The organism is Haemophilus sputorum CCUG 13788, assembly GCF_000238795.1.
Classification (GTDB): Bacteria; Pseudomonadota; Gammaproteobacteria; order Enterobacterales; family Pasteurellaceae; genus Haemophilus_A; species Haemophilus_A sputorum.
Window position 1 is genome coordinate 173,014 of the sequence record NZ_AFNK01000007.1, and the last position, 55,900, is coordinate 228,913.

The following is a 55,900-nucleotide window of genomic DNA, read 5'->3' on the forward strand; positions in this document are numbered from 1 at the left end:
AATATGTTGTAGATGAGAATTAAAGGCTTTGTAATTGCCAGCCAAGCGTTGAAAGCCACGTTGTTTGTGCCAGTCGTCAATGCGTTGAGCGGCGGTTTGGGTAGCGGTACGAAGTTGCTTGCCGTTTTGAGTGGCTGAGCAATGGATCACGATTTTGGTGATGGATGAGGTGTGCATAAAAAAACTCCAGTTATAAAGGATCACTTGATAACTGGAGTTTACTTAATGGTTGTGGGAACTGATTTTAAACTGGTTTATAACCTTTAAAATCGGTTTGTTGGAATAATGGCGACAAATAAAACTGATTGGAGAACGACTATGTGTTGCCTTAAACAAAAAATATGTCGCTGGATTATTAAATGTGGCTTAACCGTAAAATTTAGCAATTTTATTGTTAAAAAGATGGAGAAATGCAAGAAAGGTTCTTGGTTGTGGTGGCGTTTAGCCAAGTTACATTTTAAATTTTTTGACCTTTCTTGCGTTATTTTTAAATGTGCTAATTCCAGCTCTTAATAAGGCAATTCAGTAACCTTACCATCAGGGGTTTCTCTATATTTGGCGGTTGGATATTCTGATTTACATACTGTACAGAAAAACTCATCTTGATAACTTGATGATGCCATTGTCGCACCAACGTGTCTTCTACGTTGTTGCAATGTGATTGCCTTACCATCACTGTCATAGCAACGCGGGCAGATATAATGTGTTACCGAACTAGTATTCGTAGATTTATACAACAGCAAAGGTTCTTCAAAAGATGTTGTATATTTAATCAACTTATATTGTTCTTTCTTCTCTTTTTCTTGCTTTAATTGAGCATTTTCTTCAGCCAACGCCATATAATCTGCTTGCATAGACATTATTGCGGTCTGCAAGGAGATTATAGTATTGGTTAAATCAATGGCTTTTTGTTTGGCTTCTTGAATTTCTGTGGCGGTTTCAATATCTGATGTTAAATTTTTCAGCATAGTAACTTGGTTCGCCACATCTTTAACCAAGCCGATTGCGGTACTAATTGAGCCTACGTCCATATTCTTCTCCTGATATTATTTCTTTTTCTTCCCACCACAAATACTTTCACAAGGTACGCCGTCTTTGTCGCGGTTGAAATAGCTCATATCGCATTGTTGTAACTTTACTCATATTGTCTGAAATAATCCAAGTTAAACATTGGACACCAGTCAACATTGTTTTCAACAGCCAATGCCTGAATTTGTTCTTTCCAAGAACCAAAGTGTTCTCCTCGCTCTATTGGGCGATTTTCTAATTTTTTGCAAGGAATGACATATTGAGTTTCTTTCTGCTTTGTTTTTTCATCAGAGAAAATAGATAAGGATAATCCTTGAGAATAGTAAACATCTCTGAACAATCTGTTAGTTAAAGATAAACAATGTGACTTTGCATTTAAGCATTGGCAGGCATTTTGATAGCATTCTAATATAGAGCCTAAGCTATAATAGCCAGAACCAGTATATAGTTTTCCAGCAACAAAAATTTGTTTTGTTGTCCAACCATCAACGTAACGTAGTAATAAAAGAGCTCTAGCAGCTTGTTCAGGGGTTTTATCGAAAGTACAAGTGTAAATTATATCTTTGTCTAACTCATAAGATGAGAATTTAAAAGCTCCTGTGGCAATAGATAATGCCATTTTAAAATAAGGACTTTTAGTCTTGGCAAAAACGATTACAAGTAAATTATTTTTTGATAATTCAATAGGATCATCATATTGCTCACTTTGATTTTTTAATTCCGTAATTTCGGATTTCTTTTGTTGTTCAGTTGTCATTTTAATTCCTCAGTTTCAATCTCTTTAATCTCTTTTTCCACGTGTTGCCCAGCATTGTTAAAGACCAACGCCAAATAACCTGCCACTAAAAACACCAAATAACCCACAGGGTGCAGGCTGCCTAAATACAGCCCCAGCAAGCAAATTACAAAGCCTACGAGCGTGAATATCACTAATCTTTGGCTTTGTTTTTGTAATAAGGCTTTGCGACGTTGCTCTTTTTCTTGCCATTCTTGATAGTCAAAATACTGCTTAATCCCAAAGGTGCATTTACCGTTGTAGCAGTATTCATTGAAACGGTAGCTTTCGCCACCGCACTGTGGGCAAATGACGATGTGTGGGCTGTTTTTATCAATTACTTTTTCTGGATGATGAAAGTGAGCTTCATTGATGTTGTTAAGCTGCTCAACATTGTCAATTTTAAAATCCATTTATTTCCCTTTCTTAAAATGAATACCACCTTCAAGGTGTTCGATGTTGTTTTGTTGTTCTACGTTGCCAATGTGCATTTTTGTAGCGAAATTGCCTTGTGTTGTGTTAGCCTTTGCCGCCATTTTGGCAACATTCAAAATCATTTCTTTGCCTTCCTTACCAGCGGTGCGGAAATACTGCAAAAGCAGGTTCTCGGCTGGCATTAAATTTTCCATTTCTCGGTTTGGGTCAAAGCGTGGCTCATCAGGCTTAGGCATATCTTTTAACATTTCCTGTTCTATCGCTTCATAGGTTTCACGGCGATGTCCAAGCAAGATGTAATCCATATCAAGGTTTAATTCTGGACATTTGGCTTTTAGGGCGAAAAGCTCTTTTTCGGGGAATTTTTGTTCTTTTTTTCGAGAGCTAAACGTTGTAACTGGCATTTCAATAGCTTTTGCAAAAGCAGCATCTGATTTCACACCTAAGCATTCTTTAGCTCTTTTTAATTGATTTTCAAAATTTTCTACCATTTTCGTATATTTCCACTTGATAAACATACGAATATCGTATACGATAATCGTATAAGTTGTTTTAACTTACTGAATTATACCACAACAATAGGAGCTAAATAATGAGCAATGAAGCAAAAACCCCCGATCAAATTCGATTGGAGTTTTATCGAAATGGGCAAACTTTTCAGCAATGGGCGATTGAAAATGGCTATCACCCCGTGTTGGTGAGTAAGGTGCTAAACGGTGCCGTGAAAGCCAATCGCGGAAAAGGTTTGGAAGTTGCCGTGAAATTGGGCTTAAAAGCCGCTTAAAACTTCTTTTGCTCTTTAACAATTTGGAAAAAACAGCGAAAAATCGACCGCTCTTTATAAAAACAATAGGAGATTTTATGCAGAAAGAAAAGAAATCAGACAAGCCTGACAGCCTGTCTGTTGAAGAAAAGGAAGCTACTTATCCAAAAGAGATAGTAGTTGGTCAAGATAAACGGATCTGTTATTCCGTTTTTGGGGAGTTGGCAATGCGTTTTCCACATCGTCCAAGCCGAGTTCGTAAAGCGTCTCAAAATCTTTAATCCACGCTTGGCGTTCATTATTGGGCAGAATAGAAATTAGCGAAGCCAAAATAGATTGATAAAGCCGATTCTCGGTATCGAGATTTTGAACGTGAATTTCTAGTTCATTGACTCGTTGTTCGAGTTCTGTGAGCCGTTTTATCGGCAATTTAATTACCGTCATAGGGTTTCCTTTTGGAAGTTGAGAGAGCCAATAGGATACCACAGGGAGAAAAATCAAATGAAAATGTTAGAAAAATTATGCTTATGGTATTTGAAAAAATACTGGAACAGTCAAGGTTATAAAAAAGCGGTTGCGATTGAGCAACAAAAACAGGCGGAAAACTTACCGCAGTTTATGAAATCAGGGCAAGCCAAATGAAAGAAAAAATTAACGGCACGCAGCGTGCGTTGCGGATTTTAAAAGCCCTAAAAGGGCGAACGATGGACGGCTTAAGCAATAAAGATTTGTGCGAAGCGATTGATGAAACACCAGTGAATATCACCCGCGCTACGGCGATTTTAGAAAGCGAAGGCTTTTTGCGCAAATTGCCCACTGGCAACTGGACGCTCAGTTTTGCCCTGCTCAATTTGGCGGTGTGTTATGAGCAAGATATGCAGGCAGTGAATGAGCGATTTAATGAAATGCGCCACCGTGTTGCAACAGGTGGTTTTTAGGAGTGAATGATGACAGATTTAAGATTAAGTGAACAACAAGATGCGGTGGCATTAGCCAGTCAAGCCTTAACGCAAGATGTAGCCCAATCCTACGAAATGCTGGGAATGGTAAAAATGTCTGACTTTCATAGAAAACTGATAACGTGTCAGCAAATTAAAATGTTATCAGAATTTAAAAAATCTAAGAGATACAAAGACTTAACAATGCAAGACATAGATGGAAATTGGAAACACGTCAGCACTTGGGAAGAGTTTTGCGGTTGCTTAGGTTTTAGTGCTAAGAAAATTGATGAAGATATTTTAAACCTTAACCGGTTAGGCGAAGACTTCCTAGAAACCAGCCAACGCCTTGGCTTAGGCTACCGCGAAATGCGAAAACTTCGCCAACTGCCCGAAGAAGCCCGAGCGGAAATTGTGGACGCGGATTATTCAGACACCACCGATAAGGAAGAGTTGATTGAGAAAATCGAAGATTTAACCGCCCAACACGCGAAGGAGAAAGAAGCCTTGCAAGCCCAACTCAAACGCAAGTCGGACGATTATGAAGCACAGGCGAAAGTGCTTGCTACCAAAAACGAGCGGATTAACCACTTAGATTTGGAATTGGCGAAGAAAACCAAAGCGATTGAAACCCAAACGCCTGAACAACGTGGTGGCGTGTTACGTGAAGAAGCGGCTGCGATTTCTTACAAAGCAGAAGCCGTGCTACGAGGGCAAGTATTCCAAGCCTTTGAAGCCTTAACCGCTCATACGGAAGCCACAGGCATTGACCACAAGCAGTTTATGAGTGGGGTGCTTGCCGAGTATCAGTTGATTTTGTCAGAACTCAAAGAACGCTTTGGGTTGGATGATACGCCAAGCGGCGAAGCCTTACCTGAATGGGCGAGAGAAGATTATCAGCCTGACGGCAAGTTAGATGAAAGTGTAACGAGCATTTTGGACGAGATTGAGCTTGATGCTCGCATTCAAGATGCGGAAGTGGTGGGTTAAGGAAATGCAATGGCAATACTACCGAGCGTTCTCGCCCAATATGCCGAGCGTGTGGAGAAAGCAGGCTTTGGCGAGAAGGAAAAAATTATTGAAGAAGGCTGTGCATTCACCGGTTTAAGCCGAGCCACCTTTCTTCGGCAAATTAAGCCCTACCGCCCAGCGAGTGGTCGCAAAGTACGGTCAGACAAGGGGAAACATCAAATGGATGCGAACGAGCTGAAATTGATTAGTGCGGCGTGGTTACACCTACGGCGGAAAAATGGCAAAACCATGGCAACGTTGGAGCGGATTTTAGACATATTGCGCGCCAATGACAAAGTGAAAGCGGAGTTTGTGGACGAGAAAACAGGCGAAGTCCGCCCTTATTCGGCAAGTTCGGTGGAGCGTGCATTACGCAATGCTAATTTGCACCCTGACCAGCTGTTACGCCCTGCCCCAGTGGTACAGTTGCAAAGCCGACACCCGAACCACGTTTGGCAAATAGACCCGTCTTTGTGTGTGCTGTATTACCTGAAAGAAACTGGCAAAGGCAATGGGTTGTGCGTAATGGAAGCAGAGCAATTCTACAAAAACAAGCCAGCGAATGTGGCGAAAGTCGAACCGCAACGAGTGTGGCGGTATGTCATTACCGACCACGCGAGTGGCGTGATTTATGTGGAATATGTGTATGGCGGCGAAACGGCGGAGAACATTTCTGAAACCTTTATTAACGCCATTCAGAAGAAAGATAACCCTGCCGAGCCATTTTTCGGTGTGCCGAAAATTTTGATGTTCGACCGTGGTTCTGCCAATACGTCACAAATGTTCACCCATTTGCTGAACCAGTTGGACGTGAAAATTGAAGTGCCGAAAGCCCACAATGCCCGAGCTAAAGGGCAAGTGGAGAAAGGCAATGATATTGTGGAACGCCAATTTGAAAGCGGTTTGCGGTTTATGAATGTGAGTGGGCTTGATGAGTTAAATCAACTTGCTCACCAGTGGATGCGGTATTTCAACGGCAAAGCCATTCATAGCCGACACGGTATGACACGTTACGGTGCGTGGCGAAAAATCCACGCCAATGACTTGTTATATCCGCCCAGCCGTGAGATTTGCCAAGAGCTGATGATTACCGCACTCACCGAACGATTGGTGACCGATAAGTTGGAAATCAGCTTTGAAAATCGCCGATATGATGTGCGTGATGTACCTGATGTGAAAATTGGAGAGAAAATCACGGTGGGCAAAAATCCGTACCGCCCTGAATGTGTGCAAGTGCAGTGCTTTGAGCAGATTTTTGCCGATGACGGCACGGTTAGCCTGAAACCTTATTGGGTGGTGTTGGAACCGATTGAAGTGAATGAACTAGGCTTCCGTGTGGACGCGGCAATCATCGGCGAAGAATACAAGGCCCATCGCAAAACGGCGTTTGAAACCAATAAGGAACAGGCGGAGCAACTGGCTTATGGTGTAGAAACCGAAGACGAGTTGAAGCGAGCCAAGAAAGCCAACGCACCGTTATTCAACGGCGAAATCAACCCTTACAAACACATCGAAGAGAGCAAGCTAACGTGGTTCTTACCGAACAAAGGACAAGAACACGAACTGACCACCAACGCACGCCGTGTTGAGCAAAAACCGATGTCAGCGGTGGAGTTTGCCAAAAACGGCAAAGCACGCTGGGGCGAGTTGTGGACGGGCGAATGCTATCAATGGATTACCGGCAAATATCCGCAAGGTGTGCCGCAGGTGGAAGCTGAACGGTTGCTGGGCTTGAGCTTTGATGAATTCAAGGCGGAGTTTATGGCGCCAGAGCCGACAACATCACATTTGAAATTGTTGGCTGCCTAGCCCAAAAATCTCCCCTAACCCTTCTTTACAAAAGAGGGGGACTTATTGAAGGAGCATTTTATGCTGAAACTAAAACAGGTGCTGATTGATAAGGGCGTGAGCTTAAGGCAGTTGGCACAGATGATGAATGTGTCGCCTGCGACCATTTCTCAGTTGATAAATCATAATCAACGGGTGCGGGAGTGGGTGGCATTTGAGAAGAGTTTAATAGCGTCTTTGCAAAAGATTGGGATAAACCAACCGCTTGCAACGCTATTGAGACAGGAAGCGACAGCGGAAAGTTTGGCGACCGAACCTGCCGCTTCCGCCCTTAAAACCAAACGAGAAATTAAGGACGAGATTATGTTACTCGCAAAACAGGCTTTATTTCCAGCCACTAAGAAACATTTTTTATTACCGATTGACCCTTTTTCCGTCGATATTCGCTCGGCTGATGAAGTTTTCGCCACCAGCGACATTCGTTATGTGCGGGAGTCGCTTTATCAAACCGCTAAGCACGGTGGCTTTATGGCGGTGGTGGGAGAATCAGGTGCGGGCAAATCGACCCTGCGCCGTGATTTGATTGATCGCATTCGAGCAGAAAACGCCCCAATTGCGGTGATTGAGCCTTACATCATCGCAATGGAAGACAACGACATCAAGGGCAAAACGCTCAAAGCAGCCCATATTGCCGAAGCGATTATTTCCACCCTTGCACCGCTACAAAACGTGAAGCGTTCGCCTGAAGCACGGTTCCGCCAGTTGCATCAAGTGTTGAAAGAAAGCTGTAAATCGGGCTATTCGAACGTGCTTATCATCGAAGAAGCGCACTCCTTGCCAATTCCGACGCTTAAACACTTGAAACGCTTTTTTGAGTTGGAAGATGGCTTTAAAAAGCTGATTTCGATTGTGCTAATTGGTCAGCCTGAATTGAAGCTGAAACTGTCGGAACGCAACACCGAAGTCCGCGAAGTGGTGCAACGCTGTGAAGTGGTGGAACTCGCACCCCTTGATGCAGAGTTGGAAAACTATGTGGCGTTCCGCTTAGCAAAAGTGGGCAAAAAACTCAACGATATTTTTGATGAAGATGCTTTCCTTGCGGTGCGACAACGCTTAACGGCGGTGGGCAGAAACAAAACTACCACTAGTTTGCTTTATCCGCTCGCAGTAAACAACTTGCTCACGGCAGCGATGAACTTGGCAGAAAGTTTAGGTGTGCCGAAAGTGAACGGCGATGTAGTGATGCAGGTTTAGGGGGCGATATGAGAAAAACAACCTTAATTTTAACCGCATTTTTGTTGGCTGGCTGTGATGACGGAATGATACAAAAGCAAACGTGGGCGTATGCCGAACTTTGTATCAGCGGTGTAGTTTACCTCCGCTCGCCCAACGGCAGCCTAACCCCAAAAATTAACGCGGATTTTTATCCTTATACTTGCCAAAAAGGAGTAACAAACAATGGCTAAAAAACTGACCGACATTACCGTAACAATGAACTCTAATTACGATAATAAATTATTTCTAGAAGAATACGAAACAGCAATGGCGGATTGGACGGAAGAAGAACGAGCTGGCTTACCAGTATCTGAAATTGCATCTATCTTTAAACACGAATTTTCAGATGGTTCTGTTGAATATATTTTTAAAATTAAGGAATAAAGAATGGCTAAACGAGCAACAAGAGTAAAAAGCGAAGTACAAGAAATTGCATTGCAAACCCAAGATGAAGTGGCGCTGGCGATTAAACAGATCGGCGATTTAGAACGTGAGCAGGTGCGACTTTCCACCCAGCAAGCGGACGAGAAAGCAGCGGTTGATGAAAAATACACGGCACAACTGACTACATTGAAAGAGCAAGTGAAGCCGTTACAAAAGGCGGTACAGGCGTATTGTGAAAGTCGTCGTTTAGAACTCACTAACGGGGGCAAGCAGAAGACGGCTTACTTTACCACCGGCGAAGTACAATGGCGTGCCAAACCGCCTGCGGTGGTTGCCAAAGGCATTGACGGGATTTTGGAGAGCTTACGCAATTCGGGATTGTTCCGCTTTATTCGCACGAAAGAAGAGCTCAATAAGGAAGCGATGCTTGCCGAGCCTGATATTGCACGCTCTATTTCGGGCGTAACTATTCGAGAAGGTGTGGAAGAGTTTGTCATTAAGCCGAATGATGAAGAGGTGCGAAAATGAGCCGAAAACCAAAAGTAGATCGAGATGTACTCGAAGAAGCCTATCGCAAAGCAGCCGAAACTGCAGCAGCAATGGAACGTTCGGGCAATTATGCCCGAGCTGGTGAATTGTGGGGAGAAGCAGCAAAACAAGCGGTAACACTCAAACAACGTGAGTGGTGCAACACGCGCAAAACCTATTGCAAAACGTGGCAAGGTAAACGGGAGAAAAAACAATGATTTCCACACTAGACGCCTTAAAAATGCAACTTCGCCAAGCGATTATTCAACTGGAACAGGCTGAGAAATCGCTAGATAAAGAACAAATGGAATACGCCAAAGTGTATGTAAGTAATGCGAAGGGGATTTTGATGAAACTCGGCATTAGTTTTTAAGATAAACCAAACCGCCTTCGGGCGGTTTTCTTGTATTAGGAGAAATTAATAATGAAGAATAAAGAAAAATTATTGAGCAAGATTAAGAAATTACTGGCTTTAAGCAAATCCCCAAATCCACACGAAGCGGCAAGAGCTTTAGCAATGGCTCAAAAACTAATGGCGGAAAACGAATTAAATCAAAGTGATGTGCTTTTTTCAGAATATAACGGTAAACAAAAATTCTCTATCACTCCGCCGAGATATGTGCATATTCTAACAGGTGTAATTTATAAGGCTTTTGGTGTAGAAGGTTATTTCGCTAATCATTATCCCGAGCAAGAATTTGGGGAGAATAAATTGCACGTTGTTTTTTTTGGGAAAGAGGAAAGACCGATGGTTGCGTCTTATTGCTTTGATGTTTTGTATCGACAGTTACAAAAGGCACGCCAAGCGTTTAATGCCAGTCAAAGCAAACGGTTGAAACGCAGTACGCTCATAGCTAGAGCTGATAAATTCTGTGAAGGCTGGGCATTGGGTGTTTATGATGTAGTTGAAGAATTTGTATTTAGTAGCGAAGAGAAAGTTGAAATGCGAAAACAACGTGAAAAACTCACTCAAACGCTACAATTAACCAAAGGGAAAACTCGTGAAGCAGGAAATAGCCGAGAACGAGATGATAGTTCTAAATCGCTTGGTTACGAACAAGGCAAAAAAGCCCGACTTCATCACGGTGTCAATGGAAAAGAAATGGCTAAATTAGGAGTGAAAAATGAAAGTGAAATGTAGTGCGTGCGGAGCGTTGCATTCATTGGATGCGTTAATTGCCAATCAAGCGGCGAGCGAGGCGCTGAATGCGGCATTGATGGTAAGTGGTGAACTGGGCGAGGCGTTGATTCGCTATTTAGGACTATTTCGCCCAGCGAAAAGTTCGCTCACCTTTGACCGTGTTGCCACTTTGTTAAGTGAGCTTACACCGATGATTCAAGCGGGCAAGATTAAGCGTGATGGTGTGGAATGTGATGCCCCTGTGGATGCGTGGATTTATGCGATCAATCAGATGATGGCAAATCGGCAAGCATTGAAATTACCGATGAAGTCGCACGGTTATTTGTTTGAAATTATTGCGGGCCATAAGCCTGTTGGCACATCGATGGTGAAAAATTCCGAGCAAAATCGCCCGCTTGCAAGCAATAAAATGAACGCAATTAAAGGAGCGTTGGAATGGGGCAAAACAATCAATGGCTAAAACCCGTACTGGCGCAAGGTGTAGCAATGTTGTTGCTGTTACGTCTGAAAAATTCACCGACGGAAGAGGTAATTCAGCCTACACTGGAAGCGTGGTATCAGGTAATTACTTATAAAAAGTCGTGGGATATGGAGTTGGATAAGGTGCGGTTTGAGACGGCATTTATGACACTTGGGCAGACTTGCGATTGGTTTCCTACGCCAAAACAGCTTCTGGAAGCCTTACCACGGCGTGAATATCCTGAGCTTCCGCCACCACCGCCGAAAAATGTAGAAGAAATGGCACAGGAAAAGGCACAAATGGAAAGTAATTTACAACGATTGAAAGCAATTTTAAGGGGTAAACGATGAGAAAACGATTATTGCAACTGGTGCATATTGGGAAAACACAGTTGAAGATGGACGATGAGACTTATCGGAGTCTATTATCTCAACAATTCTACCAAAATTCGGCAAAAAATATAAGCTATTCAGATTTAGTAAAACTGGTCAAAATACTGCAACAAAAAGGCGCGAAAATTCGCTTACCGCGTGATACACCGCAACTTTCAGCCGTTCAGCGGAAATTGTGGGCAGTGTGGAAAGCAGTGGCTGATGAAAGTAGTTCGGCAGCGTTGAATGCGTTTGTGCAGCGCTATTATGCCGAAATTGCGGACTGGCGTGAGCTAGATAGAGAGCAAACAGCAGCTATTATTGAGCAGCTAAAACAGTGGAAAAAACGAGTAGGTAAATAATGATTGATGCCAAATTTGACAATAATGACTTTCAAACCAAAGCCCCCGATTTATTGGCAGATTTGGCGAAATATACGGTAATGGCTGTGCGTGAATGTTACCCTGAAATGGACGCGGAAACCGCAGAAAATATTGGAATGATTGTGGCATTGAAGACGGGGCATAACTGGGGCGGTTTGAATGTGTATGTGCCGAAATCAATGTCGCTTTTCGCCTGTGAGCGTGAAAAGCAAATTTTCAATGAGTTCACCGGCAATAATCACGCCTACCTTGCTAAGAAGTATGGTTTATCTTTGCAATGGATCTACAAAATCGTGAAGCGTGTGCAGAAGGAAGAAATTGCCAAACGGCAATTTGATATGTTCGCTCAATCCTAAAAAACAAACCCAGTGACCGTAAAAAGTCGCTGGGTTTTCTTTTTCTCTATGTGTAACTCTGTTTCATTCCACCTTTCTCATTTCTTCCCACTTCATCCAAATTTTTCCCATTTATGTTGGATTATGTGTGAGGGTTATGTTGGGTGGGTTTATCCTAAACGGACATTCGTAAAACTGCCACAGTATAAAATGAAAATCTTAGTGATCCTAATTCCCCTTACGACTGACCTCAAAATAAAGATCCAAAACGAAAACAGAAATAGAAAATGTGTTATTTCCATACTATAAAATAATCAGATGTATTTCCAAATGGTTGACGACGAGTCAAGGCATCTCAGTAAATGATTGATGCATCTGACGATCTGCAAATTAAAAAACAAAAGCGTTGTTCTATGTGACTAGAACAACGCTTTTCTATACATGCAAGCGGTGAGATTTTTATAAATTTTTGCAAAAGCTCACGAAATTTTAACCGCTTGTGATACGAACCTACTCGGTGCCTTTTGATTTAAATATCAAAAGAATTACTGCCATGACTACTGCAGTAGTCGCAAAACCAAACCATGAAGATTGCGTAAAACCAACAACGATATAACCTAATACAGAGGCTAATGCTACCAACATAGCATAAGGTAACTGAGAAGTGACATGATCCATATGGTTACAACGCGCACCAGTTGAAGATAAAATCGTTGTATCTGAAACTGGTGAGCAGTGATCCCCACAAACCGCGCCAGACATTACAGCTGCTAAGCATGGAATAATCAATGCGGGTTCCGAGTGCATTGCCATTGAAGCACCGATTGGTAACATAATCGCAAAGGTTCCCCAACTGGTTCCGGTTGAGAATGCCATAGCTGACGCTAACACAAACAGAATTGCTGGTAAGAATGCTGGCGAGATGCTGCCTACAACTAATCCAGACAGATACATCCCGGTTTTCATATCGCTAACCACACTATTGATCATCCAAGCAAAGAATAAAATAGTAATTGCGCCTGACATCATTTTGATACCGATGCCGTAAGAACGCCAATAATCTTTTAGACTTAGATTTTTACTGTTAAATAAGCAACAGGTAAGCACGATAATACTTAGTACTGCGCCAACCACTAATGAAATTCCAACCGTAGTATTTTCAAATGCGCCTAACAGACTAAATGGCGTATTAGCTTCCGCTAACGCTTGTGCACCTGTATGGATCATCATGGATACTGTACCAATAATCAATGCAATAATTGGTAAAACTAAATCACGAACATGCCCTTTACTCTCTGTATCATCTTCTTCATTTTCTTCTTGATGATTCAGTGCATAGCGTTCAAAACGTGCCATAGAACCAATATCAATTGTCCAATATGCCACAGCAAACACCATGACAATCGAGAAAATCGCATATAAGTTCATTGCACTCATTGTCATGAATGCACCTAATGGGCTATATCCTGTAATAGAGTGCGTAGCAAATAAATCAGCAACTAAGGTTATAATATAAGCACCCCAGCTCGAAATCGGCATCAACACACACATTGGTGCAGCCGTTGAATCAAGAATATATGCTAATTTTGCACGCGAAATTTTGAACTTATCAGTGACTGGACGCGCAATCGCACCTACAGCCAGACTATGGAAATAATCATCAATAAAAGTGACGAAAACTAAGCTTGCTGCCATCAATTTTGCACCACGACGACCTTTAATTCGCGCTTGAGCCCAATTCGCAAAAGCTTGATTTGCCCCTGAAGCACTTAATAATGCAGTTAGTACGCCTAATAAAACCAAGAATAAAATAATATTGATATTATTGCTATTTAGCCCCTCTTCAGCCCCTTTATAAAATAAAGAAACTGCGGTGTTTTTTAAATATGATAATGAATCAAGGATTTTGCCATCAGTTAGCAATAATGCCCCAACAACAATACCAACACTTAATGAAATAATTACTTTTCGGGTAGCAATAGCTAATACGAGCGCTAATAATGCTGGTACAACAGACCAGACACTGCTCGAATAATCGATTAAATTCATAAAACCTCTAAATGTTAAAATCAATTTAAATGAGGATTCTACTGATAATATTTACACAAAAAGTAAATAAAAAAGGAAGGGGAAAAGGAAAGCCCAGCCTAACAGTAGCACTCCGAAGCGGTTAATTTATGAGAAACTTTTGCAAGTTGCCGCCTCGACAGTGTCGTCCCTTTCGGTAACGACCCCAACCAATTAAGATGACGCTTAATTGATTTCGGCAAATACGCCTTTCCTTTTCCTTCATCGTTCTCCACTCAGAAAAAGTACTTATCGGATTTGCGCCTCTACAATTTGTAGGTGGGTGTAAGATACCTGAAATGAAACAACTTCTCAAGCAGAAAAACAATTTTGTTATTTTTACTTACCAATTTTTCTATTGAAGATGAGCTAACATTAAAAATAAACTTCATTTGGTATTTACCTTTAAAAAAGATTTAGATAATATATTCCAGCTTATTAGATATAACATCTAAATTATTATTTACAGGAGCATACAATGTCTGATTTAAATAAATTCTCTAATCTTCGCACATTACGTGCACTCGCTCGTGAAGCAACATTAGAACAGCTTGAAGCATTACTTGAAAAAGTACAAACCGTTGTTACCAAAAAGCGTGAAGAAATCAAAGCACAAGAAGCTGAAAATGCAAAATTCTTAGAAGGCTTAAATAAATATAAAGAAATGTTAGAAAAAGATGGCATTTCAGCGGAAGATTTAGTTGCATTATTAGGTGGCAAACAAGAAGTAAAAACGCGTAAACCACGTAAACCTTTAGCGCCAAAATACAAATTTATTGATGCCAATGGCAACGAAAAAACTTGGACTGGTCAAGGCCGTACCCCTCGCGAATTAGTCGGTAAAGATTTATCTAAATTTGCAATCTAATTTCTAAATGAATCATTAAAAATGAAAAAGAACAATGTATTTGAATATACATTGTTCTTTTTTTATTACTGACCTATTTGTCTTCAGAAATCTTTGTTGATGTCGTTGCTGGCAATATAGCTTCCCCAACCTTTTCTAAGGTTTCTGGCTTGACGCCCGAAACATAATCCCAGATCATGCCAATTCTCGCAAGAATCTCCCTCAAGCGAACTTTAATATGCCCTTCTGGATATTTTGCAGCAAAACACACAGCATCAATATTATGTGTTTTCGCAATAAATAATGCTCGTTCACAATGAAATTCTTGCGTAATAATCACAAACGGTTGGAGATGATAAACCTCCGCTGCCCGAACAACTGAATCTAATGTGCGATAACCTGCAAAGTCTTGTGAAAGATCTACATTTTGCACTCCCATTCGGCGCAAATCTAAGCTCATCGTTTTGGGTTCATTATAATAAGGGGTTTTATTATCGCCACTTAATAATAATTTTTTTACTTTTCCTTTTTTATATAATTCCAATGCTGTTTCTAGTCGGTATTTATAATATAAATTCGGTGTACCTTTCGCATAATATTTTGCAGTGCCTAATACTAGCGCATTTTCATAATTAGGAAGCGATTTTATATCAGTGTAGATTTTATCGCGCACGATATAACCGGTTAAAAAATCCGCTAATAACAGCAAGATAACCGCACTAATATTTAGCCCTATTACCCATTTTATTATCCGTTGTAGTAGCCTTGTACGCTTTAACCACTGGATAAATTCCGGCAAAATTTGAAATCGTTTTTTTCTCTCAGTCATGCGTTAAAATCAAGGGAGTCAATAGACTTCATTGTCGTTAGATCAATTAGCATAACGATCATTTTTAAAATTACAAGCTTAAAATTAGAATGCTAGACGTTTAGACGTCTAAAATTTCTTGACAATGGTTCGTTCTCTCGTTACCTTACCGCATAAGATTTTTCATGGCATAGCGCTCTTGCTGCATATAAAGGTATCGACAAACTCATGGCTCACACGCTCACTCTGTTTAAAGACAAACCACTCTCGCTAACCTTAGGCGGAACGCTTTCTCCCGTTGACGTTGCTTATCAAACTTATGGTCAACTGAATGCCGATAAAAGCAATGCTGTTTTGCTATGCCATGCACTCACTGGTGATGCTGAACCTTATTTTGATAATGCCAATAAAGGCTGGTGGCAAGATTTTATTGGGCCAGGTTTAGCCTTCGATACCAATCAATATTTTTTCATCTGCTCTAACGTATTAGGTGGATGCAAAGGTACCACAGGGCCGGCTTCTATTAACCCTCAAACTGGCAAACCTTATGGTAGCCAATTTCCGATCATTACCGTACAAGATATTGTTAATGTACAAAAAGCCTTAATTGATGCACTAGAGATTCCCCATTTACATTGTGTTGCAGGCGGTTCTTTCGGTGGCATGCAAGCAACGCAATGGGCTATTTCTTACCCCGATTTTGTGAGTAACATTATCAATCTTTGCTCTTCTTTAACGCTAAGTGCCGAAGCTATTGGTTTTAATCACGTGATGCGCCAAGCTATTATTAATGACCCTTATTTTAATCAGGGCGATTATTATGAAGGGCAATCACCAGACAATGGCTTAAAAATTGCACGTATGTTAGGAATGCTGACTTATCGTACAGACGTACAGCTTGCTCGTGCATTTGGACGAGAAATGAAACAGCAATCCGCTATTTGGGGCGACTATTTCCAAGTAGAATCTTATCTAAGCTATCAAGGGGTAAAATTCTTAGATCGCTTTGATGCCAATACTTACTTAAGATTGCTCCGCGCATTAGATCTTTATGAACCTAGCCTTGGTTATGCTAACGAAAAAGCTGCACTTTCTCGCATTAAAGCAAACTATACTTTAGTTGGCGTGACTAGCGATCAGCTCTTTAAACAAGTCGATTTGCATAAAAGTAAACAAGCCTTGGAAGAAGCCGGTGTCAATGTACATTATTCCGAATTTCACTCAACATTTGGACACGATGCCTTCTTGGTTGATTACGACTTTTTTGAACCAATGATTCGCCAAGCACTTGCCCAATCTGCTTAAATTTACAAATGAAAGGTTTGCTTTTTGCAAATTCACGGTAAAATTTGACCGCTTACAAATCATTATTTAGAGAAGAATATGCGTTTACTTATTGTTTTTTTTATCGGTTTATTAGCCTTTTTCCAATATAGCTTTTGGTTTGGCAAAAATGGTTGGCTAGAATATCAAGAAATGAAAACCACTGTCGCGACATTAAAAGCAGAAAATGAAAAATTAACTGCCCGTAATAACTTAATTGAAGCAGAAATTCATGACTTAAAAACGGGTGTAAATGCACTAGAAGAACGCGCTCGCCTTGAACGTGAGATGGTCAAACAAGATGAAGTCTTCTATCGTATTGTCCCTAAACAGAACTAATTTATGAACACTCGTAACATTGTCGCCATTATTCCAGCATCTGGCGTTGGTAGCCGAATGAAGGCAGATCGTCCAAAACAATATCTTCGATTATTAAACAAAACTATTCTCGAACATACGCTAGATATTTTTTTATCACATCCTGAAATTAGCAAAGTGATTGTCGCCATCTCCCCCGAAGATCCTTATTATCAAGAAATTGACTTACTTAAATCAGAAAAGATAAAAGTGGTTTTTGGTGGCGAAACTCGTGCAAAATCGGTTTATAACGCATTAAAATGCCTATCCTCCAATGATTGGGCTTTAGTGCATGATGCGGCAAGGCCTTGCCTCAAGCGGTCTGATTTAGATAAACTTTTGCAAATCAACGATGAGCAAGGCGCGATTTTAGCCACGCCTGCGATAGATACCATTAAACGTGCTAATGGTGTGCAAATCTCACATACCGAAGATAGAGAAACACTTTGGCACGCACTAACGCCACAGTTTTTTCCTGCAAAACCATTAACCGAAGCACTAGAAGCAGCATTTTTAGCCAATGCAACCATTACTGATGAAGCGTCTGCCATGGAATTTGCAGGCATTCATCCTACATTAGTTGCTGGACGTAGTGATAATCTCAAAATTACCCGCCCTGAAGATTTAGCTTTGGCGGAATTCTATTTAACTCATCAAACGGAGAATAATTCATGATCAGAATTGGACACGGTTTTGACGTACATGCTTTCGGCGAAGACCGCCCACTTATTATTGGTGGCGTTGAAGTGCCTTATCATACTGGCTTTATTGCCCATAGCGATGGAGACGTTGCCTTACATGCACTGACTGATGCCCTATTAGGTGCCGTCGCTTTAGGCGATATTGGCAAGTTATTCCCAGATACAGATATGCAATATAAAAATGCTGACAGCCGTAAATTATTGATTGAGGCCTACCGTCAAGTGCTAGCCACTGGGTATAAAGTGGGCAATGTAGATGTTACTATTATTGCGCAAGCACCTAAAATGCGCCCTTATATCGATCAAATGCGCCAAGCGATTGCAGAAGATTTGCAATGCGATATGAGCCAAGTCAATGTAAAAGCAACAACAACTGAGAAATTAGGTTTTACAGGTAGAAGTGAAGGCATTGCGTGTGAAGCGGTTGCATTATTAGTTAAACGCTAAGTCGCAACCAAAAAAAGGGCTAGTCATCTATGACTAGCCAATAAGGAAATATGAATAAAAATTCAATGTGATTTGGCGTTGGCACTTGCCAAATCACGAATCCATTATAAGCCTTATTGCTAGCTAACGATATAGTATTTCTTATAGTCAGACTTCCGACCTCTCTATTGCCCCCACTTGGATTTGCTCGATTTTCTGATTTAACGCTTGCCTTTTTAACTTAACCCCCTATAATAACAAGCCTTATATCGCGTTAACGATATAATTCTATGGGGCGTTATTGGTTCCTCGCAACAGGGTTTAGCTTACTTGATCAGGTTCGGAAGAAAGCAGTCTGGGTTAAATTTTCTGTGTGCCGAGGGTCGCTGGTAACGCCCCACCTTATTTCCTCTCCCTTACAAGCGGTTGCTTTTCATCAAAATTTTACTTTTTTAGCAAAAAATCTAGAAATTAAGAATTCTTTAAGATTTCTTTGGTTTAATACACCCAACGCAAACTTGCGGAGAAACTTAATTTAATTTAACTTAACTTAATCTATTTGAGGAAATCAACATGAAAAAAATCGTATTTACTACTTTACTAGCTTTCGCATCAACTTCAGCTTTTGCAGGTTTTAATGGTAACGCTAATAACAATCAAGGTGGTTTTCAAGCTAAAACTGCTGCACAAACAATGAGTGTTAAACAAGCATTATCGGCTGCTGATAACAGCATGGTCACTTTAGTTGGTAACATCACCCAACAAATCGATAACGACGAATACATTTTTACAGACGGTACAGCACGTATTAAAGTGGAAATTAAAAACCGCGTTTGGAATGGTTTAAATGTAAGCGAAAACGACAAAATTCGCATTACCGGTAAATTAGATAATGAAGCTTTTGAAAAAGCTGAAGTGGAAGTCTTCTCTGTTGAGAAAGCTAACTAAATTTGAAAAGTAGAATGACGGGTGCAAGCCCGTCATTTTTTTATTCATTTTATCTACTCGCTGATTGGAGATATAATGCTGGCATCTTACAGGAGTTTGTATGTATTTTATTTATCTACTTATTGCCTTTTTTGCCGGACTAGGCCTTGCCACGCAAGCAGCGATTAACAGTCAATTAGCCAAATCTATGGGTGATGAAGCCATTATTGCAGCTCTCATCTCTTTTGCTGTTGGCACCCTTTTCTTATTTGTCATTGCTTGGTGGAAAACGGATCTTTGGCAACATTTAAGCGCATTACCACAACAACCTGCTTGGAAATTTTTAGGTGGTATTCTGGGTGCTTTTGCCGTCTTTACTACCGTATTATTAGCGCCCAAATTAGGCATTAGTGTCATGCTATTTTTCATTATCATTGGGCAACTGATTTCATCTACCACGATTGACTATTTTGGCCTTATCGGTATGCCAACTCAGGCTATTTCGCCCGCAAAATGGATTGGTTTAACCATTATTGCTTTTGGGCTACTCTTCTACTTCTTCGGTGAAAAATGGCTATATTGGTTAAAATCCTTTTGGGTCTGAAAAAGAATAAGACGGCTTGGTTCTCTCACTCAAGCCGTCTTATTTACAAGCGGTCACTTTTTTCTAAAAATTTACCAATTGATGTTGCGAACTAGCTATTTCACTAACTGATATGGCATAACATGCTTTGTACACTTATCAGATAATCCTTGACCTTCTTCTGGATAATTTACCACATGCAACTCAAGCGTTTTCGGTGTGAAATTCGCCAATCTCACCCCAATAAAATTGCTATAATCACATTGCCCAATTTTAAATTCTTTCTGTTCATGCAAACTGATTTCACCTTTCATTTCTAACAAATTTAATGCGCTGTCGGTATAAAGACTTTGAATTTGTATCGCGCCATCTAATTCAGGAGAATTTGGAAAATGAAGTGATATATCAGATTTATCTTGCAACGCTGGATCAATACTATATTCAAAACTCGCGGCTTTGTCTGAGAGCATTGATTCAAGTGGATCCCCCTGATAATTACGCTGCATTCTTATTGGTTCATTTTTAGCAATCTGCCATTTCCCTTGTGGGGTATTGATGGTTTGATTTTTCACAGAGCAGACAAGTAACTCATAATCTTCAAAGTGAATGCTAGTTTCTTGTGCCTCTGCTTTTCGCTCAAAGGTCAAACCTTCCGTTAAACAACTTTGCCCATCTATTTCAAAAATCTCTGGTAAAGTGGCAGCACCAACAATTCCTTTAGGCATAATTGACTGACTATCCGCTAGATACAGAGAAAAACGATCTAACTTAAAAGGCCCCCATGAAAAATAACCAAGATCACCTTCCTCTGGAATAAAAATATTATCAATTTTATCCGAATCAGGATAACTTGATCGCATTGTCCCTACGGGGATATTCGCAATACCTTCTTTTGTGAAGTAATCTATTTCTTCTTGAGTCAATGCTTTTACCTGCAAACTCACATCTTCATATTTATATTGTTGGCGTTTATTCCAAGAAATTGCCACGCCAAATACCACTATGCATCCAAGCACAATGCTAAGTGCGACAACTAAAGGGTGATTTTTCATGTTTTCCATCAATTTCCTCTATTAAAATCTGGATCTTTCACTAACTGAAGGGGCAATACTTGTATTTTACATTCCTTTGAAATGGGATGTTGTTTATCATCACTTTCAAAATGCCAACGCGCGTTTTTTTCTGTTAGCTCAGTAATTAGAATGCTTGTAATGAGCTTATTATAACGACATTGCCCTAGCACAAAATCTTCTTGGCTGTTAATGCCATTACCATACATATTATAAATCGCTAAAATTGCTTTGGCTTGATTTTTGAGATCCGTAAAATAGGTTAAAATCTGAAGCGTATCCTTATCGTTTGCTAACGGAATTTGCAACCTTGGTGTCGTAAAACCGCCGTCATAACTGTAGGCTTGAGGCACCGCCAGACTAATTAACCCATCCTTGCTCCACAAGCCTGTATAACTGAGTTCTCGATTTTGATACGATACCATTTCGCCATTTAAACGGAAATTAGGCAAAATCACTTCACCTTCAGCGATATCACACGTCACTAAAGTAAAATCTGAATAATGCATTGACGGGCGTTTACCGCTGGTTCTTAAAAACTTAAATCCCCCTTTAGTTAAACACGGTTGTCCGTTAATAACGTATGTTTCGGGCATATTAGGCGCAGTTTCATAGTTAGCTGGCTCAACAAATCGCATATTCGAATCATTGATTGCTACCATATCACGATTTAATCCTAATTTATTTAACAAAAAACCGCCCCAACGAAAATAATTATTTTCTTCGGCAATCAATAATTCTGGAACAGCCGTATCTTCTGAGATATAAATTAACGCATTTTGAGGTAACGCCTCAACACCTGCTAAATAGGGTTTATCTTTTGATTGAACTGCTCGAAGTTCCCCTTCATGTGAGCGCGAAGGAAGCCAAACAAAAAATACGAAATAACTCAAAATGAATAACAGATAAACAACGCCAAACAATATGCCAATTACCCATAAAAATCTTTTCAGTGATGTCTTTAACCTTTGCATCCTAATATCTCTCTTAATCAATATATCTGTGTATGATGTTTTTCTAAGCGATAGCGCTAAACTTTCACTTTTTTGAATACATTTTTAATCTGTTTGCCTTATAAAAAAGCGAGATTATTTCACTACACTTTAAAACCTATTAAAATTAGTATAACATTTAAATCAACTATTTACCCAACTTAAACAAGTAGTTATTTTTCAGCGTTTTTTACAAAACATTTATTAAATCCGACCGCTTGTGATAAAAGGAACGACTATGCATAAATTTTTACTTACTGCCCTTCTCGCCAGCCTTTCTACCTCTGCTTTCGCACTTTTCCCTGTGCAAACTGATTGGCAAGCGAATCACTTACAAGGCAAAGTGAAATCTGTTATTTCACATTCGGAAGATAATCCTGAAGCGGCAGAAGGAGAGGTGGTCACGAACGATGTTCGTCAATTTTATAACGAACAAGGTTTCTTAATTAAAACTGAAGATGTTACTGGCGAGTCTGAACATTTCGATAAAACGACTGCGAATTATCGATATGATCAAAACAATCGATTAGAAGAAATTCGTTACGATATCTATAAAGAGACTCATGGAAGACTCTACCGCTATCAAGAAAACAGCGATGGTTCGGGTATCATTTTAGAAATCACCTATGTAGGCAAAAAGCCGAAAAAGCCGAACTTCCAAGAAGATTACATCAAAAGAGTTTATGACAAAGATGGCAAACTCATCTCTGAAGCTGTTTATTATGCAAAACTTATTGACGGCCATGCGAAAAAATTCCATTACAAGGACGATAAACTCATCAAAGCTTGTGACTTTGATGACAATGGAAAAGAAAGTAATTGCGAAACTTATCGTTATCTCGAAAATGGCGACTTTGTACATAACACGTCTTTTAATGAGGGACGAGCAGATTTTACTTATGACAAAAATCACAATGAATTAAAACGCCAAATTTTTGACAAACACGGAAAATTGGAAGAAACCCTCACAACGCGTCATAAATTTGATCAACACGGTAATGTGATTGAAAGCATTATGTATGATGAAAAAGGCATATGGTTAGATAAAACCACAAAGAAATATGAATATTATGAATAATCTCTTTTAAACTGAGCATTTTTATTATGTTTTTTAAATCTAAACAACACGCTGATAAATTAGACCAAACATTAACAACCAAACTGGACAAAATCTTTCAATATTTTAAGGCGAAAGAAGAACCACCTGAGAGGTTGTTTGCCCGAAATCACAAAGTTGCGCCAATGGCAATCGCAACCTATTGGCATTATGGTAAAGCCAATTTAGATGAATCTGAATTGCTAGAAAATACGGGATTATCTGATTTATACCAACCTCTAGAGTTGCTTCTGACAAAAACAATGAAACTGCCTTGCATTACGCGCATAGAATTTGAAGAAGAAAATTGGGTTCAATTATTTCTTTCTATTGATTTTAAATTAAACCCAACAGATAGCTCACTTTTTAGAGTTTTTATTTTTCCCGATCAGGATAGCTTCGTTTTCGCCGAAACGGATCAAGCGAACAACCTTTTTCAGAGTATGATACAGGCAAAGCCATTTAATCAACATAGTCCACATTATGAGCAATTTTTATCCTCAGTTAATGCCGTGTTTAATGCGATTGAAAAGCCAGAAGATTTCTCTCTATTAGATCAAAAACTCGCAAAAATTGAACGTTATCTTCAAACGCAACAAGATGGATGTATCGACGTCAAAAACACCCTCTTTGAAACGCCTATCCATGCCTATCAATTTTACTATTCCGACAATTGGGATGATTATTCCAAAGAAAAATTTAAGGAATTAGATTTTGGCGGCGACATGTATGATTTACAAAGCCAATTCTGTAACCCAATGGGATTCGTACCTGCTTCTCGAGAAGAATTTTTTAATGGTTCTGGCTATTCTTTTTTAAATATTGGGTTCGGCATAAAACCGCATAAGGAATATGAACATATTATTAAAGAAACTGAATTTGAATTTCCGCAAAGAATTGAGTTATTTGCTGGGCAACCTATTAGAGATGCCGCATATTCATTACAACATGCTGATAAGCTTTTTATTTCTAATTTAATGGCAGCGATTTATTATGCCAAACCGCTTGATGAACAACATTACAAGTTTGCTTTGTTAAAACAAGCCGTCGATTTGATTTGCGATAGCATTGACAGACGTGAAACTGAAATCAATCAAGAAGCCTTATTTGATGAATTAATTACGTTGCTTGAAACGAAAAAATACATCAAAGCAAAATATATTAAGCAAGTTAAAAGCCTCTATAAATGGCTAAATAAAGACCTTGAAAAATGTCGAGAGAAAATGATCGCATTTGGTGATATCTATGAGGACGAAGATTTCGATGAAGAATATGCTAAATTAGAACTTATCAGAAGTTATCTACATTGCTACCAAGATGACTGGAAAATTGATTATGACTCACTCAATCATTTTCTTTCTGAGTCTCTTGAACAAACTTTCGAAATCACTTTCGAAGAGGCAAAGCATGAGTTTGCACGTATTAAGGCTAAAGTAGAAGAAAAAAGTGATTATACTTTGCTTTATGTTGATACGGGTTCTGATAATTTCTATTGCTTAGTTTGCCCAAAATCAGCCGCGCCTCGCATAATAGAAATTGCAGATATATTAAATTTACCTATCAACCATTAAGTTATAGATAAGAAAACTGCCTAGCAGCAATAAAGAGTGGTTGGTTTTGACTGCGTTTTTGCAAAATAGTGAATAAATCTAACCGCTTGTAAAAAGCTATTGCCCTTTATTTGAAATAACTTTTCCGCTTGTTATCGCTATGATATATAAATTTTAGAACTATCAGAACAATTCATAAAATCAGCTGTCGTATGTTAGTAATTTGATTAAAATCAAACTTTTAAGAAATAGTAACTAACACATGAAATTAGCTGTCATTTTACCGGCATACAATGCAGAAGCTTATCTAGCTGAATGTTTAGATTCCTTGTTGAATCAAACATTTCAGGATTTTTGTATTCTCGCAATTAATGATGCCTCAATAGATAATACAAGTAAAATTCTTGAATCTTATGCAAAAATAGACCCTCGTTTGCGTGTTTATCATTTCACTCAGAATCAAGGGGAACCCTCAGCAGGGAAATTAGCAAAAGATATACTTAACTATATGAATGTTGAATATGTTGCCCGTATGGATGCCGATGATATTTGTGCGCCCCACCGTTTTGAAAAGCAAATTCAATATTTAGAGAATCATCCTGAAATTGATATTTTAGGAAGCAATGCTGTGCTCTTTAATCATGAGCAGACAGATAAATCACCTGCGATTAGTGATCTCCCTCTTTTAGATAAAGATATAAAAGCACATTTTTCTTTAGCCCGTGGCCATATGATTAACCCATCTGTAATGTGGCGACATTCAAGTATCAAAGAGTTAGGGCTTAATTATGCACAAACCTCTACTGCGCCCGATTTTCATATGTGGATACAATGTGCATTAAACGGAAAAACATTTGCGAACTTGCCTGAACCTCTATTATTTTATCGGGTACATTCAGAACAAGAAAGCCAAAAGCGCGCGAAATTAAGCGAGGCGGTTCAATATTCTATGGAGTTATGGATACATCATTTATTTCCAGAATTACAATCTCAAGAAGTGAGTTTACTCAGTCGCATACTGCATGAAAAATCAATTAGATTAACCACTGAAGAGTTTGAAATTGCCTTTTCGGCTTATGACAAAGTTCGCGCTAATCATGGGCCTTCAAGATTTGGCGAAGATCGCGAAACGATGTTTAGTATTTTAGATAAACATACGCAATTTTTGAAAAATGTGTTCTATGAAAATATTGCTTAATCTTTAAAGCGGTCATTTTTCTCAAGTTTTTTACAAAATTTAAGGGAATGTTCATACATTCCCTTATTATTTCTTACTTTTCTAGCAATACCTCAGCTTCCATACTTTGAAATATATAGCCCTGGCCTGGCACAAACGTAATATTTAATCGAGATAAATAAATCTTAAATTGTGGTTGATCTATCACAAGTAAGTTTTCTTTCAGCTTATCTAAATCCTCTTTTTTTTGAAATTGCATCGGATCAAGTCCATGGCGTTTCATCTGCGTATGAATATAGGTATCTAAATCAAGACAATAATTTTCTTTATCCCAACAAAAGAACGCTTCGTTTGGTTCATTCTTCACACGATAGCTATAATGCCCATTTAAATAAAGATTTCGATAATCTTTTATATTTAATGGCTTATCATAACCTTGTCGGAATTCATAATTTGACACTTCACTCTCTTCGAATAAGAGCACTTGATTGTCTTCAATATACATCGTTAATAAGTAGTATGCCGAAGGTCCATACTGCGCAATAAATGCGGCTTCTTTATCATACTTATACCAATCAACTCGATCTGCTGGTTTAGGCATCTCATTGACCAAATAATCTTTAGTGGATTTCAAGTTTTGCCAATCACCCAATGCTACACTGCTAATATTCTCTAAGCGCGAGCGTATTTCATATACTGATTTTAATTTACCTTGTTCATCACGTAAATTAAGCTTATCCAATAACGCAACAAAGCGTTCTGTTTGACTTTGATAGGCTATTTGAGTGGGATTGCTAAGCCAAGTGATGCTGCAAATAAACAACATGGCTATGACTGAAATCAACCGATACTGACGAATTTTAGGTATCATTAATATCAAATAAGCGAGTGAAAGTGCGATACTCATCGCCACTAAGTAAATTCGCGAAACGGTTAATGCATATGTAGCAATTCGAACTTCAACCGCCATCCAAAGTAAGCCTAAAGGAATAATCGCTAAATAAGGATAAATATTAAAAAAACGATGCCAGCGAGGTCTGCTTTGAGGAAGCATTCTTAATAGACATACCACCAAACCAAGGAGTAAGTAAGGCAAGACAATACCCGCTACAGCACCATCCGGCAGGTGTCTATTACTTAAAATAACACCGACATAAACGTAAAGCAGTATCGTAAAAATAATTAACGCGGGGCCTAAAATAAAATTGTTGAGGATCTCAAAAATAGGTGAAACAGTGATTTCTTCTCGCGATTGAGACTGTTCAAATAATAAGAAAAACAATGGGATGCAAAGATATGCCCAAAATAAACTCATTTTGGTATAAACCGATAAATCCCAACTAATTCCAAGCAATACATTACTCCAAGAAAGCAGTGTAGCTGAAAGGCCAATAATGATGCCGCCAGCAATAAAAGCTAAGATGAGATGCAATAGCACTTTAAAATGATGATAAACAAAAGTTTGATTGTTTTTGACAAATGGAAAGCTACACAAAGCAATCAACATGATTCCTGTAGCCCCCCAGAACTGAGCGCTATAAAAGTAAAATTCTGCAAAGTCATTCGTTTGCCAAACAACAAGACAGACTAAAATAGGAACAATCCATGAAAAATAATAAAAACGATAAGGGCGGGTTAAATAAATAAAAGCAAAGAGCATCGGCTCAAACATCCAATAACCGAAATGCTCACCGCCGCGCACACTGGTATCCATCATCAATAATGGGATTGCATAAGCAATCACCATCACAATTTCTATCGGATGGCGCATAACCATTGCATTTAAACGGTGCTGCAGCTGTTGAAAAAAGTGGGTTATAGACATAAATCTCCTTAATTTATCCACGCTTCATCTATCCTGTTCTAAATAGTCCGGATATTACAAGCGGTCATTTTTAGCTAATTTTTTGCAAAAACGCTGTGAAACATCACAGCGTTTTAAATTTACGGCTACTTATCAAAAATAGCTTTTGTATATGTTCGATTATAGTAATAACCGCTTTCTGGTCTAAATTTCACTTCAAGCTCACTTAAATAAATCGTAAAGCTTGGTCCATCAATTTTTAATAAATCTTGACTAAGTGATTCAAGCTCAGTTTTAGAAATTCTTTTCATCGGGTCTAGCTGATGTTCTTTGAATACTTTATGAATATGTTCATCCATATTGGTACAATATCTGTCGTGATCTTCAATAAAACAAACCTCTTGTTTCTCTTCTTGTTTATCCTCGCTTTCATCAGATTTCATATAAGCCCGAGGCTCTAGACGATAGAATGAATATGTCGGCACTCGAATCCATTTTTTATACGAAGTCACATCAATCGATTCCCATTCAAATGTAACTTTAGTAATAAAATTATTTTCTGGGGTGCTAATACTTTCATCATTGAAGCGAATCTCATCACCATAAATGTAGAATGTAAAAAGTTCTTCGGATTTTTTGCCATATTTCTGCTTAAATGCCTCTTTTCTTTCTTCGAAAGGAGGTTCTCCATAAGATTTAATCTCCATTCGATAAAGCAAATAATCTGATACTTTATCTAATTCATCCCAATCTTTAAGATCGCTTTTCGGCATATTCTCTAAACGTTCGACAAAATCTACATCATCACGAATTTTGCCTGAACCATCTGATAAATTAAGTTTTTTCAATAACTGTTCAAAACGCACGGTTTGGCTTTGGTAAGCAATTTCTTGTGGTTTAACAATCCAAGTCATAGCAAAAATTGCCACCATGACAACCCCAGAAATCAGGCGGTATTGACGTGCTTTTGGCACAATCAGGATCGCATAAGCAATCGTAATCGCGGTAGCCAAGGCCACTAAATAAATTCGTGGTTCAGTCCAAGCATAGGCACTAATACGGCGATCAATCGCCAACCATAACAACACGATTGGCACAATAGCAAGATATGGATAGAACTTAAAGAAAGTTTCCCAACGGGCTTTAGCACAAATAGAACGTAGTGCATATACACCTAAACCGCCAAGCAAATAAGGCAAGGTAATATTCGCCAACATCCCTTTTGGTAATACGCCTTCAAAAATAATTCGCACAACATAAGCATAAAGCAACACCGTGAAAATCATCAATGCTGATGCTAATACGAAATTAACTAAAATTTCAGAAATGCGATCTAACGTCATTTCCGATTTAGCTTGGCGTTGTTCGAATACTAAGAAAAAGAGTGGCTGAGTAAAAATGCCTAAAGAAGTATAAAAATGCTGGTAGAAGCTATCAGAAAACTCGACATTAAAGAGTGTTGTAATCGTAAATAAAATAGCCGCGACTAATCCAAACACCAACAACCATACCATTGTCGCTAAGCCAAGATGGAATAGATTGGTAAAATTACGGTAGGTAAACCCTTTATTATTTTTTTCAAATGGGAAACCTAATAACACCAGTAACGCAATAAAACTTGCGCCCCAAAATTTTGAGCTCGTGAGATAAAAATCAGCATTATCATTAGTCATCCCAATAATAGCGATCGCCACTAATGGCACAATCCATGAAAAACGATACCAAGAATATGGGCGAGAGAGATAAACAAAGATAAATAACATTGGCTCAAATACCCAATAAGCCAAATGTTCACCTTTATGAGTCCCTAATTCCATAAACCAAATTCCAATTGCAAATGCACTAATTAGAAAAATTTCAATCGGATGTGTAGATACAGCACTTTTTATTTGTGCTTTAGTATTTCCTAAAAATGTTGAAATAGACATAAGCATTATTCCTAGTGAGATTATCGGATACTTGAGCTTAATTTAACGAAAAAATTTTCACTTTGCAACAAATTTTAAAGTGTAAAGCTATAATTTACAAAATTAACTTTGCAATTATCCTCTGAAAGACAAAAACGACATGGAAAAACCCTGCATTTTTAAGCTAAAATGAGAATGATTTTTTCCTAAACATAGAAAGACTATGACGACCTTAGCAGAAATCCTACTTACCATAAAATTGCAGAATGCGCTCTTTATTGACCCCAAACGCATTCGATTGCTTAAAGAAATTCAGGCTTGTGGTTCAATTAACCAAGCAGCAAAGAATGCTCAAGTGAGTTATAAAAGCGCATGGGATCATCTAGAAGCCATGAATAACATTAGCCCAAAACCACTGTTAGAAAGAAATATTGGTGGGAAAAATGGGGGTGGGACGTCATTAACTCCCTACGCAAAACGCCTGTTACAACTCTATGATTTACTTGAAAAAACGCAGGCGCATGCTTTTGAAATTCTACAAGATGAATCTATTCCACTTGATAGCTTGCTTGCTGCCACGAATAAATTCTCTCTGCAAAGTAGTGCTCGTAATCAATTTGTGGGTAAAGTGAGTAAACTAGCGTTAAAAGCCAACTATTGTTTGGTAGAAGTTTCTATTGCTGAACTCTCTCACCCATTACAAGTGTCTATTACCTCGCGTAGTGCAGAACGTTTAGGCCTATCTTTAGGCAAAGAAGTCGTCGCTATGTTTAAAGCCCCATGGTTAAACATTCAGGATAAAGCTGAAGAAAATATTGCTAATCAGTTCCCTGCTACGATTATTTCTATTTCGCCAGAAGAGGTATTGCTCAAGCCAGAAGGCAGTGACACAATACTTTGTGCAAGCTTAAAAAACGGCTCATTTTGGCAAGTAGGACAAGCAGTTTGGGTTAAGGTGGCACCAGAACAAATCATTTTAGCAACCTTAGTTACATAAGTTTTTAAATGTAGGCAAAGTCTTGGTCGAGGGATTACAGATAGTAAACGGAATATGAAAATGCAAAACTGAGATACGATTTTGGTTTTTGAAGCCAAATAATCATCTATCAATCTAAGGTGGGGTTATCCCACCTTATTTTTTAATGCTAAACGGAATGTACCAATCCCGCTTTTTAATACCAGAATACTTAATATCATACTTGCTAGTGAATCAACCCATAACCATCCCATAAAATAGGCGCTTAGTCCCGAAAGAATGGCAATAATGGAGCCAAATAAATCGGTTAGTACATGCAGATAAGCCGCTTTGATATTGAGATTATCATGATCACTGTTCAACATCATCTTTGCAACGAGAAGATTTACCAATAATCCTAAAGATGCCACCCCAAGCATCGGTAATGCTATCATCTCGATGGGATTTTGCCAGCGTTGAATCGCTTCAACTAAAATCATCAATGCCACAACAATCAATGAGCCGCTATTAAGTAGGGCAATGTATCGTTGTTTTTGAGCGGATAGAAACAACGCTAACAAGGCTAAAAATAACGATAAGCTATCATTTGCCATGTGTCCCGCATCAGCCATGAGTGCCAAACTGTTAAACCAATAGCCGCCAACAAATTCGGCAACCATAAAGCCGGTAATGATGGCAAAACTGAGCGCTAAGATTTTTTTATCTTGTGGAATATGTTCATGAGATGAATGGTCATGATGTTCATGGGAACGGTGGTCGGACATAATGCTCCTCATTGTGTTTTTAATTAACTTGAGGTAAAGTATAAAGTCCGTAGGAACTACAAGGTCAAGGCTTGATTTTAAAAAAATGAAGATTCACGAACTCAGCAAACAAAGCGGTATTCATTTAGAAACCATTCGTTATTATGAAAAAATGGGTTTAATGCCGGAGCCTAAACGGCTGGCAAATGGTTATCGAGATTATGATGAAGCCAGTTTGAAGCAATTAAAATTTATTAAAACCTGCCGAACGTTAGATTTTAGTTTGGCCGAAATTAAGTATTTTAATGCATTGAAAACTCAGCAGTCTCAACATTGCGAAGTGGATAGCATGTTGGCGAAGCGTTTGGTTTCGGTTGAGGAAAAAATTGCCGAACTGACCGAAATTAAACATTTCCTACAAAGTTTAATTACCGAAGATGATCATCAAGCCGCAGATTGTAAAGCAATGGCAGAATTGGAAAAAGCTTGAAAACTGAGATGATATTTCACAAGCGGTCAGATTTTTAGAATTTTTGGCATAGTAGACAAAATAGTTGCTAATCCGTCAAAATCTATGCCATGTGGACAAAACAGTTGCTAATGTTTATTTTTTAAAATATTAGCAACTCTTTTTATTTAAAAAATCCTTTATAAACATAACTTTACGTTTTTTCGTTAATCCATTATGATTATTTAATTGACGCTTTAGATATTTAAATAATCCCTCTAGCCTATTTGTTGTATTTTCTATATTCATTTCAGTATGCTTTTCAAAGGTAAATAAATAATTCATATAATACTTCAAACTGGCATAAGCCCCTCTTACATTTCTATGTTTATAAGGAAAATAGCCTTTTTCATTTCCTTTATCACTTCTTTCTTTTAAAAAATCCTCATGCTTTATAAACCAAGCATATAAACGACGATAAAAGTCATTTTTTGAACTTTTTACCAATGATTTCGCAATTATTTTCAATTCTTTACCCGCTTGTGACTGATGTTTTTTCCTTAATTTTCGCATCACAATCGAGACCATATGAAACTGACACATCTGCACAGGAGTATTAAATAGCTCTTTCATTAGACCTCGCCTACCATCACAAGTAATTGATTGAATTATATAGCCTTTTTCTCTTAATCTATTTAATGCAAGTTTATAGTAGATATCTTTTTCCGTCCTTACAAAATGATATGAAACGACTTTATCTGTTTTTGAATCCATCATCACTAAAACACCAGAATAACGATGAAAAAAGGTCGTATCCATAATGATATTAAGGTATCGATTTTTAGGCTGATTTAAAGATGTTTTAGGGGCTTTATCAATATATCGTCGTATGGTTCTAACTGAACACTGATATTTTATCGCGAGCTGTTGATAGGTTTGTTTTCCAGAGGTGTAATCAGCCCAAATTTTAATAGGATCTAATTTGTTTTTTAGGATAAATGTTTTATGGCATTGATTACAAAAATAACGTTGGGCATTATTTTGCTTACCATGTTTCTTTATTCTTGCACTTTGGCAAAATGGACAGTTTTTTGTTCATATTTCAAAAATAGGGCTTAAAGCCTTGTACTATAAGGCTTTAAGCCACTTTTTAGCAACTATTTTGTCTACTATGCCGAATTTTTTGCAAATTCATCACAAAATCTGACCGCTTGCTATCAGGAAGAATTATTTTGTTCCGAAGATTTTATCGCCTGCATCACCTAAACCAGGAACAATATAGCCGTGTTCATTTAAGTGGCTATCGATTGATGCGGTATAAAGCTCAATATCTGGATGTGAATTTTTTAATGCTTCAATCCCTTCAGGCGCTGCCACTAACACCAATACTTTAATATGCTTACAACCTGCATCTTTAAGCAAATCAATAGTAGCAATCATCGAACCGCCAGTTGCTAACATCGGATCTACGATAATGGCTAAACGCTCTTCCACATCGTTAGCTAATTTTTTGAAATATGGAACTGGTTGCAAAGTTTCTTCATCACGGTAGATACCCACTACGCTAATACGCGCGCTTGGAATATGCTCTAACACCCCATCCATCATTCCAAGACCTGCACGTAAAATTGGTACCACAGTCACTTTTTTGCCTTTGATACGATTCACCGCAACCTTGCCACACCAACCATCAATTTCTACTAATTCGGTTTCCAAATCTTTAGTTGCTTCATAAGTTAACAAGCTACCTACTTCTGTCGCTAATTCACGGAAATCTTTAGTGCTAATGTCTGCTGCACGCATTAACCCTAATTTATGTTGAACAAGCGGGTGTTTTACCTCAACAATTTTCATATTTGACTCCTTTTATTTGGTTGAATTGAGTTTTGCGATCTCTTCATCACGTAAAACTCGGCGTAAAATTTTACCTACGTTAGTTTTTGGTAATTCATCTCTAAATTCAATATCTTTCGGAATTTTATAACCCGTTAAATATTGACGACAATAATTACGTAATTCTTCTCGGGTTAAACTTTCATCTTTTTTAGTCACGAAAATCTTAACCGTTTCGCCAGAAACAGGATGCGGCACACCAATCGCTACCACTTCACCCACTTTCGGATTATGCGCAACCACATCTTCAATTTCGTTCGGATAAACATTAAAGCCAGAGACAATAATCATATCCTTTTTACGATCGACAATACGTAAATTCAGATCTTCACCCATCACAACAATATCACCGGTTGCCATCCAACCATCAGTTAACACTTCGGCACTATCTTCTGGTCGGTTCCAATAGCCTTGCATCACTTGCGGGCCTTTAACCCACAATTCGCCACGCTCGCCTAACGGCACATCATTACCTTGTTCATCCACAATACGAATATCCGTATTCGGCACTGGCACACCAATTGAGCCATTATGCTCAGTTGCATCATTTCTCGCAGCTGCAATGATTGGCGAACATTCTGTCATTCCATATCCTTCAATAATATGAGAACCCGTTGTATCAAACCAACGTTTTGCTACGGCACTTTGAATAGAGGCACCACCACCTACGCTTAATCGAAGAGATGAAAAATCCACTTCTTTAAAATGTTCATTATTTAATAGCGCGTTAAATAGCGTATTTACACCTGTAATCGCCACACAACGGTATCTTTTCAGCTCTTTAATAAAACTTGGAATATCGCGCGGGTTGGTAATCAATAAGCCCGTAATACCTAACTCAATAAATAATAGGCAGTTAATTGTTAAAGCAAAAATATGATACAAAGGCAGTGGAATCACCGCGACGCCATCTTTTACGCCTCTAAGTAATGGTTCTCCTACCCATTTAGCTTGAGCAATGTTAGCGACAATGTTGGCATGGCTTAGCATTGCACCTTTTGCAACGCCTGTTGTACCGCCAGTATATTGTAAGAAAGCGAGATCACTTGATTGTAGTTGAGGTTTAACATATTGGCGTTGTTTACCAATACTTAATGCCTCACGAAAGCTTACTGCGTGTGGAAGTTTATATTTCGGTACTAATTTTTTGATATATTTTACGACAAAATTAACTAGAGTGCGTTTACCGAAAGAAAGTTGGTCACCCATACGAGTTAAAATAACGTGCTGAATACCTGTTTCAAACACGACTTTTTCTAGTGTCGCAGCGAAGTTAGAAATGATTACAATGGCTTTTGCACCACTGTCGTTAAGTTGATGAGCTAATTCACGTGGCGTATAAAGTGGATTAACATTTACCACAACTAAACCTGCACGTAATGCGCCAAATAAGGCTATCGGATATTGCAATAAATTCGGCATCATTAAGGCGATACGATCGCCTTTTTCTAAACGTAATTCATTTTGTAAATAAGCCGCAAATGCTCGACTACGCTCTTCTAATTTACGAAAAGTTAAAACTTTTCCCATATTGATATATGCTGGAATATCTGGGTGGCGACGAACTGCCTGCTCAAATAACTCAACTAACGATTCATATTGGTTTACATCAATAGTTTTTTCCGCGCCCGGCGGATAATTATCAAACCAAATTTTATCCATTACTGTGCTCCTAAGACACTTTTCCTAAAAAAACAGGCGTAATGTTTGCCTGCTGTTTATGATTTATTCTTTTTTTAACGCCCCAGAAAGCGCAAACGGTCGAAATTAACATACAACTTGCAACTGCTAGCTCATTCTTAAATACAGCAGAAAAAATTATTGCAGAGAGAATTAACACCAGCAGAGGCACACCATAAATCCACATAACGCCATTAAGCAACGTCGTTTCCGACAAACCTAGCTCGATACGATCACCAGGTTTTAATGGCTCATTTACGGTTAATTCAAATTGAGGGGCAGTTTTTTCACCAGCAAGAGCAGATAACGCTTTTGTTCCACAACCTTTTTGTGCAGCACAGCTACCACAAGCACTTTTAGCAGAACATTGAACTTGCGCAATGCCATTTTCATAATGCACAACTGTGGCTATCTCGACTAACATCCGCTTACTCCTTGATGGCTAAATCCATTCAAAAAATTGGTTAATTTTACCAAACTTTCCAGAATATTTCGCTAATAACCGAAAATATCCATAAAAAAAGCTACTCAATAGAGTAGCTTTTAAACATATATAATCTTTCTCGTTTATTTTTGCGGTTGTTCAACAGGTTGATTTGCGGAGGTTTGAGCTTTCGCCTTTTCCTCATTACTTAATTCAGCATGTTGTGCAGTACGAGTTGGTTCAATTGATTGATTATTCATTATCATTTGAACGCGTTGTTCTTGTTGCGCTAATTTTTCTGGCGTTGCTAAGTCTTTTGCTGGTGCATTATAACTTACTGCTTCAACACCATTACTAAATGGTTCAGTTACTAATGCTGGAGTAGCATTTGCCATTTCATTTTGTTGATTAACATAATTCACGCCAAATACAGCAACTAAACAAACCGAAGCTGCAATACCAGCTTGCATCAGTGGCACACTCCAACGTTTTAATTTAACCAATAAACCTCTTGGTTTCGCTTCAATCGTTTCTTCTTCAATTAAAGCAGCCATTTTTTCTGAGAAATCTGCACCTAAAATCATCTCTTCGCCTTGCATTACATTGCGAATTGCATGATAGCTTGCCCATTTTTGCTGTAAGTCTGAAGATTTAACAAGTTCTTGTGCAAAACCAGTTTCTTCTCCATCCATATAAGCCGAAAGGCGTTCATTTTGTTGCATAAATAACTCCAAATTTACTTTCAATTTTTGCTGGCTTAATGCAGCACTTAACCTTGATTAATAAGCGGATTGACTTTTGCATCAATCGCCTCTCTTGCTCTAAAAATTCGAGAACGAACTGTACCCACCGGACATTGCATTTCTTCTGCAATTTCCTCATAGCTTAACCCTTCTAATTCGCGTAAGGTAATCGCGCGTTTTAGTTCTTCAGGTAAACTTTCGATGGTTTCAAATACGACACGCTTTAATTCATCCGATAACACCAAATTCTCAGGTGTATCTGCTTCACGAAGCTGTGTGCCAACCTCATAACTTTCAGCATCTTCCGCCAAAATATCTTCTCTTGGCGGGCGACGCCCTAAAGAGGTTAAATGGTTTTTTGCGGTATTCACGGCAATACGATAAAGCCATGTATAAAATGCACTTTCCCCTCGGAAAGAGTCTAATGAACGATAAGCCTTAATAAAAGACTCTTGAACAATATCAGGAATATCATCGCGTGCGACATAACGAGTTAGCAATCCTGCTACTCTATTTTGATAGCGAACAACGAGTAAATTAAATGCCTTTTTATCACCTTTTTGTGCTCGTTCAACCAATTCTTGATCGGTTACCTGCTCACTCATGAATTTGCGCTCTCCTAAATTGACGCTTATGTGTTCCATTCATCTTACACCTCGTTAGTGTGTTGGTTACAAGAAAAGTTCACAACAGCAGTAAAAAAATGTTTGAAAATTTATAATTTTTTATTGAGATCCCTTACTGGATCGTTGTTTTACTAAGGCTAAAGCCAATAAAAATAAACTGATTAAATAAAGTGGCATATTACCATAACGGCTAAATAATGTTTCTCCTATTACCGCTGAAACTGACTCAGTTAATACCCCTTCTTCAAATTGTGGTAATTGAGAAATAACTTTACCTTGCTCATCTACCCAAGCAGTAATACCCGTATTAGCCGCACGAAGTAGCGGTTTACCTAATTCTAGCGCCCGCATTCTTGCCATCTGAAAATGTTGCCATGGCCCAATAGATGCACCAAACCATGCATCGTTAGTAATTGTTAATAGATAATCAGATTGCTGCGAAAGTTGATTTTTCTGTACCTGATCACCGAAAATAATCTCATAACAGATCGCCATATTAAAACGATAATTCTTTGCTAGCATAGCGGGCTGAACATATTCACCTTGAGATAAATTAATTGGTAAGATAAATACTTCTCGCATCCAATCTAGCAAAGATCCAAAAGGCACATATTCGCCAAATGGCACTAAGTGATGTTTTTTGTATCTCGTGCTTTCAAACATTTGATACGCACCTTGCTTATTCCCAAGCACTAATGCGCTATTAAACATCTCTTGATTAGCATCTTGATATAAAGTGCCGATAATAATCTCGCTATTTTTTTCACTGCCTGCAGCATCAAAACTCTGCATAATCGGTTGAATATCCGATTCTAAAGCCGGAATGGCAGATTCAGGTAAAATAACCACGTCGCTTTTACCTAATAGGGGCGCGACTAATCGGTAATAAGTTTGTACCGTTTGTGCAAAATAGTCAGGATCCCATTTTATCTGCTGAGCAATATTACCTTGCACTAGGCTAACAACAAGCGGTGCTTTTTGCGGATCTTTTTGCAAATGAGTCAATGATTTTGACCCGAAAGCAAGCACTACTACAAATGCAATACTGCCTAATTGCAGCCAATCTATTCTTTTTTGTTTAATCAGTACACGCCCTATTTGCAATAAACAAGCCGTTACCGTTATTACAAAAAAAGTTAAGCCTTCTACACCAAAAATCTGCGCGATTGCAAAAAACGGTGAATCAATTTGGCTATAACCAAATTGTAACCATGGGAAACCTGTGAACATCACACCGCGTAAATATTCGGTAAACGTAAATAGCGAGGCCAATGCCAAAGGGTTTGTCAGAGAAAAACGTTTAGCTAAATAGACAAACAGTAAATTATACAATGCCAAATAAGAGGCCAATAACAACACGGCTAAGTAGCTAACCATTTCCGGCACGCCACCAAATTGAATCATGCTAACATGAATCCAATTTACCCCTACACTGAAATAGCCAATAGACCAGCAAAACACAGCCAAAAGCGCTGTGCGTCTTGGCGAAATCATCACGCAGCCTAACAAGCCGGCTGCAGAAACATAAGCCATTGCCCAAAAATCAAAGGGCGAATAAGCAAGTACACCGCTTGCCCCAAGCAAAAAGCTCACAAGACAAGCGGTGATTTTTGTGGATTTTTTTACCAAATCAATCATGGTTTTCTGTGTTGTTTTCCATTTTTTCTAATTGTTCATCAGAAACCGTTACTCGGAATCTGACTAAACGGCGACTATCTGCAGAAGTTACTTTAAATTGAATACCTTCTAGTTCAATTTGCTCACCATACTCTGGCAAATGCCCGCAGGCTTGCGTCACAACACCGCCAATAGTATCCACTTCTTCATCTGTAAAATTGGTTGCAAAAGTTTCGTTAAACTTCTCAATATCAGTTAATGCTAATACGGTGTAAGTATGGCGAGAAAGTTGACGAATCGGTTCTTCCGTTTCTTCATCAAACTCATCATCAATATCACCAACTATTTGTTCTAGAATATCTTCAATGGTCACTAAACCAGACACTGCACCAAACTCATCGACGACAATCGCCATATGAAAACGCTCAGAACGGAATTCTTTTAACATACGATCTAATCGCTTAGATTCTGGCACAATTACCGCTGGGCGAAGAATCGATTGCAAATCGAATGGTTCTGCATCGCTACGCAAAAACTTCAACAAATCTTTTGCTAATAAAATACCCGCAATCGTATCTTTACCTTCTTCTTGTAAAACAGGAAAACGTGAATGCGCAGAATAGATAATTTGATCGACACAAGCTTCCAACGGTAAATTTGCATCAATAAAAACAATTTGAGAGCGCGGAATCATAATATCTCGAACGCGAAGTTCTGAGATTTCCATCACCCCTTCAATCATTTCTTTCGTGTCACTATCAATCAACTCGTTATCTGCAGAATCACGGATCACTTCCACTAAATCTTCACGATTTTTAGGTTCAGATTGAAAGAGTCCGCCCAATAACGACTGTAAAAAAGGTTTTCGTTCTGTTTTTTCTGATACTGAATTCGATGAATTATCTTCGCTCATAAATTGTTTCTCTGTGTAAAAAATGTCTATATTTTCCCACAAAATCTGTGGTGTGATAATAAAATTATTTCTATTTGTTGAAAATTAGCATAGCATAGACCCAAGTTTTTTGCATTTATTCTCAACAAGAGGACATTTATATGAAATTAAGTCAATTTGCCGTAGCCATTGGTGCATTATTTGCCGTCTCGACCACTTGGGCAGGAAATTTAACTGCATCTAGTAATGTAGAAATTCTTGCCTTTGATGGCTTACGCGTAAAAATGGGGCAAACGCCACAAATCAATGATGAAAAACAGCACCAAGTTGTGATTGCCGCTGGCGATATTGTTGATGGTAACTATTATGCGACCAATCCAATTGTATTGAGCTTCCAAGGTTCAAACGAAAACATTGAAATTGTTGCACCAACCTTACGTAATAAAGCTGCTGCAGAAAAATTCAAAAATGCCCCAACTTTTGAAATTAAAACCGCTTCAGGTAAAAACATTACCTTTAACCAAGATTTCTTAAAAGGCGAAGGGTTTGCGCCAAATAGCCGCGTGGAAGAAAATTTAGCGAAATATAATGCAGGGAAAGGTGTAGCCGCTATTCCAGCATTTACGAATGCAGCCATTGAAGCAAAAGGACAAATGATTGTCAGCACCAATAATATTAAAGAAGAAGAGCTACAACTACTCTTTAGCAAAGCAGATAAAGAGACTCAGCAACGCTTCTTAGAATGGGCAAAGAAAAACGCCAAATAAAATGAAATCACCCGCCAACAAGCGGGTGATTTTTTATATAATTTACCAATGCTATTCCAATGCACTAAACCAATCTTCCGTTTTTGTATTGACATCAAATACTTGCCCTAATAATGGCGTTAGTGGGTTTACGCCTAATGCTCTTGCCATTGGCACGCTTTTAAGCACAGGTTCATTCCAAGTGTGCAAAGCAAGCGGATAAGCTCCCCAATGAATCGGCATAAATCTCGTTGGTTGTAGTTTTGCAGCTAATTGCGCAGTTTGTTCTGGGAAAAGATGGTTATCTGGCCATCTTTCGTTATATTGTCCATTCTCAATAAACGCAATATCAATTTTGCCAACACGGCTGGCAATTTCATCAAAATGTTTACCTTGAGAGGAATCGCCATGGTAGTAAAAACGTTCTTCGTTTTGACCCCGCTGATGCTCAATTAAAAAACCAGACCACAATGCTTTATTCTTATCAAATAGGCTACGGCTCGAATCATGTCTTGCGGGCAATGCTGTGTACTTTACGCCATTGCGTTCTGTGCTTTGCCACCAGTCTAATTCCGTGATGCGAGCAGCATCGACTCCCCACTTTTGTAACATCACACCCATTCCTAAAGAAACCACAAAATGGCTTTGCGTTTTCGCCAATTTTTCTATACTTTCTTGTTCTAAGTGATCGTAATGGCTATGTGAAAGCAGCACAACATCTATAGGCGGTAATGCTTCAATTTCTGCCACAGGTGGTTGAAAGCGGTGCATCATAATTGGCACAGGAGAGGCACTTTTTCCAAAAAGCGGATCAGTGATGATAGTTTGATTGCCAATCCGCATAAGCAGCGTGGAATGCCCAAACCACATAAACCGACTCTGTTCAGCGGGTGCTAACAATGCGTCCCAATCTGGTTTAACCGTTGGTAATGGTTGTTTCGGGTGGAAATCTTTTTCATTAAATGTCATTTTCCAAAGTGCGCTAGCAACATCTGTGGGTGCCCGTTGAGGTTCTGCATTATAGAAAGTTTGTGTGTCAGGATCATAATGATCGCTTTTCGGATATACCGGATAAGTGGGTGGATAAAACCAATAGGTAGCAAATGCGACAAGTCCTACGAAAGTAAGTAATTTTTTCTTATGTTTCATCAGTAAAATTTGTTTTATTTAGAAATACGGCGACAATCCTACTCTAGGTTTTCATGCAATACAAGCGGTCATATTTTACAAATTTTTTACTAAGTCTAGATGAATCGCGCTATCCCATTCTCTGATTATTCGGCTTTATGCTATACTTCTTTATTATTGAACAAGCGGTTAAATTCCGTCAGTTTTTTATCAAACATCAGGTGAATTATGCAAAAAGAAATTTATTTTGGGGCAGGTTGTTTTTGGGGAACCGAAGCATTTTTTAAAAAAGTGCATGGCGTATTAGATGTAGAAAGTGGTTATGCTAATGGCTCTACTGAAGCGCCAAGCTATCAAGAAGTGTGTGCGGGCAGTGGGCACGCTGAAGTGGTCAAAATTATTTATGACGATGCTCAAATTGGCTTGCCGAAATTACTTAACTATTTTTTCCAAATTATTGACCCAACTACCCTCAATCAACAAGGGGAAGATGTTGGCGTGCAATATCGTACAGGCGTTTATTATGTTGATGTTCAAGATCAGCCTGTCATCCAAGCAGCCTTAGATTCGTTACAAAATCATTATGAATCGCCAATTATGGTAGAAAACTTACCGCTTGCACAATATTTCCCTGCAGAAACCTATCACCAAGACTATCTTGATAAAAATCCAAATGGGTACTGCCACATTAGTTTTGCTTTAATGGCTGAAATTTTACGCGATCAAGATAAATAATGAATAAAATCAATATTGCACTCTGTGCGGATAAAAACTACCTCGAACCACTTGAAACGTTATTAAAATCTATTTGTTACCATAACACTCAGGTGCATATCTATATTATTCATACTGATATTCCGGAAGATTGGTTGGTTACACAAGCGCAAAATATTGCGAAGTTTAACAATCAACTTTCACCTATTTGGTTAAATGAGGCTAATCCAGCTATTGCGCACTTAAACCAAACAATAATGCTAAACTCATTAACTATCAATGAAATCATAAAACAACTGCCTAATAAATTAAAACACGTTAATGAACTCACTTATGCTCGTTTCTTAATTCCAGAATTGATTCATGAAGAACGAGTGCTTTATTTAGATAGCGATATTATTGTAAATGCATCATTATCCAATTTATTTCATGTCGATATGAAAGAATACCCAATTGCGGCGATTGATGACTATAATTTATCAAGTGAAAACTCGCCTCACTGGTATATTTTAAATACGCCCAAAGAATTAGCATCATGTATTTCTTACCAAGGCGGCGAAAATTTTAAACCTTATTTTAATGCTGGCGTAATCTTATGGGATTTAGTGAAATGTCGAGAAGAAAATATAACGAGTAAACTATTTGCCATCGCACTATACTATCCAGATGTACTCTATGCCGATCAAGATATTCTGAACTTTGTTCTATTTAATCGCTGGCTAAGAATTGATGTTCGTTATAATGTTCAAGCACACTATGAGTTTACATTTTTACCGCTAGTGATTGAATCACCTTATATAATTCACTATATCACTGATAGAAAACCTTGGATAAAAAAATATAAAACTGAAACAATATTTCATCCATATTACCATTTCTATCATGGTTTAAGCTGGCAAGAGATTTATATGCATTATTTCTCAATTCACTAATAAAATAATGGTCAGTTTTTCAACGAAATTGCAAATTTCCGTGAAAATCACACCGCTTGTTTAACTAAAGAAACCGACATATTGTCGGTTTTTCTTTATATCCTGTTCAATTTTTTAGTTTGCTAATTTTTCGCTAATTTTTCTTCTTTAAAATGCAATTCATCAAAGGGAATGACCCTTTGACTGAATTCTATACAACAAGGAGAATACCATGAAAACAACAGCAAAAACTGTCCTTTCTACTTTACTTGCCAGCGCAGTGGCTTTGGGTATGGTGAATATCGCACACGCGATTCCACCTGAAGCTCAACAAGCGTTGAACAAAGCAACGGTTAGTGCCTCACAAGCACTTTCCACTGCACAAGCTAAAGTAGGTAACGCAGCGAAAGTAAAAGCGCTTCGCTTTATTCAAGAAAAATATGGAAAAGGTTATTTCCGTATTGATTTTCTTGATAATCAACAAATCCAAATTGTAGATGTTGATGCGACAAGCGGTGAAATTTTAGGTTCAGAAAGCAAAGCACCAAAACACTTACGTGTTCCGGCTGAAAATACTGAACTCAAAATTTCACTTGCGCAAGCGATTGAAATTGCAGAAAACAAAACCCATGCGAAAGTCGCGGAAGCAGACTTTAAAGGGAAGGCGGATAAATCTTTTTATCTGATTGAAACAGCAAATGATGGTCAAACCTTTGTAATGGCTATTGATGCACAAAGCGGTAAAACAATTGATGCACCAATGCCTCCACATGGTATGGCAGGAATGTCGCATGATAAAGGCGAGCATGCTCATTTTGGTGAACATTCGAGAAAAGGTAAACACTCAAATCAAGATGGTCATTCACGAAAAGGAGAATATCAGAACAAAGGTCAACATCCACATTCAATGTCTCAACCTCCATTTGAGAAACCTGCTGATAAAGCGACTTCTGAAGCGACAGCGCAGTAATCATGAGAACCGCACATCATTGTGCGGTTTCTATTTGAGAAATTTGCGTTATGATAGTCTTCCCTTTCTTTTTTTGAACCGATTATGCGAATTTTATTAGTTGAAGATGATCAAATGATTGCTGAAGCAATCTCACTTGGGCTTAAAAATGCTCGTTATGCCGTTGATTGGGTAAATAATGGGCGAACAGCTGAAACGGCGCTCAATAGCCAACAATATGATTTAGTTTTATTAGATTTAGGGCTCCCAGGACAAGATGGACTAACTGTTCTACGTCATTTACGCCAAAATAAAAATAATACTCCAGTATTGATCGTCACTGCTCGTGATGATTTAGAAAGCCGTTTAAGTGGTTTAGATGGTGGTGCAGATGACTACATTATTAAACCGTTTGATTTATCTGAATTATTAGCCAGAATTCGTGCAGTTTTACGCCGTCAAAGTGGACAAAGTATGCCACAGTTGACTAATGGCAGCATGACGCTTGATCCCAATAACTATCAAGTAACCTTACTTGAAAATCCCCACCCGATTTCTCTGAGCAACAAAGAATTTGCTATTTTACAAGCCTTAATGACTCGTCCCGGCATTATTCACTCTCGAGCAGATTTAGAAGATAAACTTTATGCATGGGGCGATGAAGTGGAAAGTAATGCCATTGATTTTCTCATTCATGGCTTACGGAAAAAAATAGGGAAAGAACACATCAAAAATGTACGTGGTGTAGGTTGGCTAGTCGCGAAACAGGAATAACCATGCAAAAATCCATTCAATTTAAACTCACATTAGCATTTACAGGGTTGTTTACTTTTGTAGCATTAGTTGTGGGTGGCATTTCATTTTATAAAAATTATCAAGATGCAAACGAGCAACAAGATGAAATGTTGATGCAACTTTCTAGTTTGGTTAATGCTAATCAGCCACCTTCGACATTTATCCCATCGCCTCCGCCACCACATCGTAATGCGCGGATTTTTGTGCATTATGAACGTCATCCACTTGCTAATCTTAATGCGCCACCTGATTTTCCTACGCAAATGGAAGATGGTTTTCATACCTTAAAAAAAGAAGGAAAGAAGTATCATAAGTTCAATCCGAAAAATAAGTCAGCTCAACCTCATTCAGCACCTCCAGAGGCAATTTTTAGAACTTATGTACGCAATACGCCAGAAGGTAAAATTATTATTACCCAAGAAAATGAATATCGTGAATCGGTCGCTCTTGAACATGCTTGGAAAAGTATTGTGCCACTACTGATTCTCTTTCCGTTAGTCATTTTACTCACGATCATTATTGTTCGTTATGCAATGAAGCCAGTTGATAACCTTTCACGAAAAGTAGAAAAACGACATGGGCAAGATCTAACCCCGCTACCGACAGATAAAATTCCTAGTGAAGTTAAAGGGTTTGTCTTAGAAATTAACAGTCTGCTTGCACGCACTGATGATTTTATTCAGCAACAAAAACGCTTTATTGCTGATGCATCACATGAATTAAGAAGTCCTATGACAGCACTTTCTTTACAAATTGAGCAGCTTAGCGCCCTAAATTTGCCATTAGATGCACAGAAACAAGTTGCCCAAGTTCAACAAGGGATTCAACGCAGTCGCAACTTACTTGAGCAGCTACTTTCTTTGGCGCGCATACAGAATCAATCTCCGCAATCGATGGAACAATTTGATTTGCAAACGATCTTTAAGCAACCCATTGAAGATTTACTTCCGCTTGCACTAGAGAAATCGCAAGATATTGGCGTCGTTACCTCAGAAAGCATCTTAATTGAAGGCAATCCGACGCATTTCTATTTACTCATAAAAACCTTACTCGATAACGCAATTCGTTATACGCCTAATGGAAGCCAAATTGATTTGGCGGCAACAAAAGATGACACAAATATTCAGATTGTGGTAGAAGATGATGGTGAAGGTATTCCAGAAGAGGAGCGTCAGCGTGTGCTCGATCCGTTTTATCGAATTCTCGGCACGCAACAAACTGGATCAGGTCTGGGACTAGCGATTGCCAATGAAATTGTACAACAATATGGAGGAAAGCTTGTATTGAAGCAAAGTCAGCAATTTGATTCGGGTTTACGAGTAGAAATTACATTGCCTTTACCAGACTATCACGATTTGTAAAAAATTTACTAAATTTGACCGCTTGTTTAAGCAATAAAAGGTGATTTATTGATAGTTAATTTCGCATGAAAAGGTTACAATAAAAGCATTTAAAACCATTTCATCATTAAGAGAACATTATGTCCACAACAAGTCCTGAGCTGATTAAAGTTGTCATTTTGCTGGCCTCCAGCGTGACTATCGTTCCTTTATTTAAACGCCTTGGATTAGGTAGCGTATTAGGCTATTTAATTACCGGCTGTTTAATTGGCCCTTCTGTTTTAGGGGTAATCCAAGATCCTGATGCCGTCGTGCATCTTGCCGAGCTTGGTGTGGTCATGTTCCTGTTTATTATCGGTTTGGAAATGCATCCTGAACGCTTATGGACAATGCGTAAAGCTATTTTTGGCCGAGGCTTTTTACAAGTTGGTCTTTGTGGTGCACTCCTCACATTTGCTGGTATCTATATTTTAGAACTGCCAAAAGAAGTAGCTTTTATTTCGGGCATGGGCTTTACACTTTCCTCTACTGCAATTGTGATGCAAGCATTGGAAGAACGTGGTATTACAAGTACGCCAAAAGGACAACGCGTTATTTCAACCTTAATCTTTGAAGATCTTGCGATTGTTCCTTTATTGGCTTCTATTGCCTTTTTAGTACCTAATAAACCGGACGTGCCAGAACACACTGACTGGACCTCTATTGGTATTGCACTTGCTGCTGTAGTTGGCCTTATTGTTTCTGGTAAATGGTTAATGAACCCATTATTCCGTCTTATTTCAAAAGCGCGTATTCGTGAAATGATGACCGCTGCAGCATTATTAGTTGTATTAGGAGCTGCTCTTGCTATGGAACTTGGTGGACTGTCTATGGCTATGGGCGCATTCGTAGCAGGTGTAATGCTTTCAGAATCTTCTTTCCGCCACCAATTAGAAGCAGATATCGAACCCTTCCGTGGATTATTGCTCGGGCTATTTTTTATGGGCGTGGGGATGTCGTTAGATTTAACCCTAGTCTATCATAATCTATTATCCCTACTGGGCATCGTCTGCCTTTATATTTTTGGTAAAGGATTAGCCGTTTATTTAGTCGCTCGCCTTACCCGCTTAAATCATCGTGAAGCAATAGGACGTATGTCACTCTTAGCACACGGTGGTGAATTTGCATTCGTATTATTTTCTACCGCTTTTGGCGCAGGCGTGATGACTGAACATCAGAAAGCGATCTTTACCGCAACAGTGATTCTTTCGATGCTATTCTCTCCGCTTATTACGCAAATTACGCGTAAATTAGTCATGCGTTCAGAAAGTAAACATCCTTCACAACCAGATACCAGTGAATTGGATCCGATTGTTGATTTAGAAGATAGCGTTGTGGTAATTGGTTTCGGACGCTTTAGCCAAATCGTTTGTCAAACCTTGTTAATTCGAGGCATCAACGTGTCGGTAATCGACCGTAACATTGAAAACATTCGTGCGGCAGCAAAATTCGGTTTTAAAGTTTACTATGGTGATGGTATTCGCCTAGATGTGTTACACGCTGCAGGCATCGAAAAAGCAAAATGTGTCGTACTGGGTATAAACAATACAACTCGCATTGAAGCGATTGTAGAACAATTACGCGAAGCTTATCCAAAACTACCAATCCTCGCGCGAACCTACGACCGTCAAACAACGGTAGGGCTTATTAAACAGGATGTGAACTTTATTGTACGAGAAACTTTTGAATCCGCTCTTACACTTAGTCATGCAACCTTAATGCAGTTAGGTATCGATCCAGTTGAGGCAGATGAAGTGATTACACAAGTGCGTGCTCTCGATCAAGAACGCTTAAATGAAGAGGTATTACACGGTTTTTCTAATGAAATCGTCAAAAAATATTGGACACCAAAACCATTCATTAAGCCTCATGCTAATGCTGAAGCACTGAATGAAGAAACTGCCGAAATTCTAAACACTCAGTCTGAAACTGATGAAATAAAATCAGAAGAAGCGAAAAGTGAATAAACGAAAAGTGAATAAAAAATGCCTTGGTTTATCAACCAAGGCATTTTCATTTGTTTAGAGAAATTATCTCAAGCAATTATACGCGTTTAAAGTCTAAGTGAACTAATTTTGGTTTAGTTGGGTGGCGTTGAATCGCTTGTACTTTCACTTTTTCTTCTTTACCAGCAACAACGATAGTTAACACTTCATTGTAGAATGAATCGTGTGCTTGTGCGTTGTTTACGTTATCGTGGTTTAATACGATTGATACTGGCTCAGCTGCACCACCGTAGATGATTGCAGGCACTTGACCATTGTGACGCAGGCGGCGGCTCGCACCCTTACCTTGCGCTGTACGAACTTCAGCTTCAAATTTGTATGACATATTAAATACTCTTTAATAAGTAGTGGAATTTTCATTCCGTTAAAAAATAAAAAATAGCAGGCGACCCAGCTATTTCCGTAAAATAATTTGACAAAATGTCGAGCGGTATTTTACGGATTTAAGGCAAAAATGCAAGCAATAAAAAAGAGTAAATGAAATATTCCTCTACTCTTTTCTGTCATTTTAAAAGTACTAATTAAGCAACTAAAGATTTAACACGTTTTGCGTAAGCATCCCAATCACTAATTGGTAACGTTGCCACACCTGTATCCATTGCTGATTTTGCCACTGCAGATGAGACTTTAACTAATAAACGTGGATCAAATGGAGTTGGGATAATATAATTTTCGCCAAACTCAAGATGGCCATAAGTTGCAATCACTTCTGTTGGTACCATTTCTTTCGCTAAATCAGCAATTGCATGTGCTGCTGCCATTTTCATTTCTTCGTTAATGGTTGTTGCACCAACATCTAATGCCCCACGGAATAAGAATGGGAAACATAACACATTATTTACTTGGTTTGGATAATCTGAACGACCTGTGCAAACAATAGCATCTGGACGGACTGCTTTTGCATCTTGAGGCGTGATTTCAGGCACAGGGTTAGCTAGTGCCAAAATCAATGGACTTTTTGCCATCATTTTCACCATATCTTGCTTTAATGCACCTGCTTTTGAACAGCCTAAGAATACATCTGCACCATCAATTGCATCTGCTAAGGTACGCCAGCCATTATCTTCAATCGCGTAGAAGACTTTGGTTTCATCCATTTTGTCACCACGACCTTGATAAATAACGCCTTTAGAATCACACATAGTGATATTTTCTTTTTTGACGCCTAATGAACGAAGCAAGTTGGTACATGCAATCGCCGAAGCACCCGCACCATTTACCACTAAACGCACTTCATCAATTTTTTTACCAATGACTTCTAAACCATTTAACACTGCAGCCCCTACGATAATTGCCGTACCATGTTGGTCATCGTGGAATACAGGAATGTTCATGCGCTCACGTAATTTACGTTCGATATAGAAGCATTCTGGCGCTTTAATATCTTCTAAGTTGATACCGCCGAAAGTAGGCTCTAATGAAGCGATAATTTCTACTAATTTTTCTGGATCATGCTCATCAATTTCAATATCGAACACATCAACGCCAGCAAATTTCTTCAATAACACACCTTTACCTTCCATAACAGGTTTTGAAGCTAAAGCACCAATGTTGCCTAAACCCAAGACAGCCGTACCGTTTGAAATTACACCAACGAGGTTGCCTCGCGCTGTGTAACGACGAGCGTTTGCAGGATCTTTTTCGATTTCCAAGCATGGCTCCGCAACACCTGGAGAGTATGCCAAAGCTAAATCTTTCTGAGTTTCTAAAGATTTGGTTGGGGTGACAGAAATTTTGCCTGGAATAGGAAATTCATGAAAATCTAACGCTTGCTGTTTTAAATCGCTCATAGCTGTTATCCTTATTTTGAATGTAAAGCGGTCATATTTTACTAAACTTTTACAAAGCTTAGGCGCTCAGATATTAACAGAGAAAATCACTAAAGCAATAGCCATTTCCCGTTATTCTTGTTTTTCGACAACGATTGGTTCAAATTCCACTTTCTTAGTGCTTCCTGCTTCTTTAAAGTTAATTGGATAGTGGCAAGCAAATTCTTGCTGTTTTAGCTTACGTAAAAGCGGTTTTTGAATACATTTTTTTTGTGCAAATGGACAACGGGGCCCTAATCGGCATCCCATTGGCATTTCTTGCAACATCGGAATTGTGCCCTGTAAAGTATTAAGGGGGCTTTTAAAGCTTAATGGCTGAGAAAAATCCGGAATACTATGCAATAAAATCGAGGTATAAGGATGATAGGCTTGTGTTAATAAAGCCTCTTTACTTCCCGCTTCAACCGTTTGCCCACAATAGAGTACGCTGTACGAATCAACCCAGTTCTGAATGCTACGCATATCATTACTCACTAACAAAATTGAAGTACCAAGATTCTGGTTCATACTTGAAAGTAAGCGATAGATTTGCAACTGTGTAGTCGGTTCCATCGTATTAGTCGGTTCATCTGCGATTAACAAACGGGGTTGGTTTGCAACCGCCATTGCAATCATCACTTTCTGTGCTTCACCTTCCGTAATATCTGCTGGATAAGTATGCATAATATCTTTGTGATCGCGAATCCCCACGCGGTGTAACAATTCAATCGCTCTACGTTTTTTCCAACCAATGCGTTGCCACCATTTGCCCTTAAATTGAATGGCATGAATTAACTGCTTTCCAATGGTTTTACTCGGATCAAGGCTTGATAAAGGATTTTGGAAAATCATAGCAATTTGACTACCAATGACTTTCCGACGTTGATTCGGTGTGAGTTTTAACAATTCAATATCATTAAAGCGAAAACGATCTGCGGTAATAATCCATTCATCTTTCACTACGCCACAAATGACTTTTGCAATTAAACTTTTGCCTGAGCCAGATTCTCCAACTAAACCACAAATTTCTCCTACATCTAGGCTGAGGTTGACTCTATCAACCATTTTAACGCGCCCAGTTGGGGTATTGATCTCAATGCTAAGATGACGAATATCAAGTAATGCCATAATTTATTCCAAGTTCGGTTATGCTGTGTGACGATATTTTTCTAACACACGCACTACTCCCCGACCTAATACGGAGACAATTAAAATGACCAGTGTAATTACCGCACCAGGTACCATCACTGTCCATGGTGCAATATAAATGAGCTCAAAAGCTTCTTTAATCATGCCGCCCCATTCTGGCGTAAGATTCTTTGCCCCTAATGAAATAAAACTTAATGCGGCAATATCAAGCACAGTAAACATCAAAACAGAAGTACTTTCTCTTACGACAACAACAATTAAATTGGGAATGATGACCTCTTTTATCAGCATTTTATTTGTTGCGCCATCTAACTTGAGCGTAATCACATATTCTCGCATCAATTCTGACTGCGTTGCTTGATAAATTCGGTGAATAAAATGCGGTAAGGTTGCAAAAAACACCGCAATCATCGCATTCGGCAAACTAGGCTCCATTAAGCTTGCGATAATAATTGAGCTTAATAACGCTGGCATAAATAAAAGCGTATCAAACAATTGGCCTAACAAACTCAATGATGTAGTTCGATTTAAGCCGACAAAAACACCAATTGCCCCACCAATTATCACCACACAACTCGTAATCAATAGCGCACCGCCAAATGTATAATAAAATCCATATAACACTCGACTGAAAATATCGCGCCCTAAATCATCGGTTCCAAAGAAATGGCTGACCTGCCCTATTTTATCCCAAGAAGGGGGTAATAACTCCAAACCAACAAACTGTTGTTCAGAGGGATAAGGCGAAATAATATGCCCGAAAAACACTAAGAAAAGTAACGCTAAAAATAGATAAAAACTGATTAACGCCACTTTATCTTTACGCATTTGTTGCCAAAATGCCTTGAAATATTGTGTATCGCGAAACTGTTCAGGTTCTTTATACATACCAATCCTTTTTCTTAGCAGGATCAAGCAAAGTTGTCATTAAGCCAGATAATAAGTTGATGCTTAATACGAAAATGCCAATAGCCATTGATGCCGCTGAAATCGCATTATAATCTTGCACCATCAATGCATTGATTAGCCAGCGCCCAATCCCACTAATGCTGAAAATATTTTCAATTAAAATTTCAAACGCAAAAATCACGGTAAAGAGATGCGCAATGAGCGGAACTAAAGCAGGTAAAGTATTGCCTAGTACATGCGTACGCCAAATTTTAAAAGATGACCAACCTCTTGTAAGCGCGACTTTCATATAACTTTGTTTCATGACATAAATTGCACGATTTTGCGTTAAGCGCATCACTTCTAAAGTCGCTGGAATACCTAACACTAAACTCGGTAACGCTAAATGATGAAGCGCACTTTGCATCATTTTCAGTTGATAATCAGATTCTGATAACGAAATATCTACCAGTTTAAAGCCAGTAAGCGGTCGAATTTCATAGATAGGATGCAAATCGCCTACGGCAGCAATTTCCCATTGATTAACTGATGCATAATAAAGCAATAGTGCTGCCAACCAAAACACAGGAAACACAAAGCTAAACGAACCTAGCGTGGTCAGTAATTTTCCCAATGTGGTATGCTGAAATTGTGCCGCGAATAACCCAAGTGGTAACCCTAACACTAATGCTAATAATAAAGCGCTTAAACAAAGCGATAAGGTTGCTGGAAAGACTGCTAGAATTTGCGCAGTTAATGGCTCACCACTAATATAACTAATTCCTAAATCGCCTTGAACAAGCGCAGTGAGATAATAGACATAGCTCGTGACTATATTGCTATCGGCAAAATCATTAAGTGGATCTCGCAATAAAATAACATAGCTAATCAGCGATAAAATGAGCAAAGTAATTGCCGTTAATAATATTTTTCGGATAAATTGCCCTAACATCTATTCATCCTTTTTCGATTGAGTCACTGGTTTATCTGCCAGTGAGAGTTCAGATAATCGAACAAAACCAAATGGTGAAACATTCAATCCATGAACACGCTGGTTGCCTACCACTACGTGATGAGCATGTACTAGTGGCAATATAGGAAGTTGCTGTTCTAACTGATATTGCGTTAAACGTAATAACATATTTTTAGCTAATGGCTCATGGCTTAATGTTGCCAATTTTAACCATTCATCCATCTCTTCATCGCACCAATGCGTTAAGTTCATCACCTCATTTTGCGTTTGGCAAGATAAAATCGGCATTAGGAAACCATTTGGATCGGCATTATTTGCAAGCCACCCAGTAAGCACCATGTCATATTTTGCTGGTTGCGCTAAATAATGTTGCGCAATATAAGCACGCGTCACGGGTAAAATTTCTACTTCAATGCCTACTTTTTGTAAATCAGCACGAATCATCTCCGCCATTTTCATTGGATGCGGGTTAAAAATTCGGCTCTCATCTACTACCCAAAAACGTAATTTAGTTGGCTTTTCCTCTTTTTGTTCTGATTCAGCAGGTAATGTTGGCTGATAGCTATTCAGATTTAATGTTGGATATATCACATTCGGTAACACATTATCTGCCACTTCCGCAAAACCGTAAAAGAGTCGTTGCGCAATTCGAGCACGGTTAATCGCTTTTGCAATTTTTTGGCGAAATTCGACCGCTTGCATGATAGGCGATTGCATATTAAATGCTAAAAACGACAAATTCGCTCCTTCAGCTTGAGCAAATTGCGTTTGAACCTCGCTCATTTGTTGCAACGATAGCACTTGACTCGGCTCTGGATATGCCATCACATCGCATTCATGATTAAGTAGTTTCGCCATTCTGCCCGTGCCGTTGGTTGAAAAGTCCACCACTAAATTAGCAACTTGAGCCGGTTTTCCCCAATAATTAGGATTTGGCGTTAATCGAACATAATCATTGCTTGGATAAGAGGCAAGCTGATAAACGCCCGTACCAACAGGCAAACGGTCTAGCTGTACTAAATTGTCATCCGCATTTAATTGCAATGCATACTCTTTAGAAAGGATTACCGCATATTGACTCGCTAAATGATCCAAAAAATGATTATTGGGCACGGTTAAACGAATTTTCACGGTATGAGAATTTAATGCACTCACCGATTCAATCTGATTTTTTAGCGCCATTTTTTCAAAATAGGCGTAATGCACTGGTGCAGCTTTATTCTGATAAGCCTCACGTTGTAACTGCTCAAAATGGTTATCAGAACGCACCTCATGCGCTAATGCAGGTAACTCTTCCAATCGTCCAATCATTCGATTCAATGAAAAAACAACATCCTCCGCATTTAAACGTCTGCTTGGGGTAAACCATGGCGTTTGATGAAAATGTACATTTTTGCGCAAGTGAAGCACAATTTCCCGTCCATCATCATTCACCTCATAATGTTCTGCAAGCATCGGTTTCAAACGCTGTGTATGAAGATCAAATTCGAATAGTTTGTCATAAATCTGCTCAGTCACCACGCCCAAATTAGTGCCAACATCTGCCTTTTGTGGATTAAATGACAAACCAGAAATACTAGTACAATAAACCAAGCTATTCTCGCGTAATTCTGCTGGAATGCTTGGAGCTGCCTGAGCAAATGACATAACAAACAAGCCCAAACAAGCGGTCAGATTTTTCCAATTTTTTGCAAAATAGGAAAATGAAGAAGCAATTAGACTCATGATTTTCCAATTCCATATTGACGCAATTTGTTGGCAACTGCGGTATGAGAAATCCCCAAACGTTGAGCTAATTTACGAGTGCTTGGATATTCAGCATAAAAACGCGTGAGCAATTCAGCTTCATATTGGTTCATCATTTCTTCTAAAGTGCCTTGTTGCGGAAGTTGAGCTGGCGAAATAGGCGCTTGTTCATTCGGTAAATCTAAATCTTTCACCGACAAACGATAACTATGCGATAAACTACACGCACGATAAATCGCATTATAAAGTTCACGCAAATTACCTCGCCAAGTATATTGCGTTAAGGTTTGGACAAATTCATCATCATATTGCAAAGTTGAAATACCTAATTGCTGGCTGATATTTCTCACAAAATGCGCAACGAGTAACGGAAAATCTGCTTTACGTTCACGTAATGGCGGCAAATTAAGTGTCAGTACATTTAAACGATGAAAGAGATCTTCACGCACTTTCCCTTCGCTCACTAATTGTGAAAGTGGTTTTTGTGAGGTGCAAATTACACGTACATCTACTTTAATTTCGCGATCTTCGCCTACTCGGCGAAAAGAACCATCATTTAAAAAGCGTAGCAATTTTGCTTGCATTTCTAGCGATAATTCTGCAACCGAATCTAACAAAACCGTGCCACCATCAGCATATTCAAAAAAGCCTATATTTTCTTTGCCATTACCGTGATGCCCAAACATTTCTGTTTCAGCCTCATCTGAAGGTAATCCTGCACAATTAACTGCAATAAATTTTTGTGTTGCACGATGGCTTGCTAAATGGCAAGCTTTTGCCAGCAAATCTTTACCGGTACCCGTTTCGCCTTGAATCAACAGTGGCGCATTGAGATCGGCAAATTTTTTTGCTTGTTTAATCACATCCTGCATATTCGCAGATTGCGTGAGAATCTGTTCAAAAGGGGAAGCTGTGGCAACTCGGTTTGGCATAGTTTTTCTCTGGCATAAAAAAGATGCGCTCATGATACTCTGAAAGGTGTATTTTGGAAACTTATCTTTACACACTGAATCAAATTTTTTAGCTCAATTGATTTAAAATAACAAAGTGCTTTCCGTCTATTTCAAAATAGGTAGATTTTTGCTATAAATAGTAACGGTTCCAATTTCAAATTAACTACACAATAGGAGTCCTTATGGAATTAGTCTTTATTCGTCACGGTTTCAGTGAGTGGAATGCTAAAAATTTATTCACCGGTTGGCGCGATGTTAACTTAACCGAGCGTGGTGTAGAAGAAGCAAAATCTGCCGGCCAAAAATTAAAAGAAGCTGGTTATGAATTTGATATCGCTTTCACTTCTGTATTAACCCGTGCAATCAAAACTTGTAATATCGTGCTTGAAGAATCTAACCAATTATGGATTCCACAAGTTAAAAACTGGCGTTTAAACGAACGTCACTACGGTGCGTTACAAG

General features: G+C 38.7%; 64 protein-coding genes, 1 other RNA gene, 1 pseudogene and 1 riboswitch (2 of these 67 running past the window's edge). Of the genes and pseudogenes, 37 read left to right on the top strand and 29 right to left on the bottom strand.

Annotated elements, in window-relative coordinates:
- The 5 genes from HSP_RS0102745 to HSP_RS0102770 form a co-directional block, all read right to left on the bottom strand.
- Positions 1–177, bottom strand: partial view of an N-acetylmuramoyl-L-alanine amidase gene (locus HSP_RS0102745; protein ID WP_007524504.1) — the start only. 369 nt of this gene lie to the left of the window's left edge; only the first 177 of its 546 coding nucleotides appear in the window; the start codon lies at positions 175–177; its stop codon lies beyond the left edge, outside the window.
- A gap of 332 nt (positions 178–509) precedes the next feature.
- Positions 510–1,031 carry a hypothetical protein gene (locus tag HSP_RS0102755; RefSeq protein ID WP_007525139.1) on the bottom strand — a complete coding sequence of 174 codons (522 nt, stop codon included), beginning with the start codon at positions 1,029–1,031 and terminating at the stop codon, positions 510–512.
- Between the two features lie 104 nt (positions 1,032–1,135).
- Positions 1,136–1,786 carry a hypothetical protein gene (locus tag HSP_RS0102760; RefSeq protein ID WP_007525521.1) on the bottom strand — a complete coding sequence of 217 codons (651 nt, stop codon included), beginning with the start codon at positions 1,784–1,786 and terminating at the stop codon, positions 1,136–1,138.
- Positions 1,783–2,217 carry a hypothetical protein gene (locus tag HSP_RS0102765; RefSeq protein WP_007525043.1) on the bottom strand — a complete coding sequence of 145 codons (435 nt, stop codon included), beginning with the start codon at positions 2,215–2,217 and terminating at the stop codon, positions 1,783–1,785. Before HSP_RS0102765 ends, HSP_RS0102760 begins: the two co-directional genes overlap by 4 nt.
- Positions 2,218–2,757, bottom strand: coding sequence for a helix-turn-helix domain containing protein (locus tag HSP_RS0102770; RefSeq protein WP_231287864.1), 540 nt, complete (start codon positions 2,755–2,757; stop codon positions 2,218–2,220).
- A 74-nt stretch (positions 2,758–2,831) separates the two neighbouring features.
- On the opposite strand from HSP_RS0102770, the gene HSP_RS0102775 reads away from it, so the two are divergent.
- Entirely contained in the window at positions 2,832–3,023 is a 192-nt protein-coding gene (locus tag HSP_RS0102775) for a DNA-binding protein (protein WP_007525026.1), read from the top strand.
- Between the two features lie 135 nt (positions 3,024–3,158).
- Here the strand turns inward: HSP_RS0102775 and HSP_RS0102780 are convergent, their stop codons facing one another.
- The gene (locus HSP_RS0102780; protein ID WP_010128355.1) at positions 3,159–3,446 is read right to left on the bottom strand and encodes a hypothetical protein; all 288 of its coding nucleotides are present in this window, start codon (positions 3,444–3,446) and stop codon (positions 3,159–3,161) included.
- A gap of 57 nt (positions 3,447–3,503) precedes the next feature.
- Between HSP_RS0102780 and HSP_RS11405 the strand changes: the two genes are divergently transcribed.
- Genes HSP_RS11405 through HSP_RS0102855 form a run of 15 tightly spaced genes read left to right on the top strand, consistent with a single transcriptional unit; the run spans position 3,504 to position 11,637 of the window.
- On the top strand, positions 3,504–3,644 hold the full coding sequence (locus HSP_RS11405; RefSeq protein WP_007524648.1) for a hypothetical protein: 141 nt from the start codon (positions 3,504–3,506) through the stop codon (positions 3,642–3,644).
- Entirely contained in the window at positions 3,641–3,940 is a 300-nt protein-coding gene (locus tag HSP_RS0102790; RefSeq protein WP_005661855.1) for a helix-turn-helix domain-containing protein, read from the top strand. The genes HSP_RS11405 and HSP_RS0102790 overlap by 4 nt, the downstream gene beginning before the upstream one ends.
- Positions 3,941–3,949: 9 nt before the next feature.
- On the top strand, positions 3,950–4,930 hold the full coding sequence (locus tag HSP_RS0102795; RefSeq protein ID WP_007524095.1) for a hypothetical protein: 981 nt from the start codon (positions 3,950–3,952) through the stop codon (positions 4,928–4,930).
- Between the two features lie 9 nt (positions 4,931–4,939).
- Entirely contained in the window at positions 4,940–6,760 is a 1,821-nt protein-coding gene (locus HSP_RS0102800; protein ID WP_007525556.1) for a DDE-type integrase/transposase/recombinase, read from the top strand.
- Positions 6,761–6,820: 60 nt separating this feature from the next.
- Positions 6,821–7,993, top strand: coding sequence for an AAA family ATPase (locus HSP_RS0102805; protein ID WP_007525202.1), 1,173 nt, complete (start codon positions 6,821–6,823; stop codon positions 7,991–7,993).
- Between the two features lie 8 nt (positions 7,994–8,001).
- A complete protein-coding gene (locus tag HSP_RS0102810; RefSeq protein ID WP_005640647.1) occupies positions 8,002–8,205 on the top strand; it encodes a hypothetical protein in 204 nt (67 codons plus the stop codon).
- The gene (locus HSP_RS0102815) at positions 8,198–8,398 is read left to right on the top strand and encodes a hypothetical protein (RefSeq protein WP_007524427.1); all 201 of its coding nucleotides are present in this window, start codon (positions 8,198–8,200) and stop codon (positions 8,396–8,398) included. The genes HSP_RS0102810 and HSP_RS0102815 overlap by 8 nt, the downstream gene beginning before the upstream one ends.
- Before the next feature lie 3 nt (positions 8,399–8,401).
- Positions 8,402–8,926: a host-nuclease inhibitor Gam family protein gene (locus tag HSP_RS0102820; RefSeq protein WP_010128358.1), complete on the top strand. Its 525-nt coding sequence runs from the start codon at positions 8,402–8,404 to the stop codon at positions 8,924–8,926.
- On the top strand, positions 8,923–9,144 hold the full coding sequence (locus HSP_RS0102825) for an ANR family transcriptional regulator (RefSeq protein WP_007524909.1): 222 nt from the start codon (positions 8,923–8,925) through the stop codon (positions 9,142–9,144). Before HSP_RS0102820 ends, HSP_RS0102825 begins: the two co-directional genes overlap by 4 nt.
- Entirely contained in the window at positions 9,141–9,299 is a 159-nt protein-coding gene (locus HSP_RS11410; RefSeq protein WP_007525148.1) for a hypothetical protein, read from the top strand. Before HSP_RS0102825 ends, HSP_RS11410 begins: the two co-directional genes overlap by 4 nt.
- Before the next feature lie 51 nt (positions 9,300–9,350).
- Complete coding sequence (locus HSP_RS0102835; RefSeq protein WP_007525420.1) at positions 9,351–10,067, top strand: DUF2786 domain-containing protein; 717 nt, start codon at positions 9,351–9,353, stop codon at positions 10,065–10,067.
- A complete protein-coding gene (locus tag HSP_RS0102840) occupies positions 10,051–10,527 on the top strand; it encodes a hypothetical protein (RefSeq protein ID WP_007525486.1) in 477 nt (158 codons plus the stop codon). The genes HSP_RS0102835 and HSP_RS0102840 overlap by 17 nt, the downstream gene beginning before the upstream one ends.
- Complete coding sequence (locus tag HSP_RS0102845) at positions 10,503–10,877, top strand: hypothetical protein (RefSeq protein WP_007524247.1); 375 nt, start codon at positions 10,503–10,505, stop codon at positions 10,875–10,877. The genes HSP_RS0102840 and HSP_RS0102845 overlap by 25 nt, the downstream gene beginning before the upstream one ends.
- Positions 10,874–11,260 carry a regulatory protein GemA gene (locus HSP_RS0102850; RefSeq protein WP_010128362.1) on the top strand — a complete coding sequence of 129 codons (387 nt, stop codon included), beginning with the start codon at positions 10,874–10,876 and terminating at the stop codon, positions 11,258–11,260. Before HSP_RS0102845 ends, HSP_RS0102850 begins: the two co-directional genes overlap by 4 nt.
- On the top strand, positions 11,260–11,637 hold the full coding sequence (locus HSP_RS0102855; protein ID WP_007523987.1) for a Mor transcription activator family protein: 378 nt from the start codon (positions 11,260–11,262) through the stop codon (positions 11,635–11,637). The genes HSP_RS0102850 and HSP_RS0102855 overlap by 1 nt, the downstream gene beginning before the upstream one ends.
- Before the next feature lie 489 nt (positions 11,638–12,126).
- Here HSP_RS0102855 and HSP_RS0102860 read toward each other — a convergent pair whose 3' ends face one another.
- A complete protein-coding gene (locus HSP_RS0102860) occupies positions 12,127–13,665 on the bottom strand; it encodes a Na+/H+ antiporter NhaC family protein (protein WP_007525101.1) in 1,539 nt (512 codons plus the stop codon).
- Between the two features lie 97 nt (positions 13,666–13,762).
- A riboswitch (Lysine riboswitch) is annotated at positions 13,763–13,960 on the bottom strand.
- Positions 13,961–14,161: 201 nt separating this feature from the next.
- Between HSP_RS0102860 and HSP_RS0102865 the strand changes: the two genes are divergently transcribed.
- Positions 14,162–14,551: an H-NS family histone-like protein gene (locus HSP_RS0102865; protein WP_007524210.1), complete on the top strand. Its 390-nt coding sequence runs from the start codon at positions 14,162–14,164 to the stop codon at positions 14,549–14,551.
- Positions 14,552–14,624: 73 nt separating this feature from the next.
- On the opposite strand, the gene HSP_RS0102870 is transcribed toward HSP_RS0102865, so the two are convergent.
- Positions 14,625–15,359, bottom strand: coding sequence for a SanA/YdcF family protein (locus tag HSP_RS0102870; RefSeq protein WP_231287865.1), 735 nt, complete (start codon positions 15,357–15,359; stop codon positions 14,625–14,627).
- Between the two features lie 207 nt (positions 15,360–15,566).
- Here HSP_RS0102870 and metX point away from each other — a divergent pair, with 207 nt between their 5' ends.
- The 7 genes from metX to HSP_RS0102900 all read left to right on the top strand — a co-directional run bounded on the left by metX (position 15,567) and on the right by HSP_RS0102900 (position 19,676).
- The gene (gene metX, locus HSP_RS0102875) at positions 15,567–16,643 is read left to right on the top strand and encodes a homoserine O-acetyltransferase MetX (RefSeq protein WP_007524773.1); all 1,077 of its coding nucleotides are present in this window, start codon (positions 15,567–15,569) and stop codon (positions 16,641–16,643) included.
- Between the two features lie 78 nt (positions 16,644–16,721).
- On the top strand, positions 16,722–17,000 hold the full coding sequence (gene ftsB, locus HSP_RS0102880; RefSeq protein ID WP_007524130.1) for a cell division protein FtsB: 279 nt from the start codon (positions 16,722–16,724) through the stop codon (positions 16,998–17,000).
- 3 nt (positions 17,001–17,003) lie between these two features.
- Complete coding sequence (gene ispD, locus HSP_RS0102885; protein ID WP_007525099.1) at positions 17,004–17,693, top strand: 2-C-methyl-D-erythritol 4-phosphate cytidylyltransferase; 690 nt, start codon at positions 17,004–17,006, stop codon at positions 17,691–17,693.
- A complete protein-coding gene (ispF, locus tag HSP_RS0102890) occupies positions 17,690–18,166 on the top strand; it encodes a 2-C-methyl-D-erythritol 2,4-cyclodiphosphate synthase (RefSeq protein ID WP_007524935.1) in 477 nt (158 codons plus the stop codon). Before ispD ends, ispF begins: the two co-directional genes overlap by 4 nt.
- A 277-nt stretch (positions 18,167–18,443) precedes the next feature.
- An RNA gene (gene ffs, locus HSP_RS11155) (signal recognition particle sRNA small type) lies at positions 18,444–18,541 on the top strand.
- 177 nt (positions 18,542–18,718) lie between these two features.
- A complete protein-coding gene (locus HSP_RS0102895; protein ID WP_007525277.1) occupies positions 18,719–19,093 on the top strand; it encodes a YgiW/YdeI family stress tolerance OB fold protein in 375 nt (124 codons plus the stop codon).
- Positions 19,094–19,193: 100 nt separating this feature from the next.
- Complete coding sequence (locus HSP_RS0102900; RefSeq protein WP_007525186.1) at positions 19,194–19,676, top strand: DMT family transporter; 483 nt, start codon at positions 19,194–19,196, stop codon at positions 19,674–19,676.
- A 95-nt stretch (positions 19,677–19,771) separates the two neighbouring features.
- Here the strand turns inward: HSP_RS0102900 and HSP_RS0102905 are convergent, their stop codons facing one another.
- Positions 19,772–20,716 (bottom strand): hypothetical protein, encoded by a 945-nt coding sequence (locus tag HSP_RS0102905; protein ID WP_007524033.1) that lies wholly within the window; start codon positions 20,714–20,716, stop codon positions 19,772–19,774.
- Positions 20,716–21,699, bottom strand: a complete 984-nt coding sequence (locus tag HSP_RS0102910) for a DUF485 domain-containing protein (protein WP_010128364.1) — start codon at positions 21,697–21,699, stop codon at positions 20,716–20,718. The genes HSP_RS0102905 and HSP_RS0102910 overlap by 1 nt, the downstream gene beginning before the upstream one ends.
- Before the next feature lie 256 nt (positions 21,700–21,955).
- Between HSP_RS0102910 and HSP_RS0102915 the strand changes: the two genes are divergently transcribed.
- The 3 genes from HSP_RS0102915 (at position 21,956) to HSP_RS0102925 (ending at position 25,561) form a co-directional block, all read left to right on the top strand.
- On the top strand, positions 21,956–22,795 hold the full coding sequence (locus HSP_RS0102915) for a hypothetical protein (protein ID WP_010128365.1): 840 nt from the start codon (positions 21,956–21,958) through the stop codon (positions 22,793–22,795).
- 26 nt (positions 22,796–22,821) lie between these two features.
- Positions 22,822–24,384: a DUF6630 family protein gene (locus HSP_RS0102920; protein ID WP_007524417.1), complete on the top strand. Its 1,563-nt coding sequence runs from the start codon at positions 22,822–22,824 to the stop codon at positions 24,382–24,384.
- Between the two features lie 241 nt (positions 24,385–24,625).
- Positions 24,626–25,561 carry a glycosyltransferase family 2 protein gene (locus HSP_RS0102925; protein ID WP_007525398.1) on the top strand — a complete coding sequence of 312 codons (936 nt, stop codon included), beginning with the start codon at positions 24,626–24,628 and terminating at the stop codon, positions 25,559–25,561.
- Between the two features lie 73 nt (positions 25,562–25,634).
- On the opposite strand, the gene HSP_RS0102930 is transcribed toward HSP_RS0102925, so the two are convergent.
- A complete protein-coding gene (locus HSP_RS0102930) occupies positions 25,635–27,365 on the bottom strand; it encodes a DUF4153 domain-containing protein (protein WP_007524335.1) in 1,731 nt (576 codons plus the stop codon).
- A gap of 125 nt (positions 27,366–27,490) precedes the next feature.
- Positions 27,491–29,272, bottom strand: coding sequence for a DUF4153 domain-containing protein (locus HSP_RS0102935; RefSeq protein ID WP_007525066.1), 1,782 nt, complete (start codon positions 29,270–29,272; stop codon positions 27,491–27,493).
- A gap of 202 nt (positions 29,273–29,474) precedes the next feature.
- Here HSP_RS0102935 and HSP_RS0102940 point away from each other — a divergent pair, with 202 nt between their 5' ends.
- The gene (locus HSP_RS0102940) at positions 29,475–30,248 is read left to right on the top strand and encodes a TOBE domain-containing protein (protein WP_007525248.1); all 774 of its coding nucleotides are present in this window, start codon (positions 29,475–29,477) and stop codon (positions 30,246–30,248) included.
- A 125-nt stretch (positions 30,249–30,373) separates the two neighbouring features.
- Here HSP_RS0102940 and HSP_RS0102945 read toward each other — a convergent pair whose 3' ends face one another.
- On the bottom strand, positions 30,374–30,991 hold the full coding sequence (locus tag HSP_RS0102945; protein ID WP_007524750.1) for a cation diffusion facilitator family transporter: 618 nt from the start codon (positions 30,989–30,991) through the stop codon (positions 30,374–30,376).
- 85 nt (positions 30,992–31,076) lie between these two features.
- Between HSP_RS0102945 and HSP_RS0102950 the strand changes: the two genes are divergently transcribed.
- A complete protein-coding gene (locus HSP_RS0102950; RefSeq protein ID WP_007524922.1) occupies positions 31,077–31,460 on the top strand; it encodes a MerR family transcriptional regulator in 384 nt (127 codons plus the stop codon).
- 129 nt (positions 31,461–31,589) lie between these two features.
- Here HSP_RS0102950 and HSP_RS0102955 read toward each other — a convergent pair.
- From HSP_RS0102955 to corC, 8 genes and pseudogenes are all read right to left on the bottom strand, one after another.
- Positions 31,590–32,495 (bottom strand): annotated as a pseudogene (locus HSP_RS0102955) (IS256 family transposase, variant Zn-binding type); the annotation flags it as partial.
- 150 nt (positions 32,496–32,645) lie between these two features.
- Entirely contained in the window at positions 32,646–33,272 is a 627-nt protein-coding gene (gene upp, locus HSP_RS0102960) for a uracil phosphoribosyltransferase (RefSeq protein ID WP_007524132.1), read from the bottom strand.
- A 12-nt stretch (positions 33,273–33,284) separates the two neighbouring features.
- The gene (fadD, locus tag HSP_RS0102965; RefSeq protein WP_007524367.1) at positions 33,285–34,973 is read right to left on the bottom strand and encodes a long-chain-fatty-acid--CoA ligase FadD; all 1,689 of its coding nucleotides are present in this window, start codon (positions 34,971–34,973) and stop codon (positions 33,285–33,287) included.
- A 10-nt stretch (positions 34,974–34,983) separates the two neighbouring features.
- Positions 34,984–35,415, bottom strand: a complete 432-nt coding sequence (locus HSP_RS0102970) for a SoxR reducing system RseC family protein (protein WP_007524005.1) — start codon at positions 35,413–35,415, stop codon at positions 34,984–34,986.
- Between the two features lie 143 nt (positions 35,416–35,558).
- On the bottom strand, positions 35,559–36,137 hold the full coding sequence (locus tag HSP_RS0102975) for a sigma-E factor negative regulatory protein (RefSeq protein ID WP_007524595.1): 579 nt from the start codon (positions 36,135–36,137) through the stop codon (positions 35,559–35,561).
- A 47-nt stretch (positions 36,138–36,184) separates the two neighbouring features.
- Entirely contained in the window at positions 36,185–36,763 is a 579-nt protein-coding gene (rpoE, locus tag HSP_RS0102980; RefSeq protein WP_007524522.1) for an RNA polymerase sigma factor RpoE, read from the bottom strand.
- A 120-nt stretch (positions 36,764–36,883) separates the two neighbouring features.
- The gene (lnt, locus tag HSP_RS0102985; protein ID WP_029495031.1) at positions 36,884–38,419 is read right to left on the bottom strand and encodes an apolipoprotein N-acyltransferase; all 1,536 of its coding nucleotides are present in this window, start codon (positions 38,417–38,419) and stop codon (positions 36,884–36,886) included.
- Entirely contained in the window at positions 38,415–39,314 is a 900-nt protein-coding gene (gene corC / locus HSP_RS0102990) for a CNNM family magnesium/cobalt transport protein CorC (RefSeq protein WP_007525165.1), read from the bottom strand. The genes lnt and corC overlap by 5 nt, the downstream gene beginning before the upstream one ends.
- 140 nt (positions 39,315–39,454) lie before the next feature.
- On the opposite strand from corC, the gene HSP_RS0102995 reads away from it, so the two are divergent.
- Positions 39,455–40,060, top strand: a complete 606-nt coding sequence (locus tag HSP_RS0102995) for a DUF2057 family protein (RefSeq protein ID WP_007524923.1) — start codon at positions 39,455–39,457, stop codon at positions 40,058–40,060.
- 51 nt (positions 40,061–40,111) lie between these two features.
- On the opposite strand, the gene HSP_RS0103000 is transcribed toward HSP_RS0102995, so the two are convergent.
- Entirely contained in the window at positions 40,112–41,188 is a 1,077-nt protein-coding gene (locus HSP_RS0103000) for an MBL fold metallo-hydrolase (protein WP_007525299.1), read from the bottom strand.
- A gap of 207 nt (positions 41,189–41,395) precedes the next feature.
- On the opposite strand from HSP_RS0103000, the gene msrA reads away from it, so the two are divergent.
- The 6 genes from msrA (at position 41,396) to HSP_RS0103030 (ending at position 47,882) form a co-directional block, all read left to right on the top strand.
- On the top strand, positions 41,396–41,902 hold the full coding sequence (gene msrA / locus HSP_RS0103005) for a peptide-methionine (S)-S-oxide reductase MsrA (RefSeq protein WP_007525436.1): 507 nt from the start codon (positions 41,396–41,398) through the stop codon (positions 41,900–41,902).
- Complete coding sequence (locus HSP_RS0103010; RefSeq protein ID WP_007524242.1) at positions 41,902–42,813, top strand: glycosyltransferase family 8 protein; 912 nt, start codon at positions 41,902–41,904, stop codon at positions 42,811–42,813. Before msrA ends, HSP_RS0103010 begins: the two co-directional genes overlap by 1 nt.
- A gap of 211 nt (positions 42,814–43,024) precedes the next feature.
- Positions 43,025–43,762 (top strand): PepSY domain-containing protein, encoded by a 738-nt coding sequence (locus HSP_RS0103015; RefSeq protein ID WP_007524737.1) that lies wholly within the window; start codon positions 43,025–43,027, stop codon positions 43,760–43,762.
- Between the two features lie 84 nt (positions 43,763–43,846).
- Positions 43,847–44,515, top strand: a complete 669-nt coding sequence (locus tag HSP_RS0103020) for a response regulator (RefSeq protein WP_007524863.1) — start codon at positions 43,847–43,849, stop codon at positions 44,513–44,515.
- Between the two features lie 2 nt (positions 44,516–44,517).
- Positions 44,518–45,897, top strand: a complete 1,380-nt coding sequence (locus HSP_RS0103025; protein WP_010128372.1) for an ATP-binding protein — start codon at positions 44,518–44,520, stop codon at positions 45,895–45,897.
- 119 nt (positions 45,898–46,016) lie between these two features.
- Positions 46,017–47,882, top strand: a complete 1,866-nt coding sequence (locus tag HSP_RS0103030; protein WP_007525082.1) for a monovalent cation:proton antiporter-2 (CPA2) family protein — start codon at positions 46,017–46,019, stop codon at positions 47,880–47,882.
- A 76-nt stretch (positions 47,883–47,958) separates the two neighbouring features.
- On the opposite strand, the gene rplY is transcribed toward HSP_RS0103030, so the two are convergent.
- The 7 genes from rplY to HSP_RS0103065 all read right to left on the bottom strand — a co-directional run bounded on the left by rplY (position 47,959) and on the right by HSP_RS0103065 (position 55,417).
- Positions 47,959–48,246: a 50S ribosomal protein L25 gene (gene rplY, locus HSP_RS0103035; protein ID WP_007525204.1), complete on the bottom strand. Its 288-nt coding sequence runs from the start codon at positions 48,244–48,246 to the stop codon at positions 47,959–47,961.
- Positions 48,247–48,442: 196 nt separating this feature from the next.
- A complete protein-coding gene (locus HSP_RS0103040) occupies positions 48,443–49,711 on the bottom strand; it encodes a malic enzyme (protein WP_007525384.1) in 1,269 nt (422 codons plus the stop codon).
- Between the two features lie 111 nt (positions 49,712–49,822).
- Positions 49,823–50,857, bottom strand: coding sequence for a peptide ABC transporter ATP-binding protein (locus tag HSP_RS0103045; RefSeq protein ID WP_007524400.1), 1,035 nt, complete (start codon positions 50,855–50,857; stop codon positions 49,823–49,825).
- Positions 50,858–50,875: 18 nt separating this feature from the next.
- The gene (locus HSP_RS0103050) at positions 50,876–51,766 is read right to left on the bottom strand and encodes an ABC transporter permease subunit (protein WP_007524931.1); all 891 of its coding nucleotides are present in this window, start codon (positions 51,764–51,766) and stop codon (positions 50,876–50,878) included.
- Positions 51,759–52,718, bottom strand: coding sequence for an ABC transporter permease subunit (locus HSP_RS0103055; protein WP_007524742.1), 960 nt, complete (start codon positions 52,716–52,718; stop codon positions 51,759–51,761). Before HSP_RS0103055 ends, HSP_RS0103050 begins: the two co-directional genes overlap by 8 nt.
- Entirely contained in the window at positions 52,719–54,464 is a 1,746-nt protein-coding gene (locus tag HSP_RS0103060) for an ABC transporter substrate-binding protein (protein ID WP_010128376.1), read from the bottom strand.
- Entirely contained in the window at positions 54,461–55,417 is a 957-nt protein-coding gene (locus HSP_RS0103065) for a sigma 54-interacting transcriptional regulator (protein ID WP_007524802.1), read from the bottom strand. Before HSP_RS0103065 ends, HSP_RS0103060 begins: the two co-directional genes overlap by 4 nt.
- Positions 55,418–55,620: 203 nt before the next feature.
- On the opposite strand from HSP_RS0103065, the gene HSP_RS0103070 reads away from it, so the two are divergent.
- On the top strand, positions 55,621–55,900 hold the 5' portion of the coding sequence (locus tag HSP_RS0103070; protein ID WP_007524166.1) for a 2,3-diphosphoglycerate-dependent phosphoglycerate mutase. 404 nt of this gene lie beyond the right edge of the window; 280 of the gene's 684 nt are visible here — the first part of the coding sequence; it begins with the start codon at positions 55,621–55,623; its stop codon lies beyond the right edge, outside the window.

What these genes read in the sequence shown, in the direction of transcription:
- HSP_RS0102755 (WP_007525139.1), bottom strand. Translation starts at nt 1,031, where the DNA reads ATGGACGTAGGCTCAATTAGTACCGCAATCGGCTTGGTTAAAGATGTG.
- HSP_RS0102760 (WP_007525521.1), bottom strand. Translation starts at nt 1,786, where the DNA reads ATGACAACTGAACAACAAAAGAAATCCGAAATTACGGAATTAAAAAAT.
- HSP_RS0102765 (WP_007525043.1), bottom strand. Translation starts at nt 2,217, where the DNA reads ATGGATTTTAAAATTGACAATGTTGAGCAGCTTAACAACATCAATGAA.
- HSP_RS0102770 (WP_231287864.1), bottom strand. Translation starts at nt 2,757, where the DNA reads ATGTTTATCAAGTGGAAATATACGAAAATGGTAGAAAATTTTGAAAAT.
- HSP_RS0102775 (WP_007525026.1), top strand. Translation starts at nt 2,832, where the DNA reads ATGAGCAATGAAGCAAAAACCCCCGATCAAATTCGATTGGAGTTTTAT.
- HSP_RS0102780 (WP_010128355.1), bottom strand. Translation starts at nt 3,446, where the DNA reads ATGACGGTAATTAAATTGCCGATAAAACGGCTCACAGAACTCGAACAA.
- HSP_RS11405 (WP_007524648.1), top strand. Translation starts at nt 3,504, where the DNA reads ATGAAAATGTTAGAAAAATTATGCTTATGGTATTTGAAAAAATACTGG.
- HSP_RS0102790 (WP_005661855.1), top strand. Translation starts at nt 3,641, where the DNA reads ATGAAAGAAAAAATTAACGGCACGCAGCGTGCGTTGCGGATTTTAAAA.
- HSP_RS0102795 (WP_007524095.1), top strand. Translation starts at nt 3,950, where the DNA reads ATGACAGATTTAAGATTAAGTGAACAACAAGATGCGGTGGCATTAGCC.
- HSP_RS0102800 (WP_007525556.1), top strand. Translation starts at nt 4,940, where the DNA reads ATGGCAATACTACCGAGCGTTCTCGCCCAATATGCCGAGCGTGTGGAG.
- HSP_RS0102805 (WP_007525202.1), top strand. Translation starts at nt 6,821, where the DNA reads ATGCTGAAACTAAAACAGGTGCTGATTGATAAGGGCGTGAGCTTAAGG.
- HSP_RS0102810 (WP_005640647.1), top strand. Translation starts at nt 8,002, where the DNA reads ATGAGAAAAACAACCTTAATTTTAACCGCATTTTTGTTGGCTGGCTGT.
- HSP_RS0102815 (WP_007524427.1), top strand. Translation starts at nt 8,198, where the DNA reads ATGGCTAAAAAACTGACCGACATTACCGTAACAATGAACTCTAATTAC.
- HSP_RS0102820 (WP_010128358.1), top strand. Translation starts at nt 8,402, where the DNA reads ATGGCTAAACGAGCAACAAGAGTAAAAAGCGAAGTACAAGAAATTGCA.
- HSP_RS0102825 (WP_007524909.1), top strand. Translation starts at nt 8,923, where the DNA reads ATGAGCCGAAAACCAAAAGTAGATCGAGATGTACTCGAAGAAGCCTAT.
- HSP_RS11410 (WP_007525148.1), top strand. Translation starts at nt 9,141, where the DNA reads ATGATTTCCACACTAGACGCCTTAAAAATGCAACTTCGCCAAGCGATT.
- HSP_RS0102835 (WP_007525420.1), top strand. Translation starts at nt 9,351, where the DNA reads ATGAAGAATAAAGAAAAATTATTGAGCAAGATTAAGAAATTACTGGCT.
- HSP_RS0102840 (WP_007525486.1), top strand. Translation starts at nt 10,051, where the DNA reads ATGAAAGTGAAATGTAGTGCGTGCGGAGCGTTGCATTCATTGGATGCG.
- HSP_RS0102845 (WP_007524247.1), top strand. Translation starts at nt 10,503, where the DNA reads ATGGGGCAAAACAATCAATGGCTAAAACCCGTACTGGCGCAAGGTGTA.
- HSP_RS0102850 (WP_010128362.1), top strand. Translation starts at nt 10,874, where the DNA reads ATGAGAAAACGATTATTGCAACTGGTGCATATTGGGAAAACACAGTTG.
- HSP_RS0102855 (WP_007523987.1), top strand. Translation starts at nt 11,260, where the DNA reads ATGATTGATGCCAAATTTGACAATAATGACTTTCAAACCAAAGCCCCC.
- HSP_RS0102860 (WP_007525101.1), bottom strand. Translation starts at nt 13,665, where the DNA reads ATGAATTTAATCGATTATTCGAGCAGTGTCTGGTCTGTTGTACCAGCA.
- HSP_RS0102865 (WP_007524210.1), top strand. Translation starts at nt 14,162, where the DNA reads ATGTCTGATTTAAATAAATTCTCTAATCTTCGCACATTACGTGCACTC.
- HSP_RS0102870 (WP_231287865.1), bottom strand. Translation starts at nt 15,359, where the DNA reads ATGACTGAGAGAAAAAAACGATTTCAAATTTTGCCGGAATTTATCCAG.
- metX (WP_007524773.1), top strand. Translation starts at nt 15,567, where the DNA reads ATGGCTCACACGCTCACTCTGTTTAAAGACAAACCACTCTCGCTAACC.
- ftsB (WP_007524130.1), top strand. Translation starts at nt 16,722, where the DNA reads ATGCGTTTACTTATTGTTTTTTTTATCGGTTTATTAGCCTTTTTCCAA.
- ispD (WP_007525099.1), top strand. Translation starts at nt 17,004, where the DNA reads ATGAACACTCGTAACATTGTCGCCATTATTCCAGCATCTGGCGTTGGT.
- ispF (WP_007524935.1), top strand. Translation starts at nt 17,690, where the DNA reads ATGATCAGAATTGGACACGGTTTTGACGTACATGCTTTCGGCGAAGAC.
- HSP_RS0102895 (WP_007525277.1), top strand. Translation starts at nt 18,719, where the DNA reads ATGAAAAAAATCGTATTTACTACTTTACTAGCTTTCGCATCAACTTCA.
- HSP_RS0102900 (WP_007525186.1), top strand. Translation starts at nt 19,194, where the DNA reads ATGTATTTTATTTATCTACTTATTGCCTTTTTTGCCGGACTAGGCCTT.
- HSP_RS0102905 (WP_007524033.1), bottom strand. Translation starts at nt 20,716, where the DNA reads ATGGAAAACATGAAAAATCACCCTTTAGTTGTCGCACTTAGCATTGTG.
- HSP_RS0102910 (WP_010128364.1), bottom strand. Translation starts at nt 21,699, where the DNA reads ATGCAAAGGTTAAAGACATCACTGAAAAGATTTTTATGGGTAATTGGC.
- HSP_RS0102915 (WP_010128365.1), top strand. Translation starts at nt 21,956, where the DNA reads ATGCATAAATTTTTACTTACTGCCCTTCTCGCCAGCCTTTCTACCTCT.
- HSP_RS0102920 (WP_007524417.1), top strand. Translation starts at nt 22,822, where the DNA reads ATGTTTTTTAAATCTAAACAACACGCTGATAAATTAGACCAAACATTA.
- HSP_RS0102925 (WP_007525398.1), top strand. Translation starts at nt 24,626, where the DNA reads ATGAAATTAGCTGTCATTTTACCGGCATACAATGCAGAAGCTTATCTA.
- HSP_RS0102930 (WP_007524335.1), bottom strand. Translation starts at nt 27,365, where the DNA reads ATGTCTATAACCCACTTTTTTCAACAGCTGCAGCACCGTTTAAATGCA.
- HSP_RS0102935 (WP_007525066.1), bottom strand. Translation starts at nt 29,272, where the DNA reads ATGTCTATTTCAACATTTTTAGGAAATACTAAAGCACAAATAAAAAGT.
- HSP_RS0102940 (WP_007525248.1), top strand. Translation starts at nt 29,475, where the DNA reads ATGACGACCTTAGCAGAAATCCTACTTACCATAAAATTGCAGAATGCG.
- HSP_RS0102945 (WP_007524750.1), bottom strand. Translation starts at nt 30,991, where the DNA reads ATGTCCGACCACCGTTCCCATGAACATCATGACCATTCATCTCATGAA.
- HSP_RS0102950 (WP_007524922.1), top strand. Translation starts at nt 31,077, where the DNA reads ATGAAGATTCACGAACTCAGCAAACAAAGCGGTATTCATTTAGAAACC.
- upp (WP_007524132.1), bottom strand. Translation starts at nt 33,272, where the DNA reads ATGAAAATTGTTGAGGTAAAACACCCGCTTGTTCAACATAAATTAGGG.
- fadD (WP_007524367.1), bottom strand. Translation starts at nt 34,973, where the DNA reads ATGGATAAAATTTGGTTTGATAATTATCCGCCGGGCGCGGAAAAAACT.
- HSP_RS0102970 (WP_007524005.1), bottom strand. Translation starts at nt 35,415, where the DNA reads ATGTTAGTCGAGATAGCCACAGTTGTGCATTATGAAAATGGCATTGCG.
- HSP_RS0102975 (WP_007524595.1), bottom strand. Translation starts at nt 36,137, where the DNA reads ATGCAACAAAATGAACGCCTTTCGGCTTATATGGATGGAGAAGAAACT.
- rpoE (WP_007524522.1), bottom strand. Translation starts at nt 36,763, where the DNA reads ATGAGTGAGCAGGTAACCGATCAAGAATTGGTTGAACGAGCACAAAAA.
- corC (WP_007525165.1), bottom strand. Translation starts at nt 39,314, where the DNA reads ATGAGCGAAGATAATTCATCGAATTCAGTATCAGAAAAAACAGAACGA.
- HSP_RS0102995 (WP_007524923.1), top strand. Translation starts at nt 39,455, where the DNA reads ATGAAATTAAGTCAATTTGCCGTAGCCATTGGTGCATTATTTGCCGTC.
- HSP_RS0103000 (WP_007525299.1), bottom strand. Translation starts at nt 41,188, where the DNA reads ATGAAACATAAGAAAAAATTACTTACTTTCGTAGGACTTGTCGCATTT.
- msrA (WP_007525436.1), top strand. Translation starts at nt 41,396, where the DNA reads ATGCAAAAAGAAATTTATTTTGGGGCAGGTTGTTTTTGGGGAACCGAA.
- HSP_RS0103010 (WP_007524242.1), top strand. Translation starts at nt 41,902, where the DNA reads ATGAATAAAATCAATATTGCACTCTGTGCGGATAAAAACTACCTCGAA.
- HSP_RS0103015 (WP_007524737.1), top strand. Translation starts at nt 43,025, where the DNA reads ATGAAAACAACAGCAAAAACTGTCCTTTCTACTTTACTTGCCAGCGCA.
- HSP_RS0103020 (WP_007524863.1), top strand. Translation starts at nt 43,847, where the DNA reads ATGCGAATTTTATTAGTTGAAGATGATCAAATGATTGCTGAAGCAATC.
- HSP_RS0103025 (WP_010128372.1), top strand. Translation starts at nt 44,518, where the DNA reads ATGCAAAAATCCATTCAATTTAAACTCACATTAGCATTTACAGGGTTG.
- HSP_RS0103030 (WP_007525082.1), top strand. Translation starts at nt 46,017, where the DNA reads ATGTCCACAACAAGTCCTGAGCTGATTAAAGTTGTCATTTTGCTGGCC.
- rplY (WP_007525204.1), bottom strand. Translation starts at nt 48,246, where the DNA reads ATGTCATACAAATTTGAAGCTGAAGTTCGTACAGCGCAAGGTAAGGGT.
- HSP_RS0103040 (WP_007525384.1), bottom strand. Translation starts at nt 49,711, where the DNA reads ATGAGCGATTTAAAACAGCAAGCGTTAGATTTTCATGAATTTCCTATT.
- HSP_RS0103045 (WP_007524400.1), bottom strand. Translation starts at nt 50,857, where the DNA reads ATGGCATTACTTGATATTCGTCATCTTAGCATTGAGATCAATACCCCA.
- HSP_RS0103050 (WP_007524931.1), bottom strand. Translation starts at nt 51,766, where the DNA reads ATGTATAAAGAACCTGAACAGTTTCGCGATACACAATATTTCAAGGCA.
- HSP_RS0103055 (WP_007524742.1), bottom strand. Translation starts at nt 52,718, where the DNA reads ATGTTAGGGCAATTTATCCGAAAAATATTATTAACGGCAATTACTTTG.
- HSP_RS0103060 (WP_010128376.1), bottom strand. Translation starts at nt 54,464, where the DNA reads ATGAGTCTAATTGCTTCTTCATTTTCCTATTTTGCAAAAAATTGGAAA.
- HSP_RS0103065 (WP_007524802.1), bottom strand. Translation starts at nt 55,417, where the DNA reads ATGCCAAACCGAGTTGCCACAGCTTCCCCTTTTGAACAGATTCTCACG.